Genomic DNA, 57,671 nt, shown 5'->3' on the forward strand with positions numbered 1-57,671 from the left:
GCTGTCTGACGGGCTGAAGGCCAAAGGCAGGACCATCGTTAGGTGTACCTGCTTCGATGGAGAGGTTATTATTATGTACATCGACCTCCACTACAAAACTCTCAAGCTTTTTCCCATCTTTTCCTTCAAAGCTATAATGTTTTTCGGTGACGCCGGCAGCAAGGTCTGCCTTGTACTGATTAATGGGGGTCTGAACAATGGGTGACTGTAAATCAAAGGTACCTAGTGCGGAAGTAAGACTTGGTGAAAGGGTACTGCCTGCAAGGATGAAAGCTAGCATTGTGGGTAAGATTTTCTTTTTCCAACGTTTCCTCATACTTCTCCTCCTTAAATAGTCTTTGAGATTAGAAAATAAACCTGGTACATCACCTCCTTTTGATTGTGAAATTTTATTTCAAAAAATCCCCTTATATAGTAAACAATATTACTTAAAGGATATTTATGGTAGTTACATAACGACTATGTCTGAAAATCTTTTATTGGCAAAAATGGTGCTTACTAACTAGGTAAATAGACATCAAAGGGGGATGAGAAAGTGTTGAACCCAATATTGGGTGAATCGAAGATTTATAAATTTAGATTTGCTTTTTATTAATGTTCAAAATATTGCCATGGTATTTTCATTCTTTAAATAAATAATTTGGTATTCTTAAGGTAGAAAACATGATAATTGGCATGGAGACATGGAGAAGGCCATAAAAACAAACGGGAATAATTGTTATGATCCCGTGTGTTTTTTATGGCCTTTTTTGTATGGGCAAAAACCCTTTTAAAACATATTGGAGGGAAACGATATGGGATTAATAATAGAAACTGAAGTGGTTGTAATAGGCGGAGGTATGACTGGTGCGGGAGTGCTTCGCGACTTGGCATTAAGGGGAATTAAGGCGATTTTAGTCGAGCAGCAGGATTTAGGACATGGAACATCGACTCGGAATCACGGTTTGCTCCATTCCGGGGCACGGTATGCTGTGAAGGATGAGGAGGCGGCGGTCGAAAGTTATCGGGAAAATTTAATCTTGAAAAAAATCGTCCCGGGTTCCATCGAGCAAACGGGCGGATTATTCGTAAAGGTACCCGAAGACGATGATACGTATGTTGAAAAATGGCTATCCTCTTGCAGAAGAGTGGGGATTCCCGTTGAAGAAATTTCAGTAGCTGATGCCTTAAAACAAGAGCCTTATTTAAATAAAGAGATCCAGGCAGCCTATCGGGTGCCAGATGGTTCGGTAGACTGCTTTACCATGGTGGTTGATGTGGTTGCTGATGCCGTTAAACACGGGGCAAAAGTATTAACCTATCATGAAGTAGTCGATGTATTAACTGAACAAAATCGAGTGGCTGGAGTAAGAGTTCGGGATGTATTTTCAGGGGAAGAAAAGGAAATCCACTCACAATTAGTTGTCAATGCATCCGGACCGTGGGGAACAAAGATTGCCCAAATGGCTGGTATCCCATTACGAATGATTAATAACAAAGGAATGCTCGCGATTTTCAGTCATCGCTTTAATAAACAAGTGATAAATCGTCTGCGGGTGCCGGGTGATGCGGACATTTTCGTCCCTGCTCATAATGTAACGATTTTTGGAACGACCGGAATCAATGTAGAGGATCCAGATGATTTTTCTTTAAACCGTCAAGAACTGGAAGGAATGCTGGCTCAGGGTAAAAAGCTGATTCCAAATATAAACGAAATGCGTCTAATTCGTGCCTTCAGCGGCAGCCGGCCGCTTTATCAGGAATCAGACACAGCGGATGCAAGCGGCCGGAATGTGACCCGCGGCATTGCCCTGCTGGACCATTATAAGCGCGATGGAATGGAGGGGCTCGTTACCATTACTGGCGGAAAGTTAACAACATTCCGCTTTATGGCGGAAAAAACGGTTGATTTAATTTGTAAAAAGCTTGGGGTCAAAGCAGCGTGTACGACTGATCTGCAACCGATTGCACATCGCAAGGCGGATGATTTTTTAAAAAACGCAGACATTGCTCCTGCGGCAAAAAATAAGCTATTCCACTGGGCTGGTACAAACGCAAAGAAAATACAATCATCTTTAAAAGAAAAAGAAGCAAATATTGTGGTATGTGAATGTGAGCAAGTAACTTGGGCGGAAGTAGAAGCGGTTTTACCGGAAGAAGGGTACTTTCATCTTGGGGACATTCGGCGCCGGACACGCCTTGGGATGGGACCATGTCAAGGAACCTTTTGCAATCACAGGGCCGCTGCGCTTGCTGTCGAGAAAGGGAAGGCAACAATTGCTGACGCTGAGCGGGCACTTTATCATGCGGTATTTGAACGAAAGAAAGGTATGGATGTCGTGGCGACAGGCGAAACAGCCAAACAATTGCAGTTAATGGAAACTATTTACAAAGTGTCTTTAGGAATGAGTGAGGGGGACATTCAGCATGTATGATGTAGTCGTAGTAGGACAAGGGTTATCAGGAATGCTTGCGGCCATATGGTCAAAGGAACAAGGGTATAGTACAGCACTAGCAGCAACAGGAACAGGGAAAATTATCCAGTCTACAGGTGTAATGGACTTAATTCCCGGGTCCGCGGGCAGCTTGGAAGACTGGTTGAAACTATATCAGATTGAAAATTTTCAAAAATCACTGCTTTCGAAAGCAATCGAACAATTTAAAGCGCTCACAAATAGAGTAGGCTACCCATATAACGGGAATTTAGACCATCCAATCAGAATGGTGACAGGTTCGGGACATATAAAAAAGACCATTTTGTACCCGGAAACCATTTCGCCGCTGCCGGAAAAAGGCCATGTAGTGATTGTCGGCTTCGAGGAAATTGTTGATTTCCAGCCTATTTATATCATGAGGAATTTGCAAAGGCAGTGTCCGGAACTTTCCTTCGATGCGATTAAGATTAAACTCGGTAAACAGTCGCAACGGACAATGACACAGTTGGATGCAGCAAGATTGCTCGATCAAAAAAATGTTCGGGACCACTGCCTGAAGCAAATCAAAGATGAAATGAAGAAAAGAAATCTTTATCAGCCTAATCTGTTTGTTTTTCCAGCCTCTCTTGGGGTGGAGTATTGGAAAGAGACGATCAATCAGTTTTCGACCGAACTGAGAGCAGCTGTAACAGAGGCACCAGGAATGCCGCCAAATACAACGGCCATTCGCCTCAGTGAAAAATTGAAAAAGGAAGCAGTCAAACTAGGCGTAAGATTTTATGCGGATACCACAGTAGCCGGCTGTACTCTGGAGGACAACGAGATTAAGTCGTTGAAAGTCAAAACAGCTAGTCATACATCAGACCTAAGTGGGAAGCACTTTGTTCTGGCAACGGGTGGGATTCTCGGAGGCGGCTTGGAGGTTACCTCCAGCGGCATCAAGGAAACAGCACTAAGACTAGAAACTGATGGAAACGGTGTGCTGCATAATTGTCCAGCCAACCTTTACCCAGTCGGGGCAAGTATCGGGACGCAGGTGACCCACAATGGCATTACCGGCGGTGTGTTTACCATTTTCTCTATTCAAGCAATAATGAGTAAACTGGGTCAGCAACAGTTGGAGGAGGGGATTATTAGTGCTTAATCTAGAATTTTATGAAACGACCTTTGATAAGTGCCTGAAATGCAATGCCTGCGTTGTCAGCTGTCCAGTTGCGAATACCACGCTGGAATTTGGCGGTCCTAAGCATTTGGGACCCGAGTTAAAAAGGCTGATGGATAATCAATCCATAATCGATGATAAGCGGATCGAATATTGCACATTGTGCACTAATTGCGATATGTCTTGTCCAGAAGGTGTTCATGTTTCTACATTAACCGCTTATGCCAAAGCAATCCATGCCGACTTGTCAGGGACCAAGCTTCGTGATCTGGTGCTAAGTAATGCCGAATTGGTTGGCAAGCTTGCCTCTTCCTTTGCCCCGGTTACGAATCTAGCAATGGGGATGAAACCAGTCCGGAAAGTAATGGAAATGGTGATGGATATTCCTGCAGAAAGACAGTTTCCGAAATACCGGTTCAAAAATTTCAACCGTATCTACAGTAAGAGATATGCTCAAACCGAACGGAAAGTTGCCTATTTCGCAGGCTGCTACGCGACGTACAATGCACCTGAGGTGGCAATGAGCTTTATTAAAGTAATGGAGCACAACGGGATTGACGTCGTTAAACCTGATCAAAAATGCTGTGGTGTTCCGATGTTTGGAAATGGGCAAATGAAGCAGGGGTTGAAAAATGCCAATCACAATATTAATAGCTTTTTAGAATATACGCGTCAGGGCTACGATGTGGTCCTGACATGTACCAGCTGTACGCTTGCGTTTAAGAAAGAATATGTTTCGTTCCTTGGGACCGAGGAAGCAAGGGAACTGGCCAGTCATGTCTATGATGCCGATGAGTATTTGCGTATCTTACATGAAAATGGCGAGCTGAACATGGATTTGGCTCCGATGAACGTGCGGGCGGGCTACTATGCTCCTTGCCATATGAAAGCTCAGGGGATTGGCAATCCGGCTATGGATATATTGGAGCTTATCCCCGGCTATGAAATTGAAGACGTTGGCGCAGGCTGCTGCGGCCAATGCGGCACCTATGGATTTAAAACAGAAAAGTATGATGTTTCCATGAAAATCGGCCGATCAATGGCAGAGGCCATCGAGGAAGTAAATGCCGACTATACTGTAACAGAATGTGGAATGTGTAAAAATCAGCTTGACCAATTGACAGACAAAATGGTTAAGCATCCGATGCAAATATTGGCGGAATCCTATGAACGGGCAAAAATCGAAATGTAGATTAAGAATCTATTAAATTTTCATAATATCTACATTTTTTAGCTTTGTTATGATGACTATTGGATTTAATAATGTAATAAAATAGTAAAAAGAGCCTGAAAAACGAAGGGTGAAGGGTACAATGAGTTTTTATGGACAAAAGGTGCTGCCAGCAATTCGGAAAATTGAGAATTTGGAAAAAATGATGTCCAGTAACTATGAATACCTTGTAATCATGGAAATGCACATTTCCAGATTGAAGCCAATTTTTCAATTGGCGGAGGCCAACAACAAAAAGTTAATCGTGCACATGGATATGATTTACGGGTTAAAAAATGATGAGTTTTCCACAGAGTATATTTGTCAGGAATTTAAACCATTTGGAATAATTTCCACTAGGGGAAGCGTCATTATGAAGGCAAGGCAAAAAGGGGTAAAATCGATTCAACGTTTATTTTTATTGGATTCCAGCTCAATTGAAAAAAGTATTGGCATAACCGAGCGGACCCAACCAGATTACATTGAGGTTTTACCAGGAATTATCCCGAAGATTATTAAAGACGTTCGGAACCGTACTGATAGAGAAGTTTTCGCCGGAGGGTTAATCGATTCTATTGAAGAGGTAGAACAAGCCTACAATGCTGGAGCTACCTCGATTACCACATCTAACGAGGAATTATGGAAGCATTTTGAGCCGTTACAAAAAGTAAACTAGGCTCCAGTTGTTTTAAACTATTTGGGTGAAATGAAATAATGAAAGGCATTCCTTATGCTCAGGAATGTCTTTTTATTATATTGAAAAAATGTTTTTTTATAAAAATTTGTACATTTTGTGAACTGGATTGACAGCGTTTTCACAAACGATTATATTGTAATTAAGTTGATAATATGTGATGGAGATCAAGGAGACTCACGGAAATGCCCTGTTTATGGGGGTATTCGTTTGTGTCTCCTTTTTCTTTTTCCCAATTATTTTCCCTAAGATTTACAAGAAAAAGAGGAGGATCATTATGACAGCTTTTTGGGGTGAATTGGTAGGAACGGCAATTTTGATTTTGTTGGGGGCAGGAGTTTGCGCAGGGGTTAACCTGAAGAAATCTCTCTCCAACAGCAGCGGGTGGATCGTCATTACCTTTGGTTGGGGGTTGGCGGTTGCAATTGCTGCTTATGCAACGGGGAGCATAAGCGGTGCACATCTTAACCCTGCTTTAACAATTGCATTGGCATTTACAGGTGATTTTGCATGGAGTCAAGTCCCATCTTATATCATTGCTCAGGTTCTTGGAGCGATGATTGGTGCAACACTGGTGTACTTCCATTATCTCCCACACTGGAGAGAAACGGATGATCAGGGAGCAAAGCTTGGCACTTTTGCAACAGGTCCTGCAATTCCATATACATTTGCAAACTTAATTAGTGAAATGATTGGTACTTTCGCACTTGTTTTAGGTATTTTAGCAATTGGAGCAAATAAATTCACAGACGGACTAAATCCATTAATCGTTGGCTTCCTTATTATCAGCATCGGCTTAAGCTTAGGCGGAACAACTGGATATGCCATCAACCCGGCACGTGACTTCGGTCCAAGATTGGCACATGCGCTGCTTCCGATTCCAGGCAAAGGACCTTCCAATTGGGCTTATGCTTGGGTTCCAATCGTTGGACCAATCCTTGGTGGAGCACTAGGCGGCCTATTCTACAAAGCAGCATTCTTGGGAGAGCCTACATCAAGCCTATGGATGGTTATCGGTGCAAGCGTTGTTGTTCTTGCGGCAGCGTTCTTTATGGGCAAGAAACCTCAAGGTGATCATCAAAAAGCAAAGAAAGTAGCAGCATAATTTTACTTAAAGGGAGATCAACATAATGGAAAAATTTATTTTATCATTAGACCAAGGTACAACAAGTTCACGTGCTATTCTGTTTAATAAAAAGGGAGAAATCGTTCATGTCGCTCAAAAAGAGTTCACTCAGATTTTTCCTAAGCCAGGCTGGGTTGAACATAATGCCAGTGAAATTTGGGGTTCTATTTTAGCAGTTATCGCTTCTTGCTTAGCAGAGGCAAACGTGAAACCTGAACAAGTGGCTGGAATCGGGATTACGAACCAACGTGAAACTGCAGTGGTATGGGACAAAGAATCAGGACAGCCTGTATACAACGCGATTGTGTGGCAATCCCGCCAAACAGCAGAAATTTGTGAAGAACTAAAGGCACAAGGCCATGACCAATTATTTAGAGATAAAACAGGATTACTAATTGATGCTTACTTCTCCGGCACAAAAGTAAAGTGGATTTTGGACAATGTTGAAGGTGCACGTGAGAAAGCGGAGCGCGGCGAATTGTTATTCGGAACGATCGATACATGGCTGATTTGGAAGCTTTCAGGCGGACAGGCCCATGTAACGGACTACTCCAATGCATCCAGAACCTTAATGTACAATATTCACGAGCTTAAATGGGACGAGGAATTATTAGAAATTCTAACTGTACCAGCTTCCATGCTTCCAGAAGTACGACCTTCTTCTGAAGTATATGGTAAAACAGTTGATTACCATTTCTTTGGTTATAATGTGCCGATTGCCGGTGTTGCTGGTGACCAGCAGGCAGCGTTATTTGGACAAGCTTGCTATGAGTCAGGAATGGCGAAAAATACCTATGGAACAGGCTGCTTTATGCTGATGAATACCGGCGAACAAGCGGTTAAGTCTGAAAATGGACTATTAACCACAATCGCCTGGGGCATTGACGGCAAAGTGGAATACGCCTTAGAAGGAAGTATTTTCGTTGCTGGCTCTGCTATTCAATGGCTGCGTGATGGACTTCGTATGTTTAATAATGCTGCACAAAGCGAAGAGTATGCAACAAGTGTAGCATCGACAGACGGTGTATATGTTGTTCCGGCATTCGTTGGTTTAGGAACACCATATTGGGATAGTGATGTCCGAGGAGCTGTTTTCGGTTTAACCCGTGGAACAACAAAAGAACATTTTGTTCGTGCAACTCTGGAATCGCTTGCTTACCAAACGAAGGATGTCTTGACTTCAATGGAAGCAGACTCTGGAATCTCACTCAAAGCATTACGTGTGGATGGGGGCGCAGTTGCTAATAACTTCTTAATGCAATTCCAAAGTGATGTGTTGAATGTACCGGTAGAACGTCCGGAAATTAAAGAAACAACAGCATTAGGTGCTGCTTACTTAGCTGGATTAGCAGTTGGATATTGGGAAAGCAGAGAAGAAATCGCAACCCAGTGGAAAGTAGATAAGGCATTTAATCCTGATATGGTCGAAGAGCAAAGAGAACAGCTATATACAGGCTGGAAAAAAGCAGTACACGCCGCACAGGCATTTAAATAATAGAGTAATATAAAGAGACCTCAGTAAGCGCAATGGAACATTCATTCCAGTGTGTTTATGAGGTCTTTTTCTATATTGAGTTGATTCCTCACCCGACCGAATGCAATAAGAAATTGGTCAGGAACAGGAACGATATAATATAGATTGATAGGGAAAGCTGCTGTTTTTTGTTGGTAAACAGCTTTACCAGCGGGTAAGCGATAAATCCGAACGCAATTCCGTCGACGATGCTGTAGGTTAACGGAATCATGATAATCACTAGAAATGCCGGAAATGCCTCGGTAAAATCGGTGAAATCGATATTGACGATGTTGGTCAGCATCAAACCGCCGATAATAATCAGGATTGGTGCGATTGCCGTTGCCGGAACCAGTTTAATTAGCGGCATGAAGAAAAGTGATGCTAGGAAAAGAAAACCTGTAACCACCGCGGTTAACCCTGTTCTTCCACCTGCCGTTATCCCAGCAGCGGTTTCTACCGTTGAAACCGACGGGCTTGTGCCGAAAAGACCGCACACGATCGTCGACATGGAAATCGCTTTTAGAGATTTCCCGTTCTTTTCCGGTGCCTGTAGCATTCCATCCACCTGTGAATGCAACAGGCCAATATTTTCAAAAACAAGCACTAATACCAATGAAAAAGCAGCTGTCCAAAACGGAATGGTCGTTATTTTTCCAAAATCCGCACTTAGGAAAACATCCTTATATTCAGTGAAAGAAATAAGGCCGGTATCGATTCCCGAAAACTTCACCAGGCCAAAAAAGTAGGAAACAATTGTCCCCAACACAATGCTGATCAGAAAATTCCCAGGCACCTTTTTTAAAAATAAAAACAAGGTAATTACCAGGTTAATTAACGCTGCCAGCACAACTGGTGAGGCTAAATTGCCGAGTGCCACAAAGTTCGTTGGGTTGCCGACGATAATCCCGCTTTTTTGCAGGCCGATGAAGGCAATGAATAAGCCTATTCCGACGGAAATCGATTCTTTTAACGAGGTTGGAATCGCCCGTGATAAGATGGACGATAGTTTCGTGAAGGCCACTATCACGAATAGGATGCCGGAAATGATGACTGCCCCAAGTGCCTCCATATAATTCAGCCCCATCGAACCGACAATCGTATAGGTAAATAAAGCATTAATACCCATTCCCGGTACAAGGATCAATGGTGCGTTGGCGATAAACGCCACTAATAAACAGCCAATCAGCGAGGCAAGCACGGTTGCGATAATTCCCGCTTCGAGCGGAATACCCGCATCCTGTAGAATACTCCCGTTAACGGCAATGATATAGACAATTGAAAAAAACGCCGTTAAGCCCGCGACAACCTCCTTTTTCAAATTGGTTCCATGCTGCTTAAGTTTGAAAACTCCCTTCATTTCATTATCACACTTTCTCGTGTGTCCCTCTCCCACCCGCATCAAGTTTAATAGTTTTTTCGATTCAACTTATGCCGGGGTATATTATAACACAGAAATTGGGAATGGCAAGGAGCGGAAAAAATAAGATAATATAACATATTTTTTTGAAAATTCATGCATAAGGCTAAACTATTATTTAAAAAAATCCGATAGATGTAATGACTATGAAACTAAGAGGTGAAGGTATGGATGCAGTTGCAGAGATGAATAACAGGACATTGAAGCAAAAAAACAAGATTATGTTTTATTCTTTTTTATTTTCCCTTATAATTGGCCTCCTCTATAATGTTTTGACAAAGGATGCTTTAACAACAATTAGTTATGGGGCTGAACTTTTTGCTTATATCTTATTGTATGTACTATTAAAGTTCGTCTTTAAGAAGGAAAGCTTGTTTCCGTATTTAAGTGGAATTTTAATTTTTGTCTTTCTTTTTACATTAATATTTCTTTTCGGTGGAGCAGTTTCAAATTATCAGATTCTTTCTTTCATCTTAGTTTATATCGCAGTTCCTTTTAATCGGAAACTTTTTCTCACTAGTGCAAGCTTAGGCTTAGTGGCATTTATAACTAATTTCCTTCAGGCTGGAGATCCGGCAACAAAAGAAGTATTTGCTTCTGGACTATTAACCTACTTGCTTGCTGGTCTTTCTTTATGGTTCTTAATCAAAATTAATAGTGGTCAACAGGATACGGTAGAACAATTATTGAGAGACGCAGAACAAAATGCTGAGGAAAAACAAAAACAAAACGCTATATTGGAACGTGAAATTACCTTAATCGTTGAACAGATAAATAATGTTAATAATCAAATTCAGCATAATTCCAATTCCCAAAAAGAGATTAAAATTGCTATCCAGGAAGTTGCAGTTGGGAGTCAAGTTCAAAGCGAGCAGGTATCCAGCATAGCAGAAAATACCCGATCAACCGTACACGCAATGAAGCAAATGGAAGAGGTAACGAAGGATTTATACTCTGATTCTGAAAATACAAAAGTCATCGCCAAAAACGGTACGGAAAAGGTAGCTAATTTAAATAGAGATATGGCAGAACTTAAAATGTTAATCTCTGTATTAAACTCAACTTTTGAGAATCTTACTACTAAAATTCATGAAACCAACAGCTTTGCTGGTACAATAAAAGATATCACAAATCAAACAAATTTACTTGCATTAAATGCAAGCATAGAAGCAGCTAGGGCGGGAGAGGCTGGTAAAGGTTTTTCTGTTGTTGCGTCTGAAATTAGAAAGTTAGCAGAAACAACAAATAAGGCAACAGAGAACATAACTCAAAACCTTGCAGAAGTTATTCATACGAACAACCTCGCTTTGGAAAATATGACAAGCAGCGCAAGTAAGTTAACTGAAAGTGTAGATGCTACAGCAGAAGTTTCAAATTACTTTGATCAGCTTAGCCTTACTGTTGATCAACTTAATGAAAAATTCTCTAATTTTGAACTGTTGTTGTCAGATGTAAATCAAAAATCTCTAAATGTAGACTCATCAACAACTGAATTGGCAGCAATCATCGAGGAAGCCTCAGCGGGGCTCCACCAGATGAGCGCAAGTATCGAAACTATTAGTGATGATAATACAAAAATTGCAAATTATATGGCTGATTTAGCAACAAGTGCAGACACTATCAAAAGTAGTTTTAATGCTTAGTTTAAAAAGGCACCATTCCAAAAAAAGGGAAGGTGCCTTTTTTATTATTAACCGTGGAAAATCCTACAAGATGGTTCGACCTTACATTCAGTCCCTTTTAACAAATCCCATGAATAAGGTTTCATAATGAAAAAAGTCGCAAAATTTAGCAAACCTATTTAATACCAATACTTAAATAGATACACTAATAGAAAGGGGTGTTCCACATGCAATTAGCATTCGATCATTTGGTCTGGTTTTTAAAGAAGCCGGAGGATGCCATCGCACCGCTGAAACAACTGGGCATCAACATTATCCAAGGCGGCAGGCATGAAAAATGGGGTACATATAATACGCTTAGCTATTTTGGACTAAGCTATCTAGAATTCCTAGGAATCGAGGACATGGAGCTCGCGAAAACCCACTATGAGAACCGTCTCATCACACATATCGTGGAAAAGCTGCAAAAAGAAAATGGTGAGGGTCCGGCAACGATTGCGATTCGGACAAACGAAATTGAAGTGTTGGCTGAAAGGTTGAAGCAACAGGGTCTAACGGTTTATGGCCCAATACCAGGCGAGCGGGTCCGGGCCGACGGACAAACAATCAGATGGTCACTGCTATTTCCGGAACTTGACTCCAGCGGGCTCAAGTTGCCGTTTTTTATCCAATGGGAAAAATCAGACGATGAACGATTGACAGAATTCCAACAGCAGGGCCTGCTTGAGGGGCAGCCTCAATTTGAAAGCGTTGGCTTCGTAGTCCGAGACTTAAATAAAACCGCAGCACTCTGGGGGAAACTTCTCAACATCGAACCTAGTGAGGAATACACTGACCCCATCTTGAATGCAGCATGCAAAAAACTGCCCTTAACAGGAACTGAACTGCTATTTTACAGCCCGCTAGGAGAAGGTCCACCAGCGACAGCCCTTGAGCAAAAGGGGGAAACACCCTTTTTATTCACGATAAAGGGCACTGGAGGACAGCCAAGCTTTATGGAGTTGCTCAATGGGTTCTTGCAGGTAAAATAAACAGCACACCCCACTTCAGGCGAAGTGGGGGCAAATTTATGCTCTCTCTTGGATTTGCCTTTCCTTTTCAAGCTCAAAGGCTGTGACGATATAAGCAAATCCGTTCATCAAGAAATAGATCACATTGGATTGTACCCGTTCTGTTTCCCCTAAATAGGTATTTGCAATGATGAAAAATGAATACAACACCACAAAGAATAATGCGATTTTATTAAAGATGGCCATTTTTATACAACCCCTTTGTAAGGATACTTATTTAAACATATTTTCATGAGGCCAATTTTATGCGGAGGTCTGACATCAATCCAAAATCACACAAATAGGTTAGCACATCCATGAAACAGAGAAATAATTTACCTATTTATAGTTATTTTGACCCATTTTCCTTCCATCTTTACCCCATATATAGGTAAGACAGAATATTCCTTCCACAAAATTCTTCTTTTATAATTAGAATATGTGTGAATTTCCATTAATCGCCTGTCCAATAGGCAATTGAATAAAATTCTGAAAAAGGTAGGGAATAGCTTGTCATCAAAAATTATTATTCATACCGATGTTGTTAAAAACTCCATCGCAGGGTTAGATCAAAATATCGACCGGCTGCTCAATATCCAGAGCAATGTAGCAGGATTTAGGTATAGTATCGATCATAGAATATATAATCGCAATGGGATCGGCCGCAGGATTGCAGCTGCTTGTGCATCCATGGATGAAGTGGAAGCAAACCTGAATCGTATAAAAAACTTTGCCTCCACTTCAGTCAGCAAATATAGTGCTGTTGAGGCCCGGTTAAATCATCAGGCCGCTGCCATTGATGACAAACACAGTTTGGCAGAAAAAATTTTAAACGGCCGATATCCTAGTGATACCTACGAGCTTTACAACAACACCATTAGCCGTTTGCAGGATGTTTTGCATGGCCTTCAGTATATGGGAGGTGCCGGTGTCCTGCATTTGCTCGGTTTCAAATTCTCGGACGTAGACGGAATCCTACGCCGGTTTGAGCTGGCGGATGATGTGCTCCTTGGAAAAACGAAGCTTCCCATCGGAAGCATCATTAAAAAAATCGAAGGCTCCAAGCTTAACTTTCTAGCCAGAATGATGGTCAATCCAATGACACTTTTCCGTCATAAGAATAAATCATTGGGCGAATTAATTTATAAAAGATTTGCTAGTTTCTTTCCGAAGGATATTGTGAATCTTAGCAACAGTGTGGCAACACTTAAGAATGCGGTTGCCCAATCCGGAGCAACATTCACAAGCGGGTTAAATGCGGTGAAAAACAACGCGGGTGCCATCTTAAAAGCATCCGGTAAGCTTGTGAAGTCCAATGCGATATTGGCTGCTGTGATTACGGCAGGGACAGAAGCTGTCGGGGCAGGAATCAAAATCACCGAAAACTATTCCATTTATGGCGGTGATATTGAGACATTAAAAGAAGAGAATGCAAAGGTAGTCGGTAGAGCAGTATATAAAACGGCTGTCGTGTCAGCTACTTCAGTAGCGGGAGCAGCGATTGGCGGCACAATCGGAAGCTTGGCCGGTCCAATCGGTACCGTCGCCGGTGCTACCATTGGCGGATTCTTAGGCAGCATGCTTGGGGACAAATTGACAGAGAACACGCCGGCATTTGTTGATAAGGCAGCAGTTCATTTTAAGGAAGGAATCTATAAAGGTACAGAAGCGGTTGCATCTGGAGTGAACAAAGTTAAAGAGGGATTTAATGATGTCAAGGAACATGCCGGCAACCTATTAAATAGTTCCAAAAAGTTATTTAACGCTTTTTCTTTTGGAAATTAGGAGGAAATAATGAATCAAATCTCACTTTCTATTGAAGAATTAATCTATTGTTTTTACAGTGAAGGATATTTTGAGGAGGGAAACGCCCTCAAGCAGGTCTATTTCGGCGATTTGGATGACGAAAAAATGGATTTGCTGCTGCAAATCTCTTGCCGTACTCTGTTGGCCAAGGAACTGCTAGATTATCAGGATCACAAATTTACGTTAAAAAAAGGGATCGCGGAAATTATTTCTGCCCTTAACTATTCCGAGCAGTCAATAAAAGCTTCCCGGCACTCAAGCCAGGGTGGCGAGGAATCCTTGTCATTTCATTTTAAAGATTCTAGCATTATTAAGCATTCGCTTCATTATGACGAACAAGTTCATACCTTCGCTTTTGTTTCTTTACAGGAAGTCAGCAGCTTGGTCCATGACTTTTATCGGGTAGGTGAGGGAGATGCTGACTTGGAGATGTTGATGACTCAGGGCGAATTGGAGGAGATGCTCTCAAGCCTCCAGGATAATGGCAAACAATTTGACGCTCCTCAGTTAACTGGGGCAAGAAAGCAATTTAACCAGATCCTGCAGGACACCAATGGCAGGTTAAATACGCTGTTGTTCCTTGAATTCAACGACGATAAAGAACCGTTGGCGAAGAACGTTGTCATGTTCACCAATAATCCCAATAACAACTGGATTATCGAAAAGCAAGGTGAACTTTTTGATATCAAATCAGGAAATAAAGGGACAATTGACACCTTATTAGAGCGGAATTTATCCAATAGTATGGTAAAGGAAATACAATAAAATGGAACATAGCGTTAAAGTATCTGACAACAAAATTGAGGTAGTTTATTTAAAATTTTGGGCAGGCTGCATGGGTTCCGGTATCGGGCTCATGACTTTGGCCGGGTTATTTATTCTGTTCTACGTGGTGCCCAATTCGGGGGTTGGGCGAGCTTTTTTCGGTATCCTAATCGGTGTGCCGGCCACATTGTTTTTTTTAACGAAATTTTTGCAGCTAGTGTCTGTATTTTTGGAAGGCAGAACATTGATTACGATTGAAAATGGCTATATAAAAAGCAGAAAAAAGTCAGCCGCCATCAGTGAAATCAGTGACATCTATTGGGGCGGTCTTTCCTTTAAGGTTTTAAATGTCCGTACCAAGAATAATAAAAAAATAAAGTTTAATACTTATAATTTATTATCAGAGAATGTTATTGAGCAAGTTATTGAGACCTATGTGCTTCCACAGGGAAGTCCGGAATTGAAGGACAACTGGGCGAAGCGGAGTCGTGTAAAAACGGCATAAATAAGCAAAAGCGTGTCGGGCAATTGTGCCTGACACGCTTTTTTTAACGGTACATCGTCCACTTGCCAATATCCTTAAACCCTAACCGCTTATATATGCGGCCTGCTTCCGGATTATCATAGAACAGACAAAGTGTTTTTCCTTCATCGAGAACCACTTTGAACAGCTTTTGCATGATAGCAGTTGCTAGTCCCTGACGGCGATAGTCCTTCAGGGTACAGACACCGACAACCATCGCCGAAATGGAATTTTCCGCTGTTGTTGAAACGGCAGCCGTGACGACACCCTGGTCTTCGGTATAATAGGTCCTGCCTGTTTTGGTTTCCATCGCCTGCTTCAACATATCGCGGGCATCGCTGCGAATATGGAATTCCTCAATGGTTTTGCGAATTTCGATGATTCGGTCAACGTCCTCGAGAGTGGCTGCTTTGATTTCAGCATCAGTGGTGCCAAGATTTTCAGCTGAAGTGCATTCTGCAAAAAATGTAACCTGCTTTGGTCCTAGTGTTAGCTCTTGGAAGGCTTCAAACTTTTCCACGATATCGGACTTGCCGGACAGCGCTATCGGCTGGTTGTACTGTTTCATGATGGAAACAAACCCGTTTATATCAAATTCCCCTTTGGCATAGGGGATAAATGATGTATGGTACCTCAATAAAACGGCCTTAATACCGTTCTGTTCATCAAACTCCGCCCAAAGCTCTTGGAAATCCGAAGAGTATCCGAACGCCTCGATATCCCCGATGATAAATAGATTAATAGACGGTTCCTCGCTTAAAAAAGCAAGAACCTGCTCATGGTCGGCTTCTGTTAGCTTTTTGATCACAATAATTTCCCCCTTTACTTTTTAATAGAGTATACGGACAATTCAATAATTTCAAGATTATGTTAAAAATTTTTCCCCAAAAACCAGCATTCCAAAAATTGAACAAAAACGGATTTAGATACATTAAAGAAAGCCGTGGTCAGGGAGCAGAATTGCCTTCCCTGCCACGGCTTTCTTTATTTTTTTGCTCTGTTATAACTGAATGTTGATTTCACTGTGTTTGAAAATAAACGGAGAAATTCCGGCTAAATTGGGAAATACCGATATTTCCTTATAAATAGCGGAAGTTTTTCCGCTTAAATTATCCAAATCTTTGGATTTTGTCTTATTTAATGCCGTTAGTCGGAATATCTCCGTTTATATCAGCTTCTTAAGCTACCTCTCTATAAATTAGCCGGAAATTCTCCGTCTATAGTTTCGCATACCAAAATTCTCCGTCTATAGATTCGCATACCAAAACGAAATTCATAATAACAGAGCTTATTTTTTAAACAAATCGGTTTCGCCCAGCTAACATGCTGAATGCCAAGACAACAATCGAGATGATGATTAAGGTAATCAGCGGCATGGTCCATAAATGGGTTGCATCATATAAGATACCGATTAATGATGGGCCTATGGCAGCCAGAATATAGCCTGTCGACTGGGCCATTCCGGATAATTCTGCCGCCATGCCGGCATTTCTTGCTCGGAGTCCGATGTAACTCAAAGCGAGAGGGAAACTGCCGCCGAGGGCAATCCCGATAAAGAAAATGCTTACGTATAAGATCACTTGTGACGAGCTTAACAGCAATGCTGAGTAGCCGACCAAGGAACAAATGCTTAGCATGAAAGCAATCCATATTTGCGAACGGTAACGTCCAGCAATAACAGGAATGAAGAAACTGGCGGGAAGACCAATCAACTGCATAATAGAGAGCATCCAGCCAGCCTTTTCCATGCTCATTCCGTGGCTATGCAGAATTTCAGGCAGCCAAGAAATCGTCACGTAAAATAAAAACGACTGAAACCCCATAAAGGTTGCAACCTGCCAGGCAAGCGGAGAATGCCAGACGCCAGTGGAACTGGAACGAACCCTGCCGATATCATGCTGCCCGCTGCGATTTGTTTTTACAACAACGGCCCAAATGACAATCGCTGCCAAGGCAGGAATAGCCCAAACAAGCAAAGACCCTTGCCAGCCAAAATTCATACCGACAGCTAACGGAACACTGATTCCAGAGGCAAGTGAGGCAATTAAGCCCATAGACGTTGAATAAATACTCGTCATTAACCCGAATTTTTGCGGAAATTTGTCTTTGCAAATAGCTGGCAGCAGTACATTTCCAATCGCAATTCCGGCTCCTATCAAAACCGTGCCGGTGAATACGAAAAGCGTTACTGGGACTGAACGGAATCCAATTCCTACAAGGAGAATGATTAATCCAACCAGCAACGTCCTCTCATTTGTAATCCGCGCCGCGATTTTAGGCACAAGCGGTGACATGATGGCAAACATAATTAACGGCAGGCTCATCAGCAGCCCGGCGCTCCAGTGCGCGAGCCCGACATCCTCCTGAATCATGCCAATCAACGGCCCCAACGACGTTATTGTAGGACGTAAATTAAAGGCAACCAGGACAATCCCGGTTACAAGCAGATATATGTATAACGATTTCGGTTGAGCCTTAGATTTTTGCAACTCCAATCGAAAACCTCCTAAGTTGAACAAACTTTTTAAATTATACCATAATTTGGTGTCAAGCAGGAGGCGGTGTTGTTGGGGCATTTTAAAAAAGGGGGCCGCTGACCGATAGAATCAGAGGCCCTCATAATCCCCATTACAACGGGTTTATCACATGGAATTATTTCAATCTAAATAATACTGCTAATCATTCCAAGAAGTTCCTTGGCGCGGATCGCAGTTGTATGTCTTTCTTGAATGAGATTTAAGCCATTATTGGCGATCCTTCTCCGCTCTTGCTCGTTTTTTAAATAAAACCCAGCCTTTTCAAGGAAGTTTTCTTCATCGATCGCGACGAAATTTTCTTCTGAGCGGAACCCCAGGTCTTGCAGTTCAGGAGAGTCAGGAGCAAGTAACAGTGTATTGCAGGAGAGAACCTCCATATATTTCAGTAAGGGATATTTATAAATGGAATCGCATGTGAAAAAAAGCTGTGCTTTATTAATTTCCATGGCATATTTCTCTTTTACGAAATCCCCATCAGTTTCATTAATATCCCGGTAGCCTGGATGGGGATGGTAGACAAAATCAATATTTCCAGAGAGGGTTTGCAGAATCTTGTGCCGAATTGGATAGTAGTATTCGTAAACGGCACCCATCATCAGCATTTTAATGTCCTTTGAGAGGTGATAATCTTTAAATATAGCGGTGTTGACATGATGTGGCAGCCATTTCATTTTTCCGGCAAGGTTCGGAAAGTTTGTAATAAAATGATCCCGATAGCTTACGAAAATATGGTTAATCTTGTCCTTTTCGATTCGCTCTTCGACATTATTCAAATTATGAAGGTCCTCAAGATAGATGCCAAAGGGGATTTCCACTGATTCCAGACCAGAAATAAGAATAGGGTCAGTTCCCGGCCGAGTTACCTTGTAACACAGCGGGTTGACTGACCCTTTTCTGTTTAATAATCTGTAACAGTTAACTTTCTGTCCAGATAGGATTCAATTACTTCACTCACTTGGTAAGAAACTTGCGGAGAATCAAAATTTTCAAAAGCATGTTCACAGTTGTTTTTATAGTTCATCGTTTCGTCATAGTGGCTCATATGACGCGCAATGACTTCATCGCTATCTTGACGAATTTTTTGCCGCTCGATGACAGTGTCCCGGTCAGCGTAAACAAAAATTCGAACGACACGATCTCCGTACATTGATTTTAATTTTTCAGCACCTTCGGGGTTTAATGTTAAATAGACAAGTTCATGATTTTTGAATGCATCGACAATATCCTGTTCCCGGATGCCATAATGAATTCCATCAATTTCTACGCTTTCAAGAAACTCCTGTTGTGCTTGCATCTGCTTGAAGGTTTCTTCGCTGACAAAGTGGTAATCTTCACCATTCTTTTCATAATGGCGTGGTGAACGGGTGGTGTAGGAGAGGACGGTTTCCATGTCGAATGCGCTTGCGGCCATTTTTGCGATCGTTTTTCTTCCAGAGCCATCGGGGCCTGTATAAACGAATATGAGTTCTTTTCCTTTGATTTGGTACATAGGGAGCCTCCTTTAAAATTGATGTATACGACCTTTACTGAAGGAGTTATGACAGGAGATGAAGAGGTACTGCTATTATTATAGCAAATTAACAGGCTATTGGGAAACTATGGATAGAAAAGCAGGGAAATAGTACCAGGTTTCTAAAAAATATTTTATTTTTATGCAACGATTTTTCAATGATTAGAGTCGTACTTTATAGAAGGTATTGAGGGGATGTGATTACTGCTTGGGTGCTCAAAATAACGAATATAACATTGACAGCCCGGTGGATTTCACTAGGTTTTGTGAGGATGTCGGACCCGAAGCGTTTCGTTTGGCGACGTATTGGGCCGGAAACAGGAGCGAGGCAGAAGACATTGTTCAGGAAGCATTCCTGCGGACCTGGAAATCAGGCAAAGATGTCGCCGTGAACCTAAAAGGCTGGTTTTTCCGTGTATTGTGGCATGTCTTTCTTGATAAAAGAAAAACTACTAACCGGGAAAAGCTGCAAGACTTAGAATGGAAGAGTGAAGGTGTGCAGTCATCCTATGAAAAGATTGATGACCGCGGGGAAATTGATTGGCTTCTGCAAACTGTATCCGAGGACGACCGTCACTTGCTTGCGATGCATTATTGTGCAGATTTAACATTTAAGCAGATAGCACAAATTACAGGTATGCGGGAAGGGACAATTAAATCGCGAATTCACCGAGTGCTTAAATATATCCGGAAGCAGCTGCCGAAGGAATATCAGAATCACTTTGGAAAGGAGCGGACAAATCATGAATAATGACTCCAAAAGATCTGTGACAGGAAGTGGCCCTGCTGAAATAGAAATGGATAACAGGCTAAAAAGCTATTATCAAAAAGATGTTGGTCCATATCCTGATTTTGCAAAAATGGCGGAAGTTGCCATGGCAGAAGGGAATGACGAGCTGGCAACAAGTGTGAAAATAGATTCAAAAACAAGTGCGTGGTATATCATTCCTAAAAGGACAATCTTAACTGCAGCAGCAATAGTATTGATGTTTGGTCTGCTGAAATTTAGTTTCTACGCCATTCCACGATGGCAGGCATTTGCCTATGGGGCTGCCCAGTCCATCCCATTTGCCGATCATCTCATTTCTGAACAGGATGTAGGTTTGCTGCGGGAGGCAGAAAAGGGAAATATTCAAACCAGGCAGTTGACTTCAGAAGTTGATCGATTTCGTATCGACATCCTCGGAACCTATGCCGACAGTAACCGTACCGTAGTATTTTTTCAAATATATCCCCCGGAGGATAAGTCTTATGCAGAGAAAGGAAGCTGGATGCCGGAGAATATAAAGTTTGTTGATCAGTTTGGTATATCCCGTCACAAGTCCTATAGCGTGAGTTTGGATACCAACAGCTATAAGGGAAATATTGAATTTCCTGCTGTGCCGGGGTGGTTACGTGCACTTGGCGCCCGGTTTCACTTGGAAATTGGCGCACTGAATTGGACGACAGACAAGGGAGGTTATACTACGGATAAGGTGGGACCTTGGACGATGGAATGGGTTCAGGAATGGCAGGATGCAAAGAAAATAATTCATCCTGGAGCAGCTGTAGCCAATGAAGAAGTGGAAATAAAGCTAAAGAAGGTAACGCTGACTCCAAGCTCGACAAAACTGGACTATACAGCCTTGTTTAAAAAATCGGCAGCACATGAGAACTTGGAAATGTATATTGAAAAGGCCTCTGATGGCACCCGATATGAATTCCTATCCAGTGGTTTTAGAAAGAGCGGGTTTACGAGGGCAGGAACGGGGGATATTCTTTTTCCGCCGCTCGAAGGGGCAGGTGAATATCAGTTTATCATTAAGCGGACAGATGGAGTCAATGGAGAATGGGTTCTTCCGTTTACGGTTCATTGAAGGTAAAGCAGGGGACGGCTCTCCGCTTCGATTGAAGCGAAACCGTCCCCTGTGTATCATGCATGTTCAATCGTAATATTGTCATCGTGCCGTTTGGAAAGAATTTTGCTCTTTTTGCGATTTTCCTTTGTTTCAAAAATAATGTCAAAGTCGTAGTCGTCAGGATAGAGTTCGCTGGCGGCAATATAAAGGCTGATTCGTTTATGATTTATTGTCTGCTTTTCACCTTTAATCTGGACAACATAGTTCCCAAGCTGATCCGGACCAGTATAGACAATGCCGAAATCATCGCTCGGCGAAATTTTTACATTATCCCCTAGCCGATAGTGCGTGGCCTTCGTTTCTGTCTTCACAGCTTTCGGTTTATCCTTATACTTATTAACAATTACCTGTTTTTCCATATCGCGCCGCTCCCAAGGTTGCATCGGCCCTAGTGGATATTCCTTTTCTTCTTTATAGGTAATGGTATGGGCACGTTCAATAATTTTTGGGTGCATGCCCAGCTTTAGCGCTATCGCAAATGCTTGGCTCTCACCGCCGCGGCCAATAATTAACCGGTAGGTTGGGCTTAAAGTAGTTAGGTTAAATTCCATTGACCCGTTAATAAATCCTTCATGCATTTCGGCGAATTCTTTGATTTCGCTGTAATGTGTCGTGGCAAAGATGACCGCGCCTTTTTCATACAGCATCTCAAGGATGGATGTTGCCAGCCCCATTCCTTCACCAGGATCCGTACCGGAACCAAGCTCATCCAGCAGCACCAAGCTTCGATGGTTCGTTTCTTTTAAAATTTCGATAATATTAACGATGCGTGAGCTAAAGGTGCTCAGATTTTCAGCGATGCTTTGGCCATCACCGATGTCGACAAGGATGCGTTGGAAGATACTAATCCTGCTCTCCTTGGCGGCAGGAATATGCAGGCCGCATTGCACCATCAGCGTCAACAATCCGACTGTTTTGATGGTCACCGTTTTCCCGCCGGTATTTGGTCCGGTGATTACCAGCGCCTGCTGATTCCCGGTCAAATTTACTGTCAACGGAACTGCTTTTTCCCCTAAAAAAGGATGCCGTGCCTCAATCAAGTTGATTTCCCCGGCCTCATTAATGCTGACATTAGCCCCGTTGATACCCCGGCTATACTTGGCCTTGGCAAAAAGAAAGTCATAATGCACCATCGTTTCAACTGCCAAAGTAAGCTGCTGCTCTTTTTCTTCGACTAATCCGGTCAGATAGCTTAATACTTTTTGCTCTTCGACCTCCTCATCTGCAATCAGCCACGTTAATTGATCTTGGAATAGTGCAATTTCTTCGGGCTCGATAAACAAGGTCGCACCGGAGGCGGATGAATCTAGTACTGTTCCTTTAATTTTTGTGCGGTATTCCTTTTTTATTGGAATGACATACCGGCCGTTTCGCTGGCTGACGACATTCTCCTGTAAATAGGTCTTGTATTTATTAGAGCGGACCAACTGCATCGTTTTTTCCTTTAACCGCTCCTCCTGAATCGCAATTTGTTTCCTAATTTTCAATAGCTCCTTACTTGCGTAATCGTCGACCCGGCCATTGCGGATGCAGCGGATAATTTCACTGGCAAGCTCTGGTATTTCATCAATAGCGTAGATATAGGCCGATACGCGCGGAGCAATGTAAGCTTTGTCTTTCATGTACCGGCGCATTTTCCCGCAGCAGTCGAGGAAATCATAAAGCTTCATGAATAAATCGACTTTTAATGCTGCTCCCTTATTTAAATTTCCGAGCAGGTGCTCCATTCCGTCCAGACCGTGAACCGGGACGCTGGCACTCTTTTTCAATATTTCAACTGCTTCCGACACCTCAGCAAGCCATGCTTCTATTTGCTTTAAATTGGTAGATGGTGTCAGGTGCACGATTTTAGCCTTGCCTTCTTTCGTTAAAGCGTATTGGGCAACGGTATCCTTAATTCTGTTAAATTCCAGTGTATCAAATGTATGCTGATTCAATTTTGCTTTCCTCCTTAATAATAAAAATAGCCGCAATGAACAATGTCATTGCGGCTAGAAATACATGAGGGTGTTGACCACACCCCACGTCCATACCTAAATTAATCCAAAATAAAAACTGTCTACAAAAAATGTACACAGCAGCATCGGAAAAAAGAATGTATGCCTATGTCTGCCATTGTTCTTAACCTCACCCCCAAACCAAAGTCAAATAAACCTTCAACGTCCCATTAAAAAACGAAAAGGCTGACCGGGAATGAATCTATCCAATTAATTGGATTAGTTAAGAACGACACCTAACATAAAACATACTCCTTTAACCAAAAACAATATTTACCTTTAAAGGATACAACAGGGAAGTGTGGACTGTCAATGGGCAGGAACCAGGGGGACGGTTCTCCTGGTGCCCTTTTGTGAAGTTGAACCGCTAGGAGCCACTACAACCGTCCAAGTCATCAATGGTGATATTGTTTAAACCAATCGACGAAGCGGGATAATCCTGTTTCTATAGTTGTGCCTGGGGAGAAGCCGGTAGCTTCCTGAAGGCTTGTAATGTCTGAGTAGGTTTCTTTGACGTCCCCCGGCTGCATCGGCAAAAAGACGATATTGGCCTTTTTATTCAGTAGTTTCTCAAGTGTTCTAATAAAATCTGCCAGTTTTACAGGATGGTGATTTCCAATATTATAAATTTTATAAGGTGCGAAGCTTGAATCCGGATTTGGATTAAATGAATTCCAGTTGTCATCCGGTTTCGGAGGAGAATCTAGCAAATGCAGGATTTCTTCTACGATATCATCAATGTACGTAAAGTCCCTGCTCATGTCCCCGTTATTAAATAACTGCAGTGGATTTCCTTCAATAATATCTCTGGTAAATGAGTAATAGGCCATATCCGGTCTGCCCCAAGGGCCATATACGGTAAAGAAGCGAAGGCCAGTAGTGGGTATATTGAACAAATGGCTGTAGGTATGGGCCATTAATTCATTGGCCTTTTTGGTAGCAGCATACATGTTCAATGGGTGGTCAGTGCTGTCCTGCGTCGAAAAGGGAATTTTTGTGTTGGCACCGTACACAGAGCTCGAAGAAGCATAGATTAAGTGCTCAACGGGAAAATGTCTGCATGCCTCCAAGATAGTAAGAAAACCATTGATGTTAGAAGAGACATAAGAGTGGGGATGGTCAATACTATATCGGACACCGGCCTGAGCAGCCAGGTGGATGACCAGTTTAATAGAATGGTTTCTAAAAAGGTCATGCAGATGGTCTTGATTAGCCAAATCTAGCTTATAGAATGCAAATTGAGGATTCTTTTCTAACAACAAAAGCCTTGCCCTCTTTAAGGAAACATCGTAGTAATCATTAAGGTTGTCGATACCAATCACCTGATGTCCTTCAAGCAATAGCCTTTGGCAAACATGAAATCCGATAAATCCCGCTGCTCCGGTTACTAATATGCTCATTTTCTTTTATCATGCCTTTTTTTATGGTTACGCTCTTTGTGCCGCCCTTGTTTTTTTGAAGCCTTTTCTTGAGAATATCCAGTGAAGGTTTTCCCTTGCTGCTCCCATCCTCTTGCAACCCCGATTATTCTGCGAGTCATATTCACCTTATCTCCATTTGTTAGAGGAATTGATTTTTTGGTCCATTCCTTATAAAGGTCCGGATTCATTGTCTTTACCTGTTCGAGGAACGAATGAAGAAACCCTCGCTCATGAAGATTTTGGAACAGCTCCAGAGGCCGTTCTTGTACTCGGGTGAAGGAGTAGACATGATCGATTAATTTAAATCCAGAATGGGTAATAATAATGTGTCTTAGCGGAGCATCGATTTGACTAAACCCGGATTTCTTCATGGCGATTAATAGATCGAGTAAGCGCCTGGTAATCTCCTCGGAAAGTTTGGATTGCTTCTTGAGATATGTGTTTAAGTCAGGACCCAGTAAGTATTCCATAACGGTATAATTGGGCCCGGTTTCATACACCTTCGGAATAAAGGGGAGCTTTTGCGATGACAATAAAACTTCCTGTTCCTGATCGGCGTTCTCTACTTTTCCATAAATTTTCACGCAAGTCTCCTCTGATATTCGGTAGACTGCTCCTTGATGCCCTTTGCCAATCAATGGCTGAGTGACAGCACTGTCAACCTTAACCGCCTCACCGGAACCGCCTGAGGTTACAGGGATATTACGATAATCTAACCGGTTTTCATGGAAATACTTCTCCCATTCAGCATACGTCTCTGGTTCCAATTTTCTAACTTGAGAAAGGAAAGAATCCTTTAATAACATCATGTTTAAATCTCGCAGCAACTTTAGCGGAACAGGGTGAACGCGCTTGAAGGCATTTACATGGTCAATTACTTTCAATTCTTCATTTTTCAATACAAAAATATGCCTTAACGGGGCATCACACATCGTGAAATTTGCTTCTTTCATTTTCCGTAAAATGGTCAGAAGGCTTCTAACAATCGATGGAGGAATATAGGTGCAGTTCCTCAAGTACTCCTTTAATGTCGGAGCTTGAAAGTATTCCATTACAACATAGTTCGAGCCTGTCTCATACACTCTTGGGAAGAAGGAGAGGTGTCTTCCAGCGTGTAGTGCTTTCGCTTCCATTTCCGCTTGCAGAGAATTGGTATAGATTTTTACACATATGTTATCTGAAAGTTTGAAAACAGCACCTTGGGCCCCCATACCAATTAAGGGATAATCGGTAGGGTTATCTATTAGCAGCGTTTTTTCTCCTTTGGTTACTACGATTGATTTAAAATCCTTCATCGCGCTCCCCCCAACAGTTCATCATAATACCTTGCTTGCAGCAAAAGCTGCTGCTGCATGTCAAATGCTTGTTCAATTTTTTGGCGGGCATGATAGACCAGTCCCGGCCAAAGATGTGTATTTGTTAACAGAAATTCCAGTCCCTCGGCCAGCTGTCCGATGTTGTTCTCCTGCACCAATACACCATTTCGTCCGTGATCAACAAGCTCCGGGATGCCTGCATGATAGGTTGATAGGACAGGGACGCCCGTAGCCATGGCTTCTTTTAATGTATTTGGAATCCCTTCAACATCTCCATTAGACGCCTCGAGACTAGCAGCACAAAACAAATCGGCACCTGCCATATAAGCTCTTACCATGTCTTTGGGAAGATGATTGAGTAAGCGAAAAGAATCACCCAAATTCAGTTGTGTGGCCAACGAGGTTAAGTAGTCCTGCATCTCGCCTTTTCCGATAATAGTCAGCGTGGCTTTCGGGAATTTATCGCGGATTTTACTGAAAGCCTGCATTAAAATATGGTGTCCTTTCTTTTCTACCAGCCTGCCAACAGATAAAATGTGTTGCGTATCACTTGTTTTCTGTGCCCTGTAGGTGTACTTGTTAAGATCCACCCCTCCGTATAGGACTTTAATTTTTTCAGGGGGGCAGCCCCAATCAATGATTCTATTTGCCAGGTATTGACATACAGGGTAAAATTGTTCGCCCTGCTCAAATAGCAGCCTCATATTTTCCAGATATGCAACTGGCTGATTGGCTAGGGTGGCATCTCTTCCTCGAATACTTGTGACAAGCGGAAGGTTTGTTTTCTCCTTAAATGGAAGCAGTAATATACCCAGCTGCCCATGATGGGCATGCAAGATGGAAATGTTGTTCTTCTTTACGAAATCCTTTGGTGAAAAGATTTCACTGAGGTAAACAACCTTTTCGTTAAGGAGCGAGAGGTCAGTCATGTACTTTGGCTGGCGAACCAGATGAATGTAATCATAGCTTGGAACCTCGCGAATCTGTGGGATATATTGGGTGGGATCCACCCTGAGATTTAGATGCATAACCGTACGCAATAAAAATCTTCTCCTTTCATAACGATGATCTTCTTGGTTCTCGGTTTCCTCATATACTATGAGGGAGAAACAAGCTTAGCTTGGATGAATCGGAAAAAAGAAAGTAGAGGATGGATATAAAAGATCAAAAATGGGCAATAAAAAGCCCGGCTGGATCCTAGAAACAGCCGGGCCTTTCAATATTTAGCGCTGTTTTGGTTGATGCGGGATACCAAAGAGTTGTGATTGATATCTGTTTACCAGTCCAATAGTCCGATTGCATCGATAAATACGATGATGATTGCAACCGGGATGACATATTTTAAAAGATAAAACCAAAGGGTAAAAAAGCCTTTGCGTAATGCTGAACCATGCCCCAATTCTATGAACAGAGCACTTTTGGATACCTTCCATGAGGTGAAGATGGAAATCAATAGTGCTCCCGTTGGCAGCAATACATTACTGACGGCAAAATCCATTAAATCAAAGATGGTTTTATCAAGCAGTTTGAAGTCTGCCAGCGTGCTATAGGACAAACATGCTGGTATGCCGACGATGAAGATGAGAATACCAATAATCCATGTAAACTGTTTTCTCTTATTGGTATCGTTTTTAGAGATTGTTGCGACAATGATTTCAATCATCGAAAATGCCGAAGTTAACGCCGCGAATAGGAACAAGACTAGAAATGCCAGGAAGAACAGCATTCCAAATGGCATCTGATTAAATACTGCCGGCAAGACTGCAAAAATGAGCACAGGTCCGGCATTCGGTTGAAGTCCAAACGAAAATACTCCCGGAAAAATCGCCAGCCCGGCAAGGAGGGCAATCACGATATTCATCACAATAATGGATAAGGCCGAGTTGACCAGATTTTGTGTCTTTGGCAGGTAAGAAGCATAAGTAACCATCACAGAAGCCCCTAAAGACAGTGTGAAAAAGGCCTGTCCGAGCGCATAAAGAACCGTTTTTGACGTTAATTTTTCAAAGTCGGGCAGCAGTAAAAACTCCACTCCCTTGATGGCATCGTCCAAACTAAGCGAGCGCCCGACCAGAATCAGGAACAGAATAAAGAGGGCGGGCATCATAATTTTGCTGGCTTGTTCAATTCCCTGCTGCACACCTTTTGCCACGACCACAATGGTCATTAGCATAAAGAGGAATTGGGCCAGCAAGGTTTTATAAGGATTGGAGATCATCGCACCAAATAATTCGCCATACTGATTTTGTGTCAGACCACTTAGCCCGCCAGCCATCGTTTGAAAAATATAAAGGATGATCCAGCCTCCTACAACGCTGTAAAAAGAAAGCAGGATAAAGCTGGTGATAACTCCAATGACGCCTGTCAGGTGCCAGCCTGAACCAGGGGCAAGGATTTTGTAGGTTGTAATCGCGTCAGCCTGCGCTTTGCGCCCAATTGTAAACTCAGCTAGCAGCAGCGGCAACCCCAAAACTAATGTAAAGAGTAAAAATATCAGGAAAAACGCTCCGCCGCCGCCGGTCCCAGCCACATAGGGGAACTTCCAAATGGCCCCCAAGCCAATCGCCGACCCGGCCGCAGCCAGAATAAAGCCTATTTTCGATTTCCATTGTTCTTGTTGTGCCATTCTTTGTTTCCTTTCTTGAACAGGGGATCGGTCTTTGTAAAGTATAGGAACTTTCCCTGTTTCTCAAACTATAATGTTTAATACTACCCGAAATGTGAAACTAATTCAGCTTTTTTCCGTATATTAATGTACAAGAACATAAGGAGAGATTTGTAATGTTTCTGGCAGAACTCCAGCAAGAGGAGAAACAAGCATTTCTTGAGTTGGCAGCAAGAATCGCGACCATTGATGGAAATGTATCGATATATGAAAGTTCTATACTTAACAAGTACAAAAAAGAAATGGGTTTGAAGAATTATAAACCAGAAGGCCGCTCAATGGAAGAAATCTTGAAGGTCTTCCAAACAAAACGCTCCCAAAATATCGTCCTGGCGGAGCTCTTTCAATTGATTTATTGTGATGGGGTGTTTCACGACCAGGAGAGTGAATCCATTCGCCTCATCAAGGAGCACTTTGGGTTTAATCCTGACGAATATGGGAGTTTCAAGGACTGGATTGAAAAGATAAGAGAATTATCTGTTTAAATTCGTACCCAGAGACATATTTATGAAAAAAATGGTTCGTACCTGCTTCCTTGACAAGCAGTAAGCTTCATGATAAAAACAAGTTTAGAGACGTTTTCAACTAAATGAATGGATTGTTACTGTTCGGCAGGCAAAACCTAAGTTTGAACAAGGATGGCATAAGTGTTATTCTTATTTCAAATTTTGGTTTTTTTTATGCTTTTTTTATTTTTTCAAATAATACATCAAGGACGAGTGGAAATGAAAATTGAGAAGGTATTAAACAATAATGTTGTCATTTCAAGAAATGAACAGAACCACGAAATCGTCGTCATGGGCAGGGGATTGGCTTTTCAAAAGAAGGTTGGCGAGGAGATCGATTCCGCAAAGATTGAGAAAACGTTTGTCTTGGAGAACCGTGGCATCACTGAAAAACTTGCCAAATTATTGAAGGATACCTCCGAGGTTTATTTGAATATTTCATCGAAAATTCTTGACTATGCCCAATCGCAGCTTCCTTATAAACTGGATGAATATCTGTATGTAGCATTGACCGACCACATCAGCTTTGCCATCAGCCGGCATAAGCAGGGGATTCATTTGAAAAATCCACTAGTCTGGGAAATTCGCAAGTACTATAAACCAGAATATCAAGTGGCTGTAAAAGCGGTTGATATTATTGAAGAGGATACGGGAATTCGATTAACAGAAGACGAGGCCGCATCGATTGCGCTGCATTTGGTTAACAGCCAGCTTTCAGGAGAAAACATGGCAGCCGCGATTCAAATCACCGAGATGGTCAATAATATTCTTAACATCGTTAAATATCATTTTAAAATGGAATTGGACGAGAACTCGATTAACTACGAACGATTTTTGACCCATCTCCGCTTCTTCGCGATTCGGTTTATCCGCAAGGAGAGGCTGGAGGAGTCGATTGATCAGTTTTTCTTTGAGCAGATACAACAAAAGTATCCTGAGGCCTACGCCTGCACGGAGAAAATTGCTACCTATTTGGAAAATCAATTTAACTGGAATATCACCAATGATGAAGAGATTTATCTAACTGTTCATATCCATCGGGTCACCAATCGCCAAAAATTAAAGCAAATGTCAGAGTAAATCCGAGTTGTCGAAAAAGGAATAAAGTCGTCGAAAAAAAGTGTTGACACCTTATGTAAGCGGTGTTAAAGTAAACGTATCAACTTCATATTGAACTTTCTAATAGGATTGTTACTGATTATGCAGGCAAAACCTAAATTGCAAACGCCATCTTTTGAGGCGCGCAATTTAGGTTTTTTTGTTTATCTGGCAGTCGAAGGCGGTTTCGATATGAAGCAACAGTATACAATTTAAGGAATGTTACCTTAAGTGGGCATAACCTGATCTGATCTCTCTGACACTACTTTCATGTGTGTCGTATGGATTGGCTCAGGTTTTTTATTTGGAAAAAACAAAAGGAAAGAAGGGTCAATAAATGAAATACGAACAGTTATCCAAAGACATCCTCGAAAGAGTCGGCGGAAAAGAAAACGTTAACAGTGTTGTTCACTGTGTGACTAGACTTCGGTTTAAACTAAAGGATGAAAGTGTTGCAAAGACTGAAGAAATTAAAGCATTAGATGGCGTTGTTACAGTCATGAAGAGTGGCGGACAGTATCAAGTTGTCATCGGAAACCATGTTCCAGATGTGTATGCGACTTTATTAAAAGTAGGTAATCTTGGTACAGTTAATGAAAGTAACGATTCCGGTAATGGTGAAAAATTAGGCTTAGGTGCAAGGTTCATTGACATGATTTCTGGTGTGTTCACACCAATACTAGGCGTTTTGGCAGCAACTGGTATGATTAAAGGTTTTGCTGCTTTAGTTCTGGCATTGGGTTGGATGGAAGCAACTTCAGGCACTTACCAGTTATTGAATATCGCAGGCGATGGTTTATTTAACTTCTTGCCAATCTTCTTAGGATATACAGCAATGAAGAAATTTGGCGGAACACCGTTTGTCGGGATGGCGATCGCTGCTGCCTTGGTACACCCTACATTGGCAACCTTAACGACTGGAGACGCTTCAAGTGTTCTGTTCAAAGGTACCATTTTTGAATCACCAATTCATATCACATTCTTGGGCATTCCTGTGATTTTAATGAGTTATGCATCAAGTGTTATTCCGATCATTCTTTCAACTTTTGTAGCTTCCAAAGTTGAAAAAGGGTTTAAGAAAATCATTCCAGATGTAGTAAAAACATTCCTGGTTCCATTCTTTACAATCCTAATTATGGTACCCTTGACATTCTTGGTAATTGGACCAATTTCCACTTGGGCAGGCAGCTTATTAGGTGCAGCAACAATTTGGATCTATGACTTAAGCCCGATGATTGCAGGTTTACTTATCGGCGGATTCTGGCAAATATTCGTTATGTTTGGTCTTCATTGGGGACTTGTTCCAATTGCAATCAACAACATTTCAACTTTAGGGTATGACCCAGTTTTAGCAACAACAGTTATGGTATGTTTCGCTCAAATCGGAGCAGTTTTAGCGGTTATGCTAAAAACTAAAGACAAAGGTTTAAAATCTCTTGGTATTCCAGCGTTTATCTCAGGTATTTTCGGTGTAACAGAGCCAGCTATCTATGGAGTAACATTGCCGCTTAAAAAGCCATTCATCATGAGTTGTATCGGTGGTGGAATCGGTGGAGCAATCATCGGTGCTACTGCGGGTAAATTGTGGATGTTTGGTGGAATGGGAGTGTTCGTTATCCCTACATTCATCAAACCAGGCTCACCACTTGGTATGGCTTTCTGGGGAGCTATCATCGCAATGGTTGTAGGTTTTGCAGTAGCATTTGTTTTAACATACCTGTTTGGTGGTTTAGGAAAAGAAGCACCGGCAGTTTCAGCACCTGAAAAGAAAAACGAAAAAACAACAGCAGCAACTGGTAAAAAAGAAGTTGTGGCAAGTCCGCTAACTGGCGAAGTAATAGTATTATCTGAAATCAAAGATGCAGCATTTGCATCTGGTGCACTGGGACAAGGTATAGCGATTGAACCATCTGAAGGTAAGTTATTCTCACCAGTATCCGGTACAGTTTCAGCGTTATTCCCAACCAAGCATGCCATCGGTATTACAACTGATGAGGGTGCAGAAATCTTAATCCATATCGGTATGGATACGGTTCAGCTGGAAGGCAAACATTTCACTGCCCATACTGAACAAGGTGCACGTGTTGAAAAAGGTCAATTATTAATCGAGTTTAATATTGCCGGTATTAAAGAAGCAGGTTTCCCAGTCACAACACCAATCGTTGTGACCAACCATACACAATATGAAATTGTTCAAGCATGTGAAAACACAGTAAAAGCTGGGGACGTTTTACTTGAAGTAAAGACAAAGTCAGTAGCTGTTTAATGAAGTAAAGTTTAAAGAACCACAGGGACGGTTCTCCTGGTTCCCTGCCTCACGCGGGGGCAGGGGCACCACCAGAACCGTCCCCCTGGTACCTACAAGAGGAGGAACTGAAAATGACACAAACTGATAAAAGATTTCCGGAGGGTTTTTTATGGGGAGGCGCTACTGCTGCGAACCAATTGGAAGGTGCTTATCTTGAGGGCGGTAAAGGGTTAAACTTAGCAGATGTGATGCCAGGCGGTAAAGTAAGATTGAAGGTTATTGGTGAACCTGGTTTTGACTATAAAATTAATAAAGAAAAATATGTATATCCAAACCATGATGGAATTGATTTTTATCACCGTTATAAAGAGGATATTGCTCTGTTTGCAGAAATGGGCTTTAAAACTTATCGCATGAGCATCGCATGGAGCCGTATTTTCCCGAATGGCGACGAACTTGAGCCAAATCAAGAAGGTCTAGCTTTCTATGACAGTGTGTTTGATGAATTGAAAAAATACGACATCGAACCTGTTGTCACCATTTCTCACTATGAAATTCCATTGCATTTAATCACAGAATATGGCGGCTGGCGCAACCGTAAAGTGATTGGCTTCTTCGATCGGTATGCAAGAACACTGTTTAATCATTACAAAGGAAAAGTGAAATATTGGCTGACTTTCAATGAAATCAATGGGGCAACACATATGCCGCTCTTAGGTCTTGGTTTCTCTCCTGAAACCAAGGAAACACAACTGCAAGACAGTTTCCAAGGTTTGCATCACCAATTCGTGGCAAGTGCCATGGCGGTGAAAGCGGCACATGAAATCATTCCAGGAAGCCAAGTCGGTTGTATGCTTATTTATGCGCCAACTTATTCTTATGATAGCAACCCTGAAAATGTGATGCATGCCCTGCAAGAACAACGCCTATTCAACAACTATTGTGGTGATGTGCAAGTAAGAGGGGCATACCCTGCGTTTGCTAAACGGTTCTGGAAGGAAAATGGCATTCAGTTAGATATTCAAGATGGCGATTTAGAAACCATTAGTGAAGGAACCGTTGATTTCATTTCATTTAGTTACTACATGTCCCGTACGGAGAAAAAGAACAAAACACCTGAAGAAATCGGTCAAGGTAATTTAATTGGCGGCGTTAAGAATCCATTCTTAAAGGCTAGTGATTGGGGATGGGAAATTGACCCGACAGGTCTTCGAATCGGCTTAAATCAACTTTATGACCGTTATCAAGTACCTTTATTCATCGTCGAAAATGGTTTGGGTGCTTATGATAAGGTGGAAGAAGACGGTTCTATCAATGATGACTATCGCATCGATTATGTAAGAGGCCACATTCAGGCAATGGCCGAAGCCATTGAAGATGGCGTTGAACTGATGGGCTACACACCTTGGGGCTGTATTGACTTGGTAAGTGCTTCTACTGGCGAAATGTCCAAGCGCTACGGCTTCATCTACGTCGACAAGCATGACGATGGCAGCGGTACATTGGAGCGCAGTCGCAAAAAATCTTTCTTCTGGTATAAAAACGTTATTGCCACTAACGGTGAAGAACTATAAGATTGCTAAAAAAGGAAAGCTCGAGAATGAGAGCTTTCCTTTTCTTTTGGTATTCTCGATTCCGTGAGGACAAATTTTATGAAACATGATTCTTTTGGCTCATATTTTGAGACAGAAGATCGAATTTTTAAAAATCAATAGAAAAAGACACCAAAATCAAATGGTGTCTTTTCTTTGTATTGGGACAATTAGTGCGTCATGCAGCTGAATTTACCCATCCTCTTCTGAATATGCTTCGGTTGTTTTTGTGTCCCTGCACTCCCAGCACTCGGCTCTGTTCCTTTCCATTATTGATAATTCTGTTCCGCAAGAAATGCAGAAGTCCATGTGAAAAGTCCCCCCTTCTTTGGTAAAAATGTAATGGATTATATATGTATGCGACAATGTTGTCAGATATTTCTCCAAAAGTTCGACAATCCCTATTTGCAGGCGGGGAGCAGCCAGCTTGTTAAAGTGTTCAGTAAATAGCATAATAATACTAAGAACAGTTGGAGGGGGAATGAACATGGACTTAGGGCTAACAGGAAAATCAGCTATCATCACCGGCTCAAGCAGAGGAATCGGCTTGGAAACTGCCCTTCATTTAGTAGAAGAAGGGGTACAGGTTACTATTTGCGCAAGAAATGAAGACCGTTTAAAGGAAGCAGCAGCTTATATTTTTGAAAAAACAGCTAAAGAGGTTTTATACATAGTCGCAGATGTCACAAAGGAAGAAGACTGCAAAAAGTTAATCGAGGCCACCGTCGGAAAATATGGACGACTGGACATTCTGGTTAACAACGCCGGCACGTCTCAAGCCCACCCATTTGAAAAAGTGGATGGCGACCTTTGGCAGCAGGACCTTGATTTGAAATTATTTGGTGCCATCCATTGCTCCCGCAATGCCGTTCCATACATAAGGCAGTCAGGGGGCGGAGCAATCGTGAATGTGACCGCAATCAGTGGAAAGACACCGCCGGCATCTTCAGTGCCAACTTCGGTAAGCCGGGCTGCAGGACTGGCCCTGACAAAGGCAATGAGCAAGGACCTAGGTAAGGACAATATTCGCGTCAATGCTGTCTGCATCGGTCTGATACGCAGCGAGCAGATTGAGAAAATGTGGAAACGCCAGGCTCCGGAATCATCCTGGGAGGAGTTCTCTAAAATGGAACGTGGGATTCCGCTTGGCCGGATCGGAAACACTGAAGAGGCAGCAAAAGTGATATCGTTCCTTGTTTCAGATGCGGCATCCTATGTAACTGGGACCGCAGTGAACATTGATGGGGGATTGGCGGGAACGTTATAACCATATCGACCTGCATGAAAAAAACAGACTCCTGAGCAGAGTCTGTTTTTTAAATATATCTTAAGCTAATCTCATCTTAAAATCTTGATAGCCGAATTCACGGACTACTTTGCAATCGCCGTCTTTGCCTTTAACAGCAATCGCTGGTAACGGCATGCCGTTAAAGGTTGTGTTTTTGACCATCGTATAAATCGCCATATCACCAAATACTAAGCGATCACCGCTCTTTAATGGCTGATCAAAAGAGTAATCGCCGATGACATCTCCTGTAAGACAGGTCTGTCCGCCAAGTCGATACGTATATGGCTTTTCGCCAGCTTCGCCTGATCCAAATAGAGGAGGACGATAAGGCATTTCCAATACGTCAGGCATGTGGCAGGTTGCAGAAGTGTCAAGAATCGCAATCTCTATTCCGTTTTCATGTAAATCAAGTACGGATGTAATCAGATAACCTGCATTAAGAGCGATTGCTTCTCCAGGCTCTAGATATACTTCTAAACCGTACTTTTCTTGCATTCTCTTAATACATGCTTCTAGTCTATGAATATCGTAATCTTCTCTTGTGATATGATGACCGCCGCCAAAATTAATCCATTCCATTTGCGGAAGCCACTCGCCAAACTTTTCTTCAACTGCATTTAGAGTCGTTTCTAAATCGTCTGAGTTCTGCTGGCAAAGGGTATGGAAATGCAGGCCAGTAACACCATCAAGCAATTCTGGACGGAAGTGATCTCTCTTAACACCGAATCTGGAACCAGGCGAACATGGATCATAGATGGCGTGTCCGATTTGGGTTGAGCGTTCCGGATTAATACGCAAGCCCACTTTTCTGCCCGCTTTTAGCGCTTTATCTTTAAACTTTTCCAACTGTGAGAAGGAATTGAAGATGATATGATCACAAATCGAGATAATTTCATCTATTTCATCGTCACGATAGGCAGGGGCAAAGACATGATTCTCTTTGCCCATTTCTTCGTAACCTAGTTTTGCTTCATACAATCCACTTGCTGTCGTACCGCTTAAATATTGTCCAATGAGGGGATACATTGTTGTCATCGAAAAAGCTTTTTGTGCTAAAACAATCTTAGCTCCCGTGCGCTGCATAACACCGTTAAGGATTTTTAGATTTTTTTCAATAAGCTCTTCATCGACTACATAACACGGTGTTGGTAATTCTTCGAACCGCATTTTTATTTTACAAACTCCGGTTCTTTTGCTTCTTCTGGTAATGCATCGACAAGAACTGGATTAAAATCTTCTACCCATGGAAGTCCCCATTTATTTAACTCTTCCATGAATGGATCTGGATTGAATTCTTCGATATTGTATACGCCTGCTTTGTTCCATTTTCCAGTCAGGATCATCGCAGCGCCGATCATAGCAGGAACACCTGTAGTATAAGAGATGGCTTGTGAGCCTACCTCTTTATAGCACTCTTGGTGGTCGCAGACATTGTAAACGTAATATGTTTTATCTTTGCCGTCCTTTTTCCCTTTGAAGATACAGCCGATATTTGTTTTACCAACTGTACGTGGTCCAAGAGATGCTGGATCTGGTAATACGGCTTTTAAAAATTGTAGTGGAATGATTTGCTTTCCTTCATATTCGATTGGCTGGATAGAAGTCATTCCAACATTTTCAAGGGCCTTTAAGTGCATTAGGTAGCTTTGGCCAAATGTCATGAAGAAACGGATGCGCTTAAGTCCTGGGATGTTTTTCGCAAGAGATTCAAGCTCTTCGTGGTAAAGCAGGTACATGTCTTTCTCGCCAACTTCTTTGAAGTTGTACACGCGCTTGATTTCCATTGGATCAGTTTCAATCCATTCGCCATTTTCCCAATAGCGGCCATTAGCAGAAACTTCACGGATATTGATTTCAGGGTTGAAGTTTGTTGCAAATGGGTAGCCATGGTCGCCGCCATTGCAGTCAAGAATGTCGATATATTCAATTTCATCGAAATAATGTTTTAAGGCATAAGCAGAGAATACGCCAGTTACACCTGGGTCAAAGCCTGAGCCCAATAGCGCAGTAATGCCGGCTTTTTCAAAACGCTCTTTGTATTCCCATTGCCATTTGTATTCGAATTTAGCTGTATCTTCAGGCTCATAGTTAGCTGTATCCATGTAGTGTGTTTTCGTAGCAAGACATGCATCCATGATAGTTAAGTCCTGATAAGGCAATGCCAAGTTCATGACAATATCAGGTTTTACTTCATTGATTAACGCGATTAGCTCTTCAACGTTGTCTGCATCGACTTGTGCAGTGGTAATCTTTGTTTTGGTTGTGCCTTCTAATTTTGCTTTCAGATCATCACATTTTGATTTCGTACGGCTTGCAATGCAAATCTCTTCAAATACATCGCTGTTTTGAACGCATTTATGAACTGCTACTGAAGCTACGCCGCCGGCGCCGATAATAAGTGCTTTACCCATTTTACGTATCCCCTCACTTAGTATATTTAAATTTTTTTCAACAATAAAAAAAGCAAGTGTGAATTCGCATATTCTGCGCACAACACTTGCTTACGATAGTATTCTCATATTAAATAGCATAAGGATACCGTAAAAAAATCACACGGGTACCTTAACCATAATCGTCAATTGGACATTATGAAGGAAGCTAATTAATATTCAAATATATCAAATTTGATCAGAGTCTATATAGCAAATAATTCACTTTTACCACTCTTATTGACCGTTTCACAAGTTGTGTGCATATATGCACTGGTTGTAAAGTAACCAACTTATAAAATTTGAGCTTTTAACTCAATCAATAAGGCAACTAAGTTGCCAATCGGCATTTGACCCGGCTGTCCGTATGGCCTTAACTCCCGTGGGGAAGTGGTCAAAATTATCTGCTTGGAAAGACTCAAAAACAAAAGATATATTAGCTTTCCAAAATAACGCTTCTTTATAGTAGCAGTAACTAAACCAAATAGCAACATTTTTTTTTTGGAAGATAAAGGAGGAACCAGGGGGACGGTTCTAATATAGGCAATCGGAAGTTTTGCTCAAGTTTCGAAGCACTTTATAAGTAAACGGAATTTTAATCTAAAGGAATTACTTCTAAGGAATTATCGCAAAATTTTTGATTGCCTGAGTAAGCAGGAAGTTTTAAAGTTTTTGTACAAGTAATTCGACATCCATAGTCAAATTTCCTGCTTCTTCTGGTTCCAAAGGACAATATTTATGGGAATAACAAGTGAATCTGTCCGAAAGAAAGCCCGCTTTCAGCCAACAGGAGGTTTTTCGGCAGCAGGCCTTTTTCCAAGGCAAATTCGTTCTTACGGAAAATCTGTTTGCAGGAAATTAGTTGGCAAATACCGAATTTTTAGAAAGAAGCAGCGGAGTGCTCTTCTGTCTAATAGTGGTATTTATTGGTAAAAATAATGCTATTACTGCAAAATAGGAGGTTATCATGGGGAGATTGGTTCATTTTGAAATTCATGTGAGTGACATGGAGCGGGCAAAGAAGTTTTATGGTGAGGTATTTGGATGGTCATTTCAAGATTGGAGTGAATATGCCGGTATGCCTTATTTTGGGGCAGTGACTGGCGATGAAAATGAGCCGGGAATTAATGGTGCATTGATGCAACGGCAAGGTGCGGCACCGGAACCGGGCCAGGCACTAAACGGGTATGCTTGCACAATGGGTGTGGAAAGTTACGATGCAACTGAAGCGAAAATCCTTGAGAACGGCGGCAAGGTAGCCCTGCCAAAATATGCGCTGCCTGGTATGGCATGGCAAGGGTACTATATTGATCCCGAAGGCAATATATTTGGGATTCATCAGCCAGATGAAAATGCAAAATAAAGTGAAGAACATGGACACGCTAAGCACGGCAGACATGCTTGAAACTGTCCGGAAAATTTGTCTGGACCTGCCTGAAGCCGTCGAAGTAATCGACGGCTTTGGTCACAATACGTTTAAGGTCAATGGAAAATCATTTGTGATATCAGGGGAAAGCGAGAAGGGATTCAGGTTGTCGTTCAAGTCGGATCGGGAAACCCAAGCACTATTGCTGCAGAAAGATTATTTTTCTAAAACCCCTTATATTGGACAGCACGGGTGGGTATCGATACAAAATCCGAGTGGGGAAGTCTGGGTGGAATTGGCCGACCTTATTCAAGAAGCATACCTAAGGGCAGCGCCGAAGCGATTGGTCAAGCTATGGAAAGAAACGCTTACAAAAGTTTAATGGACGAGGGAGCCTTGTGAAGGTTACCCTTTTTTTTGAAAAAATTTTCCGGTATTCCGGAAAATTCCGTATTCCCGGAACGTTATTTTCCGTCATTTCGGAAAGCACCGTCTCGACTTATTACTATTAACAACTAGATAATAATAGAATTCTTGCCAAAGGGAGTATTTTTAATTTTCTAAAATATTTGGCATGATACTTGCAATAAGAAATTAATGTAAAGACCAGCTTCGTAATTTTTGAAAGCGTTTACTTCTAAAGCTGTTCTTTATAGATTTTGATTTAAAGGGGGATTATTATGGATTTATTGGTCATTTTATTGGCACTGGGGTTATTAATGTTTGTGGCCTACAGGGGTTATTCGGTCATTTTATTTGCCCCAATCTGCGCCCTGCTGGCGGTGGTGTTAATAGCACCGCACCACGTATTGCCATTTTTCTCAGGTGTATTCATGGAAAAAATGGTCGGATTTATTAAATCTTATTTTGCTGTTTTCTTACTGGGCGCGATTTTTGGAAAGGTTGTTGAAATGTCAGGAATCGCCGAGTCCATCGCCAAGACGATTGTGGGCTGGCTCGGTGCAAAACGCGCCATTCTGACGATTGTAGTCTTGGGCGCCATTTTAACGTACAGCGGCGTCAGCTTATTTGTGGCCGTGTTTGCAATTTACCCATTTGCCGCACAAATGTTTAAGCAGGCAGATATACCGAAGCGGTTGATCCCAGGTACAATCGCGCTTGGCGCGTTTACCTTTACGATGGATGCGCTGCCGGGAACACCGCAAATTCAAAACGTCATCCCGATTCCCTTTTTTAAAACGGATATTTACGCAGCCCCGATTCTAGGAATAATCGGCGCTATCGTCGTTTTATCAGCGGGCTTATTTTACCTGGAGGCAAGAAGGAAGAAGGCTGAAAAAGCCGGTGAAGGCTATTACGGGTTTAGCAAGGAAACAGCAGCCGCTCTGGAAAAAGAAGTGCCTGCCGATGAGCCAGCCTTGCCTGACCTAACCACCCAGCAATCACTAGCAAGACAAATTCTTGCCTTTGTTCCGCTGGTTTTGGTCGGGGTTACCAATAAACTGTTTGTCACGTATATTCCAAAATGGTATCCGAACGGCTTCGATTTTGCTGCGCTTGGCTTAGATGCTTACAAAGTCGATGTTACCGCCTCCGCTGCCATTTGGGCAATCATGATGGCCTTGATGGTCGGAATTGTCACATCGATTGCGTATGATTGGAAACGAGTTTCTACTGGCTTTAAAGATGGAGTCAACAAAGCCATTGGCGGTTCGCTGCTGGCCACAATGAATACCGGAGCGGAATATGGCTTCGGCGGTGTCATTGCTGCGCTGCCTGGATTCGCAAAAATCAGTGATGGGATTTCCACCACCTTCACCAATCCACTTGTGAACGGGGCCGTTACAACGACAACACTTGCAGGGATGACCGGGTCTGCGTCCGGTGGTATGGGGATTGCCTTGGGGGCGATGGCTGATAAGTATAATCAGGCGATTGCCGCCGCTAATATCCCGCCGGAAGTCATGCACCGCGTCGTCGCGATGGCATCGGGCGGTATGGACACCCTGCCGCATAACGGTGCGGTCATTACCTTGCTGGCCGTTACAGGATTAACTCATAAACAATCGTACCGGGATATTTTTGCGATTACCGTGATTAAAACTCTAGCTGTCTTTGTAATTATTGCACTTTATACGTTCTTAGGGATTGTTTAAAGATTAGGGGGCTTTTATAATGAGCAAAGCATTAGCAGGAAAAACCGCCTTTATAACAGGATCGGCAAGCGGGATTGGCTTGGAAATGGCCAGGACCTTTGCTGTGGAAGGTGCCAAGATTGTCATCTCTGATTTAAATGCCGAAAAAAGTGAACAGGTGGCGCTGGAGTTGAAGGAGCAAGGCTTTGAAGCCGTGTCTGCCCCTTGCGATGTCACCAATGAGGAAGCGTTTAAGAATAGCCTGGAGTTGGCGCGCGGCACTTTTGGAAGTATTGATATTTTAGTCAATAATGCCGGGCTTCAATTTGTCTCCCCGATTGAGGAGTTTCCGACAGAAAAGTTCGAACTGATGATTAAGGTAATGCTGACCGCACCATTCATGGGAATTAAGCATGTGTTCCCTTTTATGAAGGAGCAGGGCTTTGGCAGGGTCATCAATATGGCGTCGATTAATGGGCTGATCGGCTTTGCCGGCAAAGCTGCCTACAATAGCGCCAAACACGGGGTCATTGGATTAACGAAGGTAGCCGCATTAGAAGGCGCACCGCACGGCATTACGGTCAACGCTCTATGCCCTGGCTATGTCGACACTCCGTTGGTTCGCGGCCAGTTGGCTGATTTGGCCAAGACAAGAAATGTCAGTTTGGAAAGCGTCCTTGACGAGGTTATCTATCCGTTGGTTCCGCAGAAACGTTTGTTAGCTGTATCCGAAATTGCTGATTATGCTGTCTTTTTGGCAAGTGAAAAGGGCCGCGGGGTAACTGGGCAGGCGGTTGTTCTGGATGGGGGATATACGGCACAATAATTCTTGTAGAAAAAGAGAATCCGATATAGTAACGGGTTCCGTTTCCTGTCAAAAACGTCAATTTGCACAAGAAATTGCAAACGAAAATGTAATTCTTTTTGCACTATAAAATGCAGGGCAATTTATAAGGCTAAAAAGAGTAAAAAACATTAGAAACAGCAAGGGTTCATTCCCTTGCTATTTTGCTGTTAATTAGGCTACTCTTCGAATTACGAAAAAAGATGTTTGGAACCATTCCAGCCTTCTTCGTACCGGTTTTTGTGTAGGTATGAATTTCATAGGCGGAGAATTTCCGCTAATGTATATTTGGGAAGCCTAAGAAGCGAAAATAAGAGGAGGATTTCCGGTTAACGGCTCTAAATAAGACAAAATCCAAGGATTTTGATAATATAAGCGGAAAAACTTCTCTTATTTTAAGGGAAATATGGGTATTTCCCAACTTAGCCGGAATTGTTCCGTTTATTTTTCATACCCTGTCAATTGAACACCAAGATACAGAAGAACCTAAACTTAATTTTTGCTTGTAAAAATGTAGGTACACTGGCTATTGTACCCCCACATTTTTTATAAAAATCGCACTACAAATCCCCCCAAAATAATTATCGAAATCCCTTTATATCAACAAAAACCTCCAAATTACCATACAAAAATTGAAGGTCATTTTGTATTGCATTTTTAATGTTTGCGATAGCTAACGGAATCCGTTACCGATTTAGGGTTCTCTTTTTTGCAATATTCTCACGATACCAGTATTTGCTATAATGAATTTATTGGGGAGTAATAAGGGGGAGCACGGCATGAAGGGGGCGTTTGACCGGGTGCCAAGGGGTTGGCACGAGCAAATTATTAATCTATTGGCAGAACGTGTGGTTATTGTCGATGATAATGGGATTATTCTCTATATTAACGAGGGATATTGTGAGTTTATTGGGACAACCGTAGAAGAGGCAATTGGCCGGCCTGTTCAGGATGTGATTGAGAACTCGCGCATGCATATTGTTGCCAAGACGGGAGAGAAGGAATTGGCGTCTACCCAAAAGATTAATGGCAGTGAAATGATTGCTAACCGCTTTCCGATTTTGGAAGAAGGGAAGACCGTTGGTGCAGTCGGAAACGTGATGTTCCGCAACCCAGAGGAATGGGTGATGTATAAATCCAAAATTCAAAACCTCATCGAAGAGTTAAACTATTATCAGGCAAGGGCACAGCGAGATTTGCAGAGTAAGTACGGCTTTGGGGACTTAATTGGCAGCAGTCCTGTTTTTCTGGCAGCAAAAACATTGGCGAAACGGGTGTCCGGTGGTGATTCATCGGTGCTTTTAATCGGGGAGTCTGGAACGGGGAAGGAATTATTTGCTCATGCGATCCATCATAACAGTACACGGGCATCCGCACCCTTTGTGGCGATTAATTGTTCGTCCATCCCTGAGCACCTGCTGGAATCGGAATTGTTTGGCTATGAGGACGGAGCGTTTACCGGCGCGAAAAAAGGCGGTAAAAAAGGACAGTTTGAATTAGCAAGCGGAGGAACGCTTTTTCTGGACGAAATAGGGGACATGCCGCTATCGATGCAAAGCAAATTATTACGGGTGCTGCAGGAAAAAGAAGTGGTCCGAGTCGGCGGGCATAAATCGGTTGCTGTTAATGTGCGCATTATCGCGGCCACGCACCGGCATCTAGAAAGAATGGTGGAAAAAGGGGATTTCCGCCAGGATTTATATTATCGTTTAAATGTCATCAGAATTGAAATTCCTCCGCTAAGGAGCAGAAGGGAAGATATCCCCGCTGTTGCAATGAAGTTACTGAAAAAATTGGAGCCTAAATTCTACCGTAACGGCATTGAGCTATCTGGGGAAGTGACGGAAAGATTAATGCAGCATGCATGGCCGGGCAATATCCGGGAACTTGAGAATGTTTTAGAACGGTCGATAAACGTTTTGGATGGCCAAACGATTCGCTTAGTTCACCTCCCACTGTATTTGCGTGAACTCAACGCGGAGAATGGGATTTTGGACGGAACTATGGCTAAGAGTGAGGTTTATCCAGGATATTGGTCAGGAGTTGAACCCTCGCTTGTCCTTCCGTTAAAAGAAACGGTGGCACAAGCGGAAAAACAAGCACTCGAGCATGCGTTGGCAGTTGCCAACGGCAATAAGCAGGAAGCGGCCAAGCTGTTGGAAATCGGGAAGACTAGTTTTTATGATAAGTGTAGGGTGTACGGTATCTAATGAGCAGGGAACCATATCCCTATATCACCAAAAAAGATCGTCATATGACGGTCTTTTTTGTGTTCGACAATTATTTCCTATTAAAATTAGAAAAATTCCTTTTATAGCAAGGTTCCTTGAGATTTCAATCAAAACGTTTGGATGGATGACAATTTTTTTGAGCTTGTTGGGGGATTGGAGCTTGCTAATAAAAGGTTTACGTCGTTTTTAAACAAACGTCTGATTAGAAATTTTCTATCGAATTTTGTGAGTTATCAGCGAAATGAGGAAGAATTGGCAGGCGTATCCAATAATAGCAGCGGTAAACTTGCAGGATTCATCAAATTTTTTACACGAAAAAGGGAGAAAATATTGATTTATCAACGTTCTTGCAAAATCCAGCCAAACGTTTGTCTGACTGACAGCATTTTCAGGGGATCTGGGAGGGGAAAACCACCAGTGGCAAGCCTTTGCCATCGGTTAAACAAACGTTTAATTAGTTTGGGCTATAGAAACAAATTGTTGAAAAATAACGATTATAGTAGAGAAAAAGGGGGACAATTTGAGGCAAAAAGAACTGCCATTTTGCCTCAAATTGTCCCCAGTAGAACCGTCCCCATGGTTCCCCATGGTTCCACTCACAAGCCTCCGAGGTAGGCTTTTTTGATTTCTTCGCTGGCGGAGAGTTCGGCGGCTGTGCCTGCGATTTGGATGCGTCCGGTTTCGATGACGTAGGCGCGGTTGGCAATGGATAGGGCCATGTTGGCGTTTTGTTCGACGAGTAGGACGGTGGTTCCGGTTTGATTGATCTGCTGGATAATGTTGAAAATTTGTTTGACCATCAGCGGCGCTAAGCCCATGGAAGGCTCGTCGAGCAGAAGCAGCTTGGGCTTGGCCATAATCGCGCGGCCCATTGCCAGCATCTGCTGTTCACCGCCGGAAAGGGTGCCTGATAACTGCTTACGGCGTTCTAGTAGCCGTGGAAACAGTTCATATACCATTTCCATATCCTTGCGAATCCCGCTGGTGTCTTTTCTTGTATAGGCTCCCAGCTCCAAATTTTCCTCTACCGACATATTGGAAAAAACACGGCGTCCTTCCGTGACATGGGAAATTCCTGCCTTGACGATTGCTTGCGGAGCCATGCCGGAGATCGTTCCACCTAAATATTCAATAGTCCCCGACTTTGGTTTAAGCAGACCTGATAAGGTTTTGAGAAGCGTACTTTTTCCCGCACCGTTAGCGCCGATTAACGTAACAATCTCGCCTTCCTTTACCTCTAATGAAATTCCTTTGAGTGCCTGAATGTTTCCGTAAAACACATTAATATCATTGACTTTAAGCATGCTCATGCGAAACCTCCTCTCCTAAGTAAGCCTCAATTACCTTCGGATTTGTGCGGATTTCCTCCGGTGTTCCTGCTGCAATCAGCTGGCCATGATCAAGCACATAAATCCGTTCGCAAATCCCCATCACTAGATTCATGTCATGTTCAATTAATAAAATTGTCAGGTCAAACTGTTTCCGAATAAATGCAATCAGTTCCATTAATTCGTGGGTTTCCTGAGGATTCATCCCTGCGGCTGGCTCGTCTAGCAGCAACAGCTTCGGACCGGCAGCTAACGCGCGGGCAATTTCCAATCTGCGCTGTTGTCCGTAAGGTAAATTTTTCGCCTTTTCGTCTTTTAAGCCGTCTAGATTAAAAATTTTTAAGAACTCTAGCGCCTTGTTCTCCATTTGTTTTTCCTCAGAAAAATGGGAGGGCAGGCGGAAAATCGAGCTCAAAATCGAGTTTTTCGCTAATGAATGATAGGCAACCTTTACATTGTCTAACACCGATAATTCGCTAAACAGGCGAATATTTTGAAAAGTTCGGCTGATGCCGCTTTGCGTTACCTTGTACGGAGGCAGGCCGTTTAGCTTCTTTCCGTTAAAAACAATCTCACCTTCTGTTGGTACGTATACACCAGTTAACAAGTTAAAACTGGTGGTTTTTCCGGCACCGTTTGGTCCGATTAATCCGACCAACTCTCCTTGGTTGAGTTCCATAGTAAAGCCGGAAACAGCCTTTAATCCGCCAAACTGAATACCAGCATTTTTTACCTCAAGTAGTGCCATGTTCATTGCCTCCTTTTGCCGGTTTCCACTTGAATAAATCAGTGATTTCTTTTGTGCCCAATAAGCCTTGAGGACGGTAAAGCATCACAATGACCAAGACCAAGCTATAAATAATCATTCGTGTTTCTGGGTATTGCTGCAAGAACGCTGAAATAATCGTTAACAGAATCGCGGAAATGACCGATCCGGAAAGACTGCCGAGACCGCCTAACACGACAAAGATTAAGATATCGAAAGATTTTAAGAAACCAAAGTTACCCGACTGGATAATGTAATAGTTATGAGAATACAAGGCACCGGCAATCCCTGCAAAAAATGACCCGATCGCAAAAGCGGCCACTTTATAAAATGTGGTATTAATCCCCATCGCATCCGCGGCAATTTCATTTTCTCTAATCGAAATACAAGCCCGGCCATGTCTGGAATTAGTAAAATTAGTGATAACAAGAATGGTTATGAATAGACAAACAAACGTAGTTGTCCAAGTAGTAAAGTGCGTTACCTGCATTCCAGCGGCGCCGCCTACATAATCCACATTGAATAATATAATTCGGATGATTTCAGCAAAACCAAGGGTGGCAATTGCCAAGTAATCTCCGCGCAGGCGTAAAGTCGGAATCCCAACAATGAGACCTGCAAGAGCAGCAACCACGCCGCCGATGACGATAGCCGCAACAAACGGCAATTCCCATTTCATGGTGGCAATCGCTGAGATATATGCACCGATGGCCAAGAACCCTGCGTGACCGATAGAGAACTGGCCTGTGATACCAATGACCAAATGGAGGCTGACTGCTAGAATAATATGAATGGAGATGGTAATGATCAAGTTATTAAAGTATATATTTAGTAATCCTGAGCCGATGAAAAATTGGACGACTGCATACACAACCGCCGCCAGAATCACAAATCCCCAAAATGATTTTGATTTCTTCACTATTTTTCACCTATACTTTCTCTTTTGTATTTTTTCCAAAGATGCCTGAAGGTTTTAAGAGCAGGATTAGAATCAAAATGATAAACGCGGCTGCATCTCTCCATAATGAAAAGCCTGCGGCGCTGACAATTGATTCGACAACCCCGAGAATAATTCCGCCAACCATTGCGCCAGGAATACTGCCGATGCCGCCTAAAACGGCTGCCACAAACGCTTTTAACCCAGGGATGACACCCATCAATGGTTCAATTTTTGTATAGTAGACGCCGAATACGACCCCGGCTGCGCCTGCTAAGGCAGAACCGATGGCGAAGGTGAAGGAAATCGTTTTGTCGACGTTAATTCCCATTAAGCGGGCTGCATCCATATCAAGGGATACGGCGCGCATCGCTTTCCCCATTTTTGTACGGTGAACAATAAACTGTAAAATAATCATTAACACGATAGAGGTTAATAGGATCAATAAAGACTGGCTATTGATTTGTGCACCAAACAAATTAATCGCTTTACTTGGCAGTACGTCAGCGGGATAGGCTTCCGGCTGCGCCCCGCGGATAAAAATCATGCCGTATTCAATCAGCAGGGACATGCCGATTGCGGTAATCAACGCGGCAATTCTCGTCGCATTCCGCAGCCGTTTATAGGCAATCCGTTCAATTAATACGCCGAAGAGTGCACAAAATGCCATTGAGATAATCAGTGCCGGAAAGAAGCCCAATCCCCATCCCGTAATCGCGTAGAAACCAATAAAGGCACCGACCATGAAGACATCCCCATGCGCAAAGTTGATCAGTTTGATGATTCCATACACCATCGTGTAGCCTAATGCGATTAAGGCATAGATGCTCCCAAGTGAAATGCCATTTATAAGTTGCTGTAACCAATCCATGCGCTCTCGCTCCTTTTTTTACAAAAGTAAAAATGGAAGGAGGTAATCCTTCCATTTCACTGGTTTAAATATTTAAGGATTAATTTTCGTGTTAAACACTTGCTTACCATCCTTGTACTCTAGTACGATGGCTGATTTGATTGGATGGTGATTTTTATCCAGTGATAGAACCCCAGTAACAAGTGATAAATCTTTGGTTTTTGCTAATTCTTCCTGAATCTTAACAGAATCGGTGCTTTCTGCACGCTTAATCGCATCTGCCAAGAAATAAACGGTGTCGTAGCCAAGGGCATTGAACGCGTTAGGTGCTTCACCTTTGTTCTTGTCTTTGAATGATGTAACAAAGTCTTGAACCTTTTGATCCGGATCTTCATTGGAATAGTGGTTGATTAAGTAGGTGTTATTCAATGCATCTGCACCGGCTAAATCAACTAATTTTGGCGAATCCCAGCCGTCAGCTCCCATTAATGGAACTGTAATGCCAAGCTCGCGTGCCTGCTTAACGATTAAGCCAACCTCTTCATAATAGCCAGGAATGAAAATAAACGATGGATTCTTCGCCTTGATACGAGTTAATGTGGCACGGAAGTCTGTATCCTTTGCTACATAAGACTCTTCTGCCACAATTTTGCCGCCTGCTTTTTTGAATGTTTCCTTGAAAGCATCGGATAATCCTTTTGCATAGTCACTTGAGCTGTCTGAGAAAATGGCTGCATCTCTTACATTTAACTTATCACTGGCAAAGTTAGATGCCACTGTACCTTGGAATGGGTCAATGAACGATGTACGGAAAACAAAGTCTCTAACTTTTCCTTTTTCATCGACAGTTACCGTTGGGCTTGTTCCTCCTGGAGCAATCAGAACCGTTTTTGTGTCATTGGCAATTTGTGCTTGAGCCACGGTGTTTCCGCTTGTTGCAGCCCCGATGACTGCATTGACTTTATCTTGGCTTGTCAGCTTAATGATTCCGTTCGTAGCTTCAGCAGCTTCTGACTTATTGTCATTTTTAATAATTTCGATTTGCTTGCCCTCAACACCGCCAGCTTTGTTAATCTCCGCTACGGCCATTTCAATTCCTTTTTTCATGGATTCACCGTAGGAAGCAACGTTCCCGGAAAGCTCCAAATTTACTCCCAGCTTAAAGACATCTGAATTGCCGCCTCCACCGTTAGCACTTTGATTTCCTGTGCCGCAGCCGGCAAGGATTCCAGCAGCCAAAGCGGATGCCATAAACACCTTACTCCATTTTTTTTTCATGTCGTAATGTCCCCTTCTGTATTTATTTAAATTTTCTGACATTATAACCCGAAGATGAATATCGGGATAAGAAAAAGTGATATAATAGTTAGTATATTAAAACAATTTATTTCGCTCGTCTAGTATAATATCTTAATATTTCGGAAATTTTTATTTTTCATAGAATGATAGCGATTTCATGTCGAAAACAATCGAAAATAACGTTATTTTTATAACAAATACCACAAAAAGTAAATTAGGGTAAAAATTTGAATAATAATATGAAGGGAATAAAATTATACAAATCGAGATTACTAGGAATGTTTAATTAATGAAAATAGCAAATTTGGAAAAGAAATAAACGTACTGCTGCCCTATAATGGACCAAGAGGGGGCAGATAAATGAAACTACTAAAGGCGAAGGATCCATACACGGTCTATATCTATACGAGCTGTCTATCAGCGCTTGTTTTCACGTTTATTTTTACGGTTAATTTGTTATATCATGTTCAGGTAGTCAAGCTTGACCCCCTGCAGCTTGTGCTGGTGGGAACAGTCCTGGAACTGACGGTGTTTTTGTTTGAGATTCCAACTGGGGTGGTGGCGGACATCAAGAGCCGAAAACTTTCGATTATCATCGGATATTTTTTGATTGGGGCAGGGTTTTTGATAGAGGGCTTGTTTCCGGTTTTTATCGCGGTGATACTTTCACAGATTCTTTGGGGACTTGGCTATACTTTTACCAGCGGTGCCATGCAAGCATGGATTGCTGATGAAATTGGGGAAGACAGGGCATCGCCAGCTTATATCAAAGGGGCAAAAGCAGCTAATTTCGGAAAAATTGTCGCCATTCCGTTAAGCATGGTGATAGGTTATTTTATGGTGAATCTGCCGATTATTATCGGCGGTTTTTGCATGGTGCTGTTAGCATTCCTGTTAATCTTTTTCATGAAAGAAGAGCACTTTAAGCCGGTTGACAGAGAGGAAAGACTGCCGGCTTTGACTCATATGAAGGATAATCTAAAGCAAATCGTACATTATTCAAAGGCTAGTTTCGTCTTGAGAATCTTGCTCCTGATAGCTTTATTGTTCGGATTCTATAGTGAAGGCTTTGACCGGCTGTGGATTTCCCACGTCATCGATGGTGCTAATCTTTCGATGTTTAGCGATTCGGAGTTGGTGTTATTTACGGGCGGGATTGAATTTATTGTCGTGCTGTTATCCTTTGTAGCCCTTCACTTTATTGGGAAAGGGACTATTTATCGAAAACAAAAGTATATTTATGTGGCTCTTTTTATTGGCAGTGCGCTTATAGCAGCTTCTTTATTAGGTTTTGCTTTATCTACTTTTATCGGAAGTCTGCTTGTTTTTTACATCATCATCCAGGTCAGCCGGGAGTCGATCTATCCGTTAATGGATGTATGGTTGAATAAACTCATTGTCGATCCTAGAACCCGCGCCACTTTCTTCTCGGTTAAGGGGCAGGTCGATGCCATCGGGCAAATTACTGGCGGGCCGGTAATCGGTCTAATCGCAGCAAATTTTATGATTAAAATTGCGCTTGTGGTGAGTGCACTTTTATTGGCGCCAGTGCTATTTTTATATTATTTGGTGTTGAAGAAGGATAGATTGTGACCCGTCACAATCTATCTTTTTCTTTTATTGGAATATGAATCTCCATATATATTTTTTCGTAATCCCAGTAATGGCAGTGTTCATCGTAGTATTCAAAGTCATAGGAAGCCTCATCCACCTCATAAGACGAATGCGGGAGCCAATCTTCTAAAATATATTGCCAAGTCCCTTTGATGGCGGGAACGAACTGGTCAACTGAGACTAATGGCGTTTTAAAAACGGCATAGGTGGCGGACGGGATTTGCAAACTGGTTAATCCCTTCGGAAGCTCCTTGCTCTCTTCAAACTCAACAGAGAATAAGTAGATAAAGCCTCCATCGGTTTCATTGCTTTTGAAGTTAATGCAATACTCGCCATGGTTTCTGGGGTTCAGGGCATCATATAACATTCTTTCCACAGCCCCATCCGTCAAACCACGCTGATTCCAATAAGCCGGAACATCCCGTGTATAGGAAACATTTTTAACAAAGCCCTCAAAGGTTTTGCCGGCAACAGTGAAGGTTGGCCTCTTGACAATCTTTGGCTGCATCACCACGCCATTGAGGTTTTTCTGGTGAAGACTCAATAAATCAGGCTTTTGCGGCAGTGAAAGCGGACAGTGAAGCTTATATAAACTGGGCGGGCTCCCAAAGCATTTCTTAAACGCCTTCGTGAAACCAGCATGGGTCTCAAATCCATAATCCAAAGCGATTTCCATGACCTTCTTGCCATTGATCAGTTCGAATAAGGCATACTGCAGTTTCCGCTTTAAAACGTAATCCATTAGTGTAAAACCAATATGTTTTTGAAAGAGCCGGTAAAAATGATAGGGAGAGTACCCGGCCATTCTTGCCAGACTTTCAGGCTCAATTTCCTCTTTAATGTGCTCGTCAATATAGTCAATCACTTGCTGCAGCATGCTTAACTGTTCCATGGAAATCCCCACTTTTATATATTAGTTAAATTATAACAAAAACTTAAGCAGGGAAGCAGGGGGTGAAAAAAGTTCATCCTCCTCAGTCTTTCGGATGCCTCCTATAATCAAGTTGTATCAGTGGCATAAACGAAAGTCTCTTACATCACAGAAAAGAAGAAGAGAACAGCACCCCGATTCATATACATAAGTAAAAAACCTACAGGGGAGAATGCATTGGAACAACAAACTAGCAGGTTCAGGTGGGTTGTGTTTGCTTCTGTATTATTTACGTATTTGTTCATGTCGAGCCAGCGGACTGCTCCGGGTTTAATTACGAACCAAATCATGAATGACTTTCAGGTGACCGCGACAACGATTGGGCTGCTGGCAAGTATGCAATTTTTTGTATACACAGGTTTGCAAATTCCAATGGGGATCCTGGCCGACCGGTTTGGACCTAATTTTTTTCTCATTATCGGGGCGCTGCTTACAGGGCTGGGGACCATCATTTACAGCCTTGGCACACATGAGGTGGTGCTGTTTTTTGCCAGAATCCTGACCGGGATTGGGGATGCGACCATCTGGGTCAATATGGTGCTCATTTTGAGCCAATGGTTTAGTGTGAAGGAATTTACCCGCTTAATCGGGGTGACAGCCATGACGGGGAGCCTTGGTTTTCTTGTGGCAACAGTCCCGTTCGCCGCTTGGATTGACCTGCTTGGCTGGAGGACGGCGTTTTTTTCGACGGGACTATTGCTATGTTTTTGCAGCATTCTACTATATTTTGTTCTCGTGAAGAAACCAAATCAATCGGTTTTTGTAAAAAACGAAACACAGCGTGAAAATACATGGGAGCTGCTGCGGAGAATTGTGTATAATCGGCAGGCATGGGCGCTATTCCTTTGTCACTTTGGGCTTGTTGGAACGTATGTAGGATTTATCGGGTCATGGGCTGTGCCTTATGGGATGACGATGTATGGAATGACAGTGTCTGAAGCGAGTCAACTGGTTCTGCTTGGCCTGGTCGGGGCGCTGATTGGTGCCCCGCTGGCAGGTTGGATTGCCAGCAGGTTAGGAACCATTAAACGGCCCTACATGGTGGTGCATTTTATTATCGTGTTGAGTTGGTCTGCCTTTCTTCTGCTAAAAGGCAATCCACCGGTGTATATGCTGACTATTCTTTTCTTTGTGATTGGCCTTGCTTACGGAGCTAATGCATTAACGTTTGCTGCTGTTCGCCAATCTTTTCCGGTGACAGAATCCGGTATTGCTTCCGGATTTGCGAATACAGGCGGATTCTTGAGTGCTGTCTTGCTGCCAAGCATCTTTGGAAAAGTATTGGATCATTTTCAAACAGTGTCAGGCAGTATCATAGATGGATATTATTATGGTTTTATCATACCAGTTGTTTTCTCGATGTTTGGCGTGATTGGAGTGGTTATGATTAAGGAAAAGCGGAGGGGGAGGGAACCCCACGGGGACGGTTCGGGACCTGTGAAAAACTTCTACCTATAGTCATTATTTAAAACATGAAAATCATTTTATGAAGTGCTGAATTTTTTTCAATCAAATAAAATGGACACCCGGAGGTGTCCATGATTTTGTTCCTAATAAAGAACCCCCATGTGATATAATAGGTACGACCAAATACCAATATCATAAAGGGGGTTTTTCTTGTGCTTCGACTAGAGCCAAAGCAATCAAGTGTACACTCTCAATTATACAATAGAATTCCTAAAAATGACATTCTTAAATTGATTTGTGATGTAGTTGATTTTAGCTTTATAAACGAGTTACTAAAGGACTGTTATAGTGAATTCGGAAGACCTGCAAAGGCACCCGAATTGATGTGTAAGCTGCTTTTCTTAGAATATTGGTTTAATCTATCTGACCAAGGAGTGTTGTTAGAAGCTCGATTAAATTTAGCCTTTATGTACTTTATTGGACTTAACCCTGAAGATCCCCTACCAGAAAGAAGTCTTCTATCAAAATTCAGAAGACATCGTGTTGGAGAAAAAAGGCTTGATTTAATTAATATGGAGATTATCAGACAGTGTAAGGAAAAAGGGATTATTCAGGGAAAGAGTGTAGTGGTAGATGCCACTCATACTGAAGCAAATACCGTAAAGAAAACACCCGAGCGTCTCATGAAACACCTAGCTAGAAACATTTTGAATACATATACCAATGAAACTGGTCACATTTTAGAAAATACGCCTACATTACCAAAATATGAAGAGATACCTGACCCTCAAGAAGCCAAGTTGGTTATGAAGGGATATTTAGATACTGTGATAGAGCTAGTAGAGAAGCAGTTATCTGGAGATGAAAAGAAAACGGAAGAAGTTATTCAAAAGGCAAAAGAAATAGTAAAAGACCCTAAGTTCATCAATCAAAAAGGGGTCCGTTCTCTGGTCGATGAAGATGCAAGAGTTGGGCGAAAGAGTAAAACAAAAGATTTTTATGGTTATAAAACCGAAATTATGATGACCACAGATGAACGAATTATTACTTCCGTTAGAACAGCTGATGGTGCATATACCGATGGTAGCTTTGTAAAGGAAATGTTGGAGGAAACGTTAAAGTCCGGCATTAAAATTGAGGAGGTCTATGGAGATAAAGGATACTTTAGAAAATCAATTTTAGAGGATATACATGAACTAAATGCCCAGCCCTACATCCCTGTAAGTGAATCTGTTTACAGAATTGATGAAAGTGAATATTCTTACAATAAGGATTCTGATGAATGGCAATGTAGCCAGGGAAATACCACGGTCAAAAAGAAGTATTTCAAAACTAAAAGAGGTAAAGGGATAAGGGAAGGCTATAAATACTATTTTGAGATGAACCAATGTAAGTCGTGCCCTTTACATGATTTATGTACCAAACAAAGGGCAAGAAGAATATTGTCCGTAGGATTAAACACAACTGAATTTTATGAGATCTCACAATACCAAAAGACAGATGAATTCAAAGAAAAATATAAAAAAAGAGCATGCATTGAAGGGAAAAATGCCGAGCTCAAAAGGTTTCACGGCCTATCTCGAGCCAGGGGTTATGGCCTATTAAGCATGTCCATACAGGCCAAATTGACGGTAATAGTAGTAAATTTAAAGAGGATAGCAGCTATAGCATCCTCTTTTCTTTACTGTTTTTCTCTATTCTTCCTCATAATTTATACCTTAAGACCAGTTCTCCAAATTATTAATAATATTTATAGGGTTTAGTTTTTCACAGGTACCGGACGGTTCTGGTGGTTCCTAGGAGCCACTAGAACCGTCCCCATGGTTCCTTTATTTAACCTTCGTGCTTTGTTGTAAAGTTAGGGACGAGCCAATGGATGAGTAATCCGGCGATGGTGGCGTAGGCGATGCCGTTATGGGCGTAGCCAATTCCGATGATGAAGATGATGGCGACGATGACTAAGTTTTTCATGTTAGCCATATCTACTTTTTCTTCCACCATGTGGCGGATGCCCATTGCAGCCATCAAGCCGAACAGAAGGATACAGATGCCGCCCATTACCGCAACCGGAATGGATTGAATCGCGAAATGCGAAAGCCGGTGCGGCAGCGATCGTATCAAAATCAACCAATCCACGTACCGCGGCATAAACATATCCGACGGCAAGCCCGATGATGATTGGCAAGAGGCGGATTACCTTTGTTCCTGCAAGTGTTGCGATGATGGCTGCAAGAAGACTAACGATTGCAACATCCCAATGGGTCGAAGCCATGTTGGTTACCGCTGTAGCGGCCAGCGCAAGCCCGATGATACTGACAACTGGTCCGACGACAACCGGCGGAATGACTTTTCGGACTTTTTCAAAGCCGACTAAGGAAATAATAATAGAAACAAGGGCATAAACAATGGAAACACTGATAAGACCTGCGACCGCTTGACCTGGTGAATGCAACTCTCCTACATACAGTGCTAGCGGAGCAATGAACGCAAATTATGAACCTAAATACGTAGGAACCTTTCCCTGTGTAATAAGATGGAAAATTAGGGTTCCTACCCCACTGGCAATAAGCGCACTTCCTGGATCAAGCCCGGTTAGTGCCGGCACCAGCACCGTTGCCCCAAACATGGCAAACAAATGCTGTAATGATAACGGCAGTGCTCTTAAAAAACTTTTGAAATGTGTCCCCCCTTTTTAATAGTGCCTTCATTTATGATATATTTCTCCTATTTATTTTTAGAATAAAAATTCGGGAGAATCATAATTTATATTTTTATAGAAAGAGGGGGTGAGCCAAACTTCCTATCTATACAAAAGAATTTTGTTCCTCCAGTTTCACGGCAATGGCAGTTACCATTTGTTCGGTGACTTTAGGAAGCTGGGACTTTAATAGGGCATTAACCATCGGTCCCATAGCACCGCTGCCTGTCATATCAAGAAAGCCTGTTATTCTCGTTTTATTTTGATCAATCGCTTCTGCCAGGAAATATCCTTCACCTGAAAGCTTTTCATTGACTCCCTTTAAAGTAAACGTGACCTTTGTCGGTACCATCCATTCCTTAATGGTAACCATCAGACTAATCTTTTTCTTAATGAAGCCAATCTTGCTATAAAAATCCCAACTCGACTGACGGTTTGTATATTTCCGGTGTTGAATATATCCCGGAATAAGTGGAGCCCAGTTGTCTATTTTACTTACAAAATTCCAAACCTTCGTGACCGGCACACTCACTTCAACTTGATGCGTTCCGCTTGGCATACATTCTCCTTCTTTCCATTTCATTCTGGATACCTTAGATATATGTATATGTTCCTATCGCCGTATGGGGTGGGTACTTTCATCCATTTCTAGCCGTGTAAGTACTGGTTACGATGGTACATAGCGGATTTTAGCCTTTTTATTTTATTTTTGGACCTTATAACGCCAGGATACTTGGGGGATTTGCATATTTAATGCACCTTATCTATAGTTAGAAATGACTGTTGAAAAGGTTAACTTTTGCTAAAATAAAATTTGATGCTTTGGAGTGCAGGCACTAGATTTATAAACCGGAGGTCTATAGATGGATAATAACGATATATTAATTCGATTGAGATATGCGCTGGAACTAAAGAATAAGGAAATGGCGGAGATTTTTAAACTGGGCGGTGAGGAAGTAACCGTACCAGATGTGATCAAGATTCTGACAAAATCAGATGATGATGAAGATGAAGTTCAAATAAAATGTAATAACAATATGCTCAATTCATTTTTAAATGGATTAATTATTTATAAAAGAGGCAAACAAGAGCCGAAGCCTGGACAGCCTGTAACACCAGAACCGCCGTTAAGGACTGGCGCAAACGTTAATAATCTCCTGTTAAAAAAGGTGAAAATAGCATTGGCATTAACGACTGAGGATATGTTGGACCTATTTGAAAAAGCAGGAATCACGATAACAAAAGGGGAACTTGGCGCTTTATTAAGGAAGGAAGGCCACAAGAATTATAAAGAGTGCGGAGATAAATTCGCGAGGAATTTCTTGAAAGGTCTATCCCTTAAATATAGGGGATAAATGCATGAAAGCAGCGGCGTCTGCACAACAATTAATGCTTAGGAGGCAGGTGTGGTTTCCTGCCTCAAAACACGATGCTTGTCTATAAAAAGAAGGTAACTATTGTACAACTCTTAAGCCCTTCCCCTCATGAATCTCTC

Annotated in this window: 51 protein-coding genes and 2 pseudogenes (2 of these 53 only partly in view); 28 read left to right on the forward strand and 25 right to left on the reverse strand. The window is 42.2% G+C overall.

From position 1 onward, the window contains the following. A protein-coding gene (locus tag ACZ43M_RS02755) for a phosphodiester glycosidase family protein (protein ID WP_464505959.1) crosses the window boundary here: on the reverse strand, nt 1–316 show its 5' end (the start). The gene continues 3,803 nt to the left of window position 1, outside the view; only the first 316 of its 4,119 coding nucleotides appear in the window; its start codon is at nt 314–316; the stop codon falls past the left edge of the window. Nucleotides 317–794: 478 nt separating this feature from the next. Here ACZ43M_RS02755 and glpA point away from each other — a divergent pair, with 478 nt between their 5' ends. From glpA to glpK, 6 genes are all read left to right on the forward strand, one after another. Further along, the gene (gene glpA / locus ACZ43M_RS02760) at nt 795–2,414 is read left to right on the forward strand and encodes an anaerobic glycerol-3-phosphate dehydrogenase subunit GlpA (RefSeq protein ID WP_464505960.1); all 1,620 of its coding nucleotides are present in this window, start codon (nt 795–797) and stop codon (nt 2,412–2,414) included. Further along, nucleotides 2,407–3,558, forward strand: coding sequence for an FAD-binding protein (locus ACZ43M_RS02765; protein WP_464505961.1), 1,152 nt, complete (start codon nt 2,407–2,409; stop codon nt 3,556–3,558). Before glpA ends, ACZ43M_RS02765 begins: the two co-directional genes overlap by 8 nt. Beyond that, nucleotides 3,551–4,768 carry an anaerobic glycerol-3-phosphate dehydrogenase subunit C gene (locus ACZ43M_RS02770; RefSeq protein ID WP_464505962.1) on the forward strand — a complete coding sequence of 406 codons (1,218 nt, stop codon included), beginning with the start codon at nt 3,551–3,553 and terminating at the stop codon, nt 4,766–4,768. Before ACZ43M_RS02765 ends, ACZ43M_RS02770 begins: the two co-directional genes overlap by 8 nt. A gap of 121 nt (nt 4,769–4,889) precedes the next feature. Beyond that, nucleotides 4,890–5,462: a glycerol-3-phosphate responsive antiterminator gene (locus ACZ43M_RS02775; RefSeq protein ID WP_464505963.1), complete on the forward strand. Its 573-nt coding sequence runs from the start codon at nt 4,890–4,892 to the stop codon at nt 5,460–5,462. A gap of 295 nt (nt 5,463–5,757) precedes the next feature. Further along, a complete protein-coding gene (locus ACZ43M_RS02780; RefSeq protein WP_464505964.1) occupies nt 5,758–6,585 on the forward strand; it encodes an MIP/aquaporin family protein in 828 nt (275 codons plus the stop codon). A 25-nt stretch (nt 6,586–6,610) separates the two neighbouring features. Further along, the gene (glpK, locus tag ACZ43M_RS02785) at nt 6,611–8,101 is read left to right on the forward strand and encodes a glycerol kinase GlpK (RefSeq protein WP_464505965.1); all 1,491 of its coding nucleotides are present in this window, start codon (nt 6,611–6,613) and stop codon (nt 8,099–8,101) included. Nucleotides 8,102–8,189: 88 nt separating this feature from the next. Here the strand turns inward: glpK and ACZ43M_RS02790 are convergent, their stop codons facing one another. Further along, the gene (locus ACZ43M_RS02790; protein ID WP_464505966.1) at nt 8,190–9,479 is read right to left on the reverse strand and encodes an NCS2 family permease; all 1,290 of its coding nucleotides are present in this window, start codon (nt 9,477–9,479) and stop codon (nt 8,190–8,192) included. Between the two features lie 227 nt (nt 9,480–9,706). Between ACZ43M_RS02790 and ACZ43M_RS02795 the strand changes: the two genes are divergently transcribed. Together ACZ43M_RS02795 and ACZ43M_RS02800 are read left to right on the forward strand one after the other, a co-directional pair. Then, complete coding sequence (locus ACZ43M_RS02795) at nt 9,707–11,182, forward strand: methyl-accepting chemotaxis protein (RefSeq protein WP_464505967.1); 1,476 nt, start codon at nt 9,707–9,709, stop codon at nt 11,180–11,182. 206 nt (nt 11,183–11,388) lie between these two features. After that, the gene (locus ACZ43M_RS02800; RefSeq protein WP_464505968.1) at nt 11,389–12,192 is read left to right on the forward strand and encodes a VOC family protein; all 804 of its coding nucleotides are present in this window, start codon (nt 11,389–11,391) and stop codon (nt 12,190–12,192) included. A gap of 36 nt (nt 12,193–12,228) precedes the next feature. Here ACZ43M_RS02800 and ACZ43M_RS02805 read toward each other — a convergent pair whose 3' ends face one another. Continuing rightward, nucleotides 12,229–12,417 (reverse strand): hypothetical protein, encoded by a 189-nt coding sequence (locus ACZ43M_RS02805; RefSeq protein WP_464505969.1) that lies wholly within the window; start codon nt 12,415–12,417, stop codon nt 12,229–12,231. Nucleotides 12,418–12,720: 303 nt separating this feature from the next. On the opposite strand from ACZ43M_RS02805, the gene ACZ43M_RS02810 reads away from it, so the two are divergent. The 3 genes from ACZ43M_RS02810 to ACZ43M_RS02820 are packed head-to-tail and all read left to right on the forward strand — an operon-like array spanning nt 12,721 to nt 15,286. Then, on the forward strand, nt 12,721–13,995 hold the full coding sequence (locus ACZ43M_RS02810; protein ID WP_464505970.1) for a glycine zipper domain-containing protein: 1,275 nt from the start codon (nt 12,721–12,723) through the stop codon (nt 13,993–13,995). 9 nt (nt 13,996–14,004) lie between these two features. Continuing rightward, nucleotides 14,005–14,781, forward strand: coding sequence for a hypothetical protein (locus ACZ43M_RS02815; RefSeq protein WP_464505971.1), 777 nt, complete (start codon nt 14,005–14,007; stop codon nt 14,779–14,781). 1 nt (nt 14,782) lies between these two features. Beyond that, nucleotides 14,783–15,286 (forward strand): DUF5381 family protein, encoded by a 504-nt coding sequence (locus ACZ43M_RS02820; protein WP_464505972.1) that lies wholly within the window; start codon nt 14,783–14,785, stop codon nt 15,284–15,286. 43 nt (nt 15,287–15,329) lie between these two features. Here the strand turns inward: ACZ43M_RS02820 and ACZ43M_RS02825 are convergent, their stop codons facing one another. The 4 genes from ACZ43M_RS02825 to ACZ43M_RS02840 form a co-directional block, all read right to left on the reverse strand. Further along, nucleotides 15,330–16,112, reverse strand: a complete 783-nt coding sequence (locus ACZ43M_RS02825; RefSeq protein WP_464505973.1) for a GNAT family N-acetyltransferase — start codon at nt 16,110–16,112, stop codon at nt 15,330–15,332. Nucleotides 16,113–16,599: 487 nt separating this feature from the next. After that, a complete protein-coding gene (locus tag ACZ43M_RS02830; protein WP_464505974.1) occupies nt 16,600–17,799 on the reverse strand; it encodes a CynX/NimT family MFS transporter in 1,200 nt (399 codons plus the stop codon). A gap of 167 nt (nt 17,800–17,966) precedes the next feature. Next, complete coding sequence (locus ACZ43M_RS02835; RefSeq protein WP_464505975.1) at nt 17,967–18,614, reverse strand: glycosyltransferase; 648 nt, start codon at nt 18,612–18,614, stop codon at nt 17,967–17,969. Between the two features lie 125 nt (nt 18,615–18,739). Beyond that, entirely contained in the window at nt 18,740–19,330 is a 591-nt protein-coding gene (locus ACZ43M_RS02840; RefSeq protein WP_464505976.1) for a guanylate kinase, read from the reverse strand. A 229-nt stretch (nt 19,331–19,559) separates the two neighbouring features. On the opposite strand from ACZ43M_RS02840, the gene ACZ43M_RS02845 reads away from it, so the two are divergent. Together ACZ43M_RS02845 and ACZ43M_RS02850 are read left to right on the forward strand one after the other, a co-directional pair. Continuing rightward, complete coding sequence (locus ACZ43M_RS02845; protein WP_464505977.1) at nt 19,560–20,102, forward strand: RNA polymerase sigma factor; 543 nt, start codon at nt 19,560–19,562, stop codon at nt 20,100–20,102. Beyond that, nucleotides 20,095–21,207 (forward strand): hypothetical protein, encoded by a 1,113-nt coding sequence (locus ACZ43M_RS02850; protein WP_464505978.1) that lies wholly within the window; start codon nt 20,095–20,097, stop codon nt 21,205–21,207. The genes ACZ43M_RS02845 and ACZ43M_RS02850 overlap by 8 nt, the downstream gene beginning before the upstream one ends. Before the next feature lie 56 nt (nt 21,208–21,263). On the opposite strand, the gene ACZ43M_RS02855 is transcribed toward ACZ43M_RS02850, so the two are convergent. The 5 genes from ACZ43M_RS02855 to ACZ43M_RS02875 all read right to left on the reverse strand — a co-directional run bounded on the left by ACZ43M_RS02855 (nt 21,264) and on the right by ACZ43M_RS02875 (nt 28,609). Then, a complete protein-coding gene (locus tag ACZ43M_RS02855) occupies nt 21,264–23,186 on the reverse strand; it encodes an endonuclease MutS2 (RefSeq protein ID WP_464505979.1) in 1,923 nt (640 codons plus the stop codon). 455 nt (nt 23,187–23,641) lie between these two features. Then, a complete protein-coding gene (locus tag ACZ43M_RS02860) occupies nt 23,642–24,646 on the reverse strand; it encodes an NAD-dependent epimerase (RefSeq protein WP_464505980.1) in 1,005 nt (334 codons plus the stop codon). Beyond that, entirely contained in the window at nt 24,643–25,962 is a 1,320-nt protein-coding gene (locus tag ACZ43M_RS02865; RefSeq protein ID WP_464505981.1) for a hypothetical protein, read from the reverse strand. Before ACZ43M_RS02865 ends, ACZ43M_RS02860 begins: the two co-directional genes overlap by 4 nt. Further along, nucleotides 25,959–27,023 carry a glycosyltransferase gene (locus tag ACZ43M_RS02870; RefSeq protein WP_464505982.1) on the reverse strand — a complete coding sequence of 355 codons (1,065 nt, stop codon included), beginning with the start codon at nt 27,021–27,023 and terminating at the stop codon, nt 25,959–25,961. Before ACZ43M_RS02870 ends, ACZ43M_RS02865 begins: the two co-directional genes overlap by 4 nt. Nucleotides 27,024–27,259: 236 nt before the next feature. Continuing rightward, the gene (locus ACZ43M_RS02875; protein WP_464505983.1) at nt 27,260–28,609 is read right to left on the reverse strand and encodes a sodium-dependent transporter; all 1,350 of its coding nucleotides are present in this window, start codon (nt 28,607–28,609) and stop codon (nt 27,260–27,262) included. A 155-nt stretch (nt 28,610–28,764) separates the two neighbouring features. Here ACZ43M_RS02875 and ACZ43M_RS02880 point away from each other — a divergent pair, with 155 nt between their 5' ends. The 5 genes from ACZ43M_RS02880 (at nt 28,765) to ACZ43M_RS02900 (ending at nt 35,359) form a co-directional block, all read left to right on the forward strand. Beyond that, a complete protein-coding gene (locus tag ACZ43M_RS02880; RefSeq protein ID WP_464505984.1) occupies nt 28,765–29,133 on the forward strand; it encodes a hypothetical protein in 369 nt (122 codons plus the stop codon). A gap of 240 nt (nt 29,134–29,373) precedes the next feature. Next, entirely contained in the window at nt 29,374–30,234 is an 861-nt protein-coding gene (gene licT / locus ACZ43M_RS02885; RefSeq protein WP_464505985.1) for a BglG family transcription antiterminator LicT, read from the forward strand. Between the two features lie 355 nt (nt 30,235–30,589). After that, nucleotides 30,590–32,518, forward strand: coding sequence for a beta-glucoside-specific PTS transporter subunit IIABC (locus ACZ43M_RS02890; protein WP_464505986.1), 1,929 nt, complete (start codon nt 30,590–30,592; stop codon nt 32,516–32,518). A 113-nt stretch (nt 32,519–32,631) separates the two neighbouring features. Then, complete coding sequence (locus ACZ43M_RS02895) at nt 32,632–34,074, forward strand: 6-phospho-beta-glucosidase (RefSeq protein WP_464505987.1); 1,443 nt, start codon at nt 32,632–32,634, stop codon at nt 34,072–34,074. Nucleotides 34,075–34,579: 505 nt separating this feature from the next. Then, nucleotides 34,580–35,359 carry an SDR family NAD(P)-dependent oxidoreductase gene (locus tag ACZ43M_RS02900; protein ID WP_464505988.1) on the forward strand — a complete coding sequence of 260 codons (780 nt, stop codon included), beginning with the start codon at nt 34,580–34,582 and terminating at the stop codon, nt 35,357–35,359. 60 nt (nt 35,360–35,419) lie between these two features. On the opposite strand, the gene nspC is transcribed toward ACZ43M_RS02900, so the two are convergent. Both nspC and ACZ43M_RS02910 read right to left on the reverse strand, forming a co-directional pair. Then, nucleotides 35,420–36,547 carry a carboxynorspermidine decarboxylase gene (gene nspC / locus ACZ43M_RS02905; RefSeq protein ID WP_464505989.1) on the reverse strand — a complete coding sequence of 376 codons (1,128 nt, stop codon included), beginning with the start codon at nt 36,545–36,547 and terminating at the stop codon, nt 35,420–35,422. A gap of 2 nt (nt 36,548–36,549) precedes the next feature. Next, nucleotides 36,550–37,791, reverse strand: coding sequence for a saccharopine dehydrogenase family protein (locus tag ACZ43M_RS02910; protein ID WP_464505990.1), 1,242 nt, complete (start codon nt 37,789–37,791; stop codon nt 36,550–36,552). 779 nt (nt 37,792–38,570) lie between these two features. Here ACZ43M_RS02910 and ACZ43M_RS02915 point away from each other — a divergent pair. The 6 genes and pseudogenes from ACZ43M_RS02915 to ACZ43M_RS02940 form a co-directional block, all read left to right on the forward strand. After that, a pseudogene (locus ACZ43M_RS02915) lies at nt 38,571–38,693 on the forward strand (uracil-DNA glycosylase); the annotation flags it as partial. An 83-nt stretch (nt 38,694–38,776) separates the two neighbouring features. Next, on the forward strand, nt 38,777–39,172 hold the full coding sequence (locus ACZ43M_RS02920) for a VOC family protein (RefSeq protein ID WP_464505991.1): 396 nt from the start codon (nt 38,777–38,779) through the stop codon (nt 39,170–39,172). Beyond that, nucleotides 39,156–39,557, forward strand: coding sequence for an MmcQ/YjbR family DNA-binding protein (locus tag ACZ43M_RS02925; RefSeq protein WP_464505992.1), 402 nt, complete (start codon nt 39,156–39,158; stop codon nt 39,555–39,557). Before ACZ43M_RS02920 ends, ACZ43M_RS02925 begins: the two co-directional genes overlap by 17 nt. 298 nt (nt 39,558–39,855) lie before the next feature. Continuing rightward, nucleotides 39,856–41,292: a GntP family permease gene (locus ACZ43M_RS02930; protein WP_464505993.1), complete on the forward strand. Its 1,437-nt coding sequence runs from the start codon at nt 39,856–39,858 to the stop codon at nt 41,290–41,292. Nucleotides 41,293–41,311: 19 nt separating this feature from the next. Beyond that, nucleotides 41,312–42,097, forward strand: a complete 786-nt coding sequence (locus ACZ43M_RS02935) for a 3-hydroxybutyrate dehydrogenase (RefSeq protein WP_464505994.1) — start codon at nt 41,312–41,314, stop codon at nt 42,095–42,097. Between the two features lie 797 nt (nt 42,098–42,894). Continuing rightward, on the forward strand, nt 42,895–44,325 hold the full coding sequence (locus tag ACZ43M_RS02940; RefSeq protein WP_464505995.1) for a sigma-54 interaction domain-containing protein: 1,431 nt from the start codon (nt 42,895–42,897) through the stop codon (nt 44,323–44,325). Nucleotides 44,326–44,942: 617 nt separating this feature from the next. On the opposite strand, the gene ACZ43M_RS02945 is transcribed toward ACZ43M_RS02940, so the two are convergent. The 5 genes from ACZ43M_RS02945 to ACZ43M_RS02965 form a co-directional block, all read right to left on the reverse strand. Further along, nucleotides 44,943–45,650, reverse strand: a complete 708-nt coding sequence (locus ACZ43M_RS02945; protein WP_464507930.1) for an ABC transporter ATP-binding protein — start codon at nt 45,648–45,650, stop codon at nt 44,943–44,945. Beyond that, the gene (locus ACZ43M_RS02950; RefSeq protein WP_464505996.1) at nt 45,643–46,422 is read right to left on the reverse strand and encodes an ABC transporter ATP-binding protein; all 780 of its coding nucleotides are present in this window, start codon (nt 46,420–46,422) and stop codon (nt 45,643–45,645) included. The genes ACZ43M_RS02945 and ACZ43M_RS02950 overlap by 8 nt, the downstream gene beginning before the upstream one ends. After that, nucleotides 46,409–47,359: a branched-chain amino acid ABC transporter permease gene (locus tag ACZ43M_RS02955; protein ID WP_464505997.1), complete on the reverse strand. Its 951-nt coding sequence runs from the start codon at nt 47,357–47,359 to the stop codon at nt 46,409–46,411. The genes ACZ43M_RS02950 and ACZ43M_RS02955 overlap by 14 nt, the downstream gene beginning before the upstream one ends. 10 nt (nt 47,360–47,369) lie before the next feature. After that, entirely contained in the window at nt 47,370–48,248 is an 879-nt protein-coding gene (locus ACZ43M_RS02960; RefSeq protein WP_464505998.1) for a branched-chain amino acid ABC transporter permease, read from the reverse strand. Between the two features lie 72 nt (nt 48,249–48,320). Further along, nucleotides 48,321–49,505 carry an ABC transporter substrate-binding protein gene (locus ACZ43M_RS02965; RefSeq protein ID WP_464505999.1) on the reverse strand — a complete coding sequence of 395 codons (1,185 nt, stop codon included), beginning with the start codon at nt 49,503–49,505 and terminating at the stop codon, nt 48,321–48,323. A gap of 381 nt (nt 49,506–49,886) precedes the next feature. Here ACZ43M_RS02965 and ACZ43M_RS02970 point away from each other — a divergent pair, with 381 nt between their 5' ends. Beyond that, entirely contained in the window at nt 49,887–51,119 is a 1,233-nt protein-coding gene (locus ACZ43M_RS02970) for an MFS transporter (RefSeq protein ID WP_464506000.1), read from the forward strand. A 4-nt stretch (nt 51,120–51,123) separates the two neighbouring features. Here ACZ43M_RS02970 and ACZ43M_RS02975 read toward each other — a convergent pair whose 3' ends face one another. Continuing rightward, a complete protein-coding gene (locus ACZ43M_RS02975) occupies nt 51,124–52,032 on the reverse strand; it encodes an AraC family transcriptional regulator (RefSeq protein WP_464506001.1) in 909 nt (302 codons plus the stop codon). Nucleotides 52,033–52,248: 216 nt separating this feature from the next. On the opposite strand from ACZ43M_RS02975, the gene ACZ43M_RS02980 reads away from it, so the two are divergent. After that, complete coding sequence (locus tag ACZ43M_RS02980) at nt 52,249–53,529, forward strand: MFS transporter (RefSeq protein WP_464506002.1); 1,281 nt, start codon at nt 52,249–52,251, stop codon at nt 53,527–53,529. Between the two features lie 161 nt (nt 53,530–53,690). Next, nucleotides 53,691–55,241 (forward strand): IS1182 family transposase, encoded by a 1,551-nt coding sequence (locus ACZ43M_RS02985; protein WP_464506003.1) that lies wholly within the window; start codon nt 53,691–53,693, stop codon nt 55,239–55,241. A gap of 70 nt (nt 55,242–55,311) precedes the next feature. Here ACZ43M_RS02985 and ACZ43M_RS02990 read toward each other — a convergent pair whose 3' ends face one another. The 4 genes and pseudogenes from ACZ43M_RS02990 to ACZ43M_RS03005 all read right to left on the reverse strand — a co-directional run bounded on the left by ACZ43M_RS02990 (nt 55,312) and on the right by ACZ43M_RS03005 (nt 56,735). Continuing rightward, complete coding sequence (locus ACZ43M_RS02990) at nt 55,312–55,536, reverse strand: hypothetical protein (protein ID WP_464506004.1); 225 nt, start codon at nt 55,534–55,536, stop codon at nt 55,312–55,314. Further along, a pseudogene (locus ACZ43M_RS02995) lies at nt 55,451–56,104 on the reverse strand (solute carrier family 23 protein). The gene ACZ43M_RS02990 and the pseudogene ACZ43M_RS02995 overlap by 86 nt, the downstream one beginning before the upstream one ends. Beyond that, nucleotides 56,061–56,186 (reverse strand): hypothetical protein, encoded by a 126-nt coding sequence (locus ACZ43M_RS03000; protein ID WP_464508130.1) that lies wholly within the window; start codon nt 56,184–56,186, stop codon nt 56,061–56,063. Before ACZ43M_RS03000 ends, ACZ43M_RS02995 begins: the two are co-directional and overlap by 44 nt. Nucleotides 56,187–56,282: 96 nt before the next feature. Next, nucleotides 56,283–56,735 carry a CoxG family protein gene (locus ACZ43M_RS03005; RefSeq protein WP_464506005.1) on the reverse strand — a complete coding sequence of 151 codons (453 nt, stop codon included), beginning with the start codon at nt 56,733–56,735 and terminating at the stop codon, nt 56,283–56,285. A 304-nt stretch (nt 56,736–57,039) separates the two neighbouring features. On the opposite strand from ACZ43M_RS03005, the gene ACZ43M_RS03010 reads away from it, so the two are divergent. Further along, nucleotides 57,040–57,531, forward strand: coding sequence for a YehS family protein (locus ACZ43M_RS03010; RefSeq protein WP_464506006.1), 492 nt, complete (start codon nt 57,040–57,042; stop codon nt 57,529–57,531). Between the two features lie 99 nt (nt 57,532–57,630). On the opposite strand, the gene ACZ43M_RS03015 is transcribed toward ACZ43M_RS03010, so the two are convergent. Continuing rightward, nucleotides 57,631–57,671 carry the 3' portion of a DUF1284 domain-containing protein gene (locus tag ACZ43M_RS03015; protein WP_464506007.1) on the reverse strand. It continues 376 nt past the right edge of the window, so 41 of the gene's 417 nt are visible here — the last part of the coding sequence; the start codon falls outside the window, past its right edge; the stop codon is at nt 57,631–57,633.

This window comes from Neobacillus sp. B24 (assembly GCF_055381825.1).

Coding starts and splice junctions, on each gene's coding strand:
- ACZ43M_RS02780 (WP_464505964.1), top strand. CDS start 5,758: ATGACAGCTTTTTGGGGTGAATTGGTAGGAACGGCAATTTTGATTTTG.
- ACZ43M_RS02840 (WP_464505976.1), bottom strand. CDS start 19,330: ATGTACCAAATCAAAGGAAAAGAACTCATATTCGTTTATACAGGCCCC.
- ACZ43M_RS02880 (WP_464505984.1), top strand. CDS start 28,765: ATGTTTCTGGCAGAACTCCAGCAAGAGGAGAAACAAGCATTTCTTGAG.
- ACZ43M_RS02920 (WP_464505991.1), top strand. CDS start 38,777: ATGGGGAGATTGGTTCATTTTGAAATTCATGTGAGTGACATGGAGCGG.
- ACZ43M_RS02935 (WP_464505994.1), top strand. CDS start 41,312: ATGAGCAAAGCATTAGCAGGAAAAACCGCCTTTATAACAGGATCGGCA.
- ACZ43M_RS02900 (WP_464505988.1), top strand. CDS start 34,580: ATGGACTTAGGGCTAACAGGAAAATCAGCTATCATCACCGGCTCAAGC.
- ACZ43M_RS02890 (WP_464505986.1), top strand. CDS start 30,590: ATGAAATACGAACAGTTATCCAAAGACATCCTCGAAAGAGTCGGCGGA.
- ACZ43M_RS02945 (WP_464507930.1), bottom strand. CDS start 45,650: ATGCTTAAAGTCAATGATATTAATGTGTTTTACGGAAACATTCAGGCA.
- ACZ43M_RS02990 (WP_464506004.1), bottom strand. CDS start 55,536: ATGGGCGGCATCTGTATCCTTCTGTTCGGCTTGATGGCTGCAATGGGC.
- ACZ43M_RS03000 (WP_464508130.1), bottom strand. CDS start 56,186: ATGAAGGCACTATTAAAAAGGGGGGACACATTTCAAAAGTTTTTTAAG.
- licT (WP_464505985.1), top strand. CDS start 29,374: ATGAAAATTGAGAAGGTATTAAACAATAATGTTGTCATTTCAAGAAAT.
- ACZ43M_RS02815 (WP_464505971.1), top strand. CDS start 14,005: ATGAATCAAATCTCACTTTCTATTGAAGAATTAATCTATTGTTTTTAC.
- glpA (WP_464505960.1), top strand. CDS start 795: ATGGGATTAATAATAGAAACTGAAGTGGTTGTAATAGGCGGAGGTATG.
- ACZ43M_RS02925 (WP_464505992.1), top strand. CDS start 39,156: ATGAAAATGCAAAATAAAGTGAAGAACATGGACACGCTAAGCACGGCA.
- ACZ43M_RS02820 (WP_464505972.1), top strand. CDS start 14,783: ATGGAACATAGCGTTAAAGTATCTGACAACAAAATTGAGGTAGTTTAT.
- ACZ43M_RS02865 (WP_464505981.1), bottom strand. CDS start 25,962: ATGAAGGATTTTAAATCAATCGTAGTAACCAAAGGAGAAAAAACGCTG.
- glpK (WP_464505965.1), top strand. CDS start 6,611: ATGGAAAAATTTATTTTATCATTAGACCAAGGTACAACAAGTTCACGT.
- ACZ43M_RS02960 (WP_464505998.1), bottom strand. CDS start 48,248: ATGGATTGGTTACAGCAACTTATAAATGGCATTTCACTTGGGAGCATC.
- ACZ43M_RS02795 (WP_464505967.1), top strand. CDS start 9,707: ATGGATGCAGTTGCAGAGATGAATAACAGGACATTGAAGCAAAAAAAC.
- ACZ43M_RS03005 (WP_464506005.1), bottom strand. CDS start 56,735: ATGCCAAGCGGAACGCATCAAGTTGAAGTGAGTGTGCCGGTCACGAAG.
- ACZ43M_RS02930 (WP_464505993.1), top strand. CDS start 39,856: ATGGATTTATTGGTCATTTTATTGGCACTGGGGTTATTAATGTTTGTG.
- ACZ43M_RS02850 (WP_464505978.1), top strand. CDS start 20,095: ATGAATAATGACTCCAAAAGATCTGTGACAGGAAGTGGCCCTGCTGAA.
- ACZ43M_RS02775 (WP_464505963.1), top strand. CDS start 4,890: ATGAGTTTTTATGGACAAAAGGTGCTGCCAGCAATTCGGAAAATTGAG.
- ACZ43M_RS02965 (WP_464505999.1), bottom strand. CDS start 49,505: ATGAAAAAAAAATGGAGTAAGGTGTTTATGGCATCCGCTTTGGCTGCT.
- ACZ43M_RS02860 (WP_464505980.1), bottom strand. CDS start 24,646: ATGAGCATATTAGTAACCGGAGCAGCGGGATTTATCGGATTTCATGTT.
- ACZ43M_RS02910 (WP_464505990.1), bottom strand. CDS start 37,791: ATGGGTAAAGCACTTATTATCGGCGCCGGCGGCGTAGCTTCAGTAGCA.
- ACZ43M_RS02790 (WP_464505966.1), bottom strand. CDS start 9,479: ATGAAGGGAGTTTTCAAACTTAAGCAGCATGGAACCAATTTGAAAAAG.
- ACZ43M_RS02805 (WP_464505969.1), bottom strand. CDS start 12,417: ATGGCCATCTTTAATAAAATCGCATTATTCTTTGTGGTGTTGTATTCA.
- ACZ43M_RS02895 (WP_464505987.1), top strand. CDS start 32,632: ATGACACAAACTGATAAAAGATTTCCGGAGGGTTTTTTATGGGGAGGC.
- nspC (WP_464505989.1), bottom strand. CDS start 36,547: ATGCGGTTCGAAGAATTACCAACACCGTGTTATGTAGTCGATGAAGAG.
- ACZ43M_RS03010 (WP_464506006.1), top strand. CDS start 57,040: ATGGATAATAACGATATATTAATTCGATTGAGATATGCGCTGGAACTA.
- ACZ43M_RS02800 (WP_464505968.1), top strand. CDS start 11,389: ATGCAATTAGCATTCGATCATTTGGTCTGGTTTTTAAAGAAGCCGGAG.
- ACZ43M_RS02875 (WP_464505983.1), bottom strand. CDS start 28,609: ATGGCACAACAAGAACAATGGAAATCGAAAATAGGCTTTATTCTGGCT.
- ACZ43M_RS02970 (WP_464506000.1), top strand. CDS start 49,887: ATGAAACTACTAAAGGCGAAGGATCCATACACGGTCTATATCTATACG.
- ACZ43M_RS02950 (WP_464505996.1), bottom strand. CDS start 46,422: ATGGCACTACTTGAGGTAAAAAATGCTGGTATTCAGTTTGGCGGATTA.
- ACZ43M_RS02940 (WP_464505995.1), top strand. CDS start 42,895: ATGAAGGGGGCGTTTGACCGGGTGCCAAGGGGTTGGCACGAGCAAATT.
- ACZ43M_RS02765 (WP_464505961.1), top strand. CDS start 2,407: ATGTATGATGTAGTCGTAGTAGGACAAGGGTTATCAGGAATGCTTGCG.
- ACZ43M_RS02975 (WP_464506001.1), bottom strand. CDS start 52,032: ATGGAACAGTTAAGCATGCTGCAGCAAGTGATTGACTATATTGACGAG.